This window comes from Rhodococcus sp. O3 (genome assembly GCF_048897285.1).
Lineage (GTDB): Bacteria > Actinomycetota > Actinomycetes > Mycobacteriales > Mycobacteriaceae > Rhodococcus.
In genome coordinates this window covers 57,479-114,154 of the sequence record NZ_JBMBTE010000004.1, presented here as the reverse complement: position 1 = coordinate 114,154, position 56,676 = coordinate 57,479, and the positions used below count along the sequence as shown (strand labels likewise).

The window sequence follows — 56,676 nt, the reverse complement described above, 5'->3', positions numbered from 1 at the left end:
CGGTGCATCGATGTGCTTGCCGACGCTTGCATGAGCGCTCGATCGCAACGGTGGTGGACGCGTCGGATATCGCTCGATCGAGCGGTGAATCGGACGACCGAGTGGGTGCGTGTAGGCGGTATGAATGAGCGCCCGCACCAGCGCGATGACACCCCACGCAGGCATCATCCGACGACGTGCCCACGAAATATGTTGCGCTGCGCTGAATTCAGGATTACACTCCCCCCGAGGAACGAGGGGGGAGTGACCCCGGAGGGGTGGGCGCGCAAGGCGCTCTTGCGAGCACTCGGATCCGCCCCGGGATCAGACGCTCATTTCACCAGGTGTCTCGAAGTGTTCGTGCCACACCGCTTCGACAGGCACACCGGCTCCGCGGCAGCCCTTGCCGCTGTCGTTGCTGCGAGTTTCCGACAGAGCGCTGTGAGCACCGTTCCCACAGTGCGCACGAGTGATGCACCGAATGCCCGTGCTCTGCGCCCCGTCACGCTGCTGCACGCACCTCATCCCCACTCTCGTTACGCACGGAGCCGTACGCACCCAGCCGAGTCCGAACCCTCGGCGAGTCATCGTGTACGTACTCGGCGCGGTCGCCCACTGCTCCAGCTACCGTGTGCTCGAGATCGGTCGAGCATTGCCAGCCTTCGCGCGACATCGGCGAATTTCTCCGTCCCACAGCGACCCTCGCACGCGTGCAATCGATTGATCGAGGAGCGGTACCCCCGTTGGGGAAATCGGTGACTTCGTTCTACGGTCACCCGCAGCCGAATTCAGGTGCACCGACCGACTCTCGACGATGGAGCACTCATGTCCCTCATCACCACAGCAGCCCACCTGGCAGTGGCCACGCCGGTGACCGGCGACGTGGTCGCCCAATCCACCGAAGTCACGACTACTGGTGTGCGCGCGTGGATCGGCGACAACATCGTCTTCCTGATCATGCTGTTGATCGCGTGCGCCGTCCTGATCGGCGGTCTGCGAGCGAACCTGTCACGAGTCGTCACCGTCGGTGGCCTGGCCCTGATCGGTATCGCCTACTTCGCGCTCTCCAGCAACAAGGACGCCTCTCTCGGCGTCGGCAACTGGCTGCTCAGCCTGTTCGGCATCAACGTCGCCTGACTCCCTTTCAACCCGGATAACCGAACGACGATCGAGGAGCGACCGTGATCGACAACGACGACCTGTTGCACCGCGTGGATCAGCACTACCTCGGCCCGACCGGATTTACCTTTCCGATTCGGATCCGCTATGCCGCCGTCGGCGTCGGGGTAACGACCTTCGTGGCGGTGTTCGTGCTTGCCCGCGCCATCGTGCATGTGCCGCTGGGATTCAAGTCGCTGACCGTCATGTTCGCCCTCGCCGTGGTCATCACCGCCAAGGTCACCAAGTACGTCACCGCCGACCGACCGATCCGATCGGTGATCAAGGCCGCGTGGAACGACCTGACCGCACCACGACCACCCCGGCCCGGACAGACCGTCGTGCTGCGCGTGCGCGATCTTCCCCGACCGATTTCCACCGCGCCGACCGAAGGTGGGTCCATCCGATGAGCCTGCAACCCGAACACGAGATCGCGGCACTATTCGATCCGAACTTCGACGAGCCCGAACCGATCATTGTTCCCCCAGGCGCGCTTCCGCCCTCGTGGGCGGCAGCGCTGGCCACCGGACTCGGGCCAGCAGCGCCGCGCGAGCCGGCGTGGCCGCAGGCCCTCGAGGCCGACATCGCAGCAACATTCCCACCGGCTGCGATCGAGCCGCCGGCGCCGCCGATACCGGCCGATACGGCAGCACCCTCCGAGAAGGGCGGCAAGCGCGAGCGGCGACACGGCGGCGGTCCGAATGCCGAATTAACCCGGCAGGCCGCGGAGGCGAAGAAACGCCGCGACCGCGACCGCAAATCCGTGCGCCTCGACCTCATCGGCGTCGAGGGCAACATCACCCGCACGCGCCGCCAATCCACGGCGTGGTTCGTCCAACCTCCGGGGCCGTGGAACATGCGGCCCCTCGGCAAGCAACGTCGCTACATCCAGAACGAAGCGCTCGTGGTGGCCAATCTTGCCGAGGCGGGAGTGACGGGTCTACATCGACGATTGGTACGCACCCCGTGGCCGGTGCGGCAATGGGCGCAGGCGCACGACGCCTGGGCCGAACCGATCCCCGACGTTCCCGGCGCGTTGTCGTGGGCCGATTACCTGCGTGGCCAGCAGCACGCGATGCTGTGGGGAAACCCCACGCAGAAGGGCCGATACTGGGGTGTCGAGTTGCCGCCCCGATCGGTTCTGGCCCAAGCTCTCGACGTCGTCGGCGCGTGGCTGCTCCCGGTGGTCGACACACCGCTACTCGGCAGACCGGCACGCCTGGTGCGCCGATGGGCACGCGAGGCGTTCGTGGGTGAACAGAAGGCGATCGCCGATCACCTCGGCACGATCGAGCGACACCTGGCCGGCCAGGGCGTCAACGCCAGACCCGCCACCCCGGCACAGATGGACTATCTGCTGCTGCGCTCGGCGACCCTCGGCCTGCCGCTCGACGCCGACGGTGTCATCGCCGGCGGAGGCGACTGGGAGCAGTCCGATGTGGCTGCGCTCGAAGACCTCACCAACCCGGAACTGACACCCGGGGATGGCTACACGACGGTGCGCGGTCAGATCGGCGGCCGTGCCTACACCGGCTACGCCATCGTGCTCACCGTCGGGCGCATGGCACCGCTGCCGATCCCGGAACGAATGCTGCCCTGGCAAGTCATCGGGGACCCATCCGGGGAACCGCTCGAATGGTCCGAACGCATCACGCTCGAGACCAAACGGCAGACCCTGCGGACTCTGCGCCGCCTGACCTCGAAGATTGAATCGCAGTTCGACCACTACACGGTTGAGCACGATCAGGTGCCGCCGCAGGAACTCGCCGAGCAGCACGCGCTCGCTCAGCGGGTGATCTCCGATATCGAGGAGGACCACTCGGGCCTGTCGGTACGCACCGAGGGCTGGTACCGGGTCCTCGTAGTCGGCTCCTCCCCTGCCGAGGCCAGGGAAAAGGTGGCCCTGCTCCAGGAGATGTACGCACCCCGAATCCGCCTCGAACACGAGCACGGCCAGTACCAGTTGCTGCGCGAGTTCATTCCGGGCGAGCCGCTGGCAAACGTCGCCCATTGCCGCCGCATGACCGTCGAAGCACTCTCGGCCGGCATGGCCGCCGTCGGTGACCGCATCGGTGACCGCACCGGCGTCGTCATCGGGCAGACCGCCTCGATCGCCCCGCGCCCGGCGGTGTGGGATCTTTTTGCCGCGCACGAGAAGAAGCACAAGTCGGGGCTGACCCCGGTCGTCGCCGTGCCGGGATCGGGCAAGTCGTTCCTCGCCGCCATGATCGTCTACCAGGCCGTCCGAGCAGGCGCCTACGCGGTGGTGCTCGACCCGTCCGGACCACTCAAGAAGCTCGCCCAGCTCCCCGAGTTCCGGGGTATCGCCGAAGTCCAGTCACTGACCGGGCGCACCTCCCGCCCCGGTTCGCTCAACCCGTACCGGGTGATCGTCGACCCGCGGCGAGACGACCCGGACTACGACCCCCAGGGCCCCGACTACGCCGACGATCCCGACCCGGTCGCGGCTGCGCACGCCCAGTACGAGGCCGACGTCCGCGCCGCGGCCGCCGAGCGGATCTCGGTGGCGGTCGCAGTGCTGAAGATGATGCTCACCCCTGCGCGGCTCGAACACGAGTGGACCGAGACGGTCCTTCAGACCGCGGCGAACACGGTCGGCGGCGAGCGGCACCACAACCTACGCGAAGTGCTCGACGCCATCGCCGCGATCGGTCGCAACGACGACAACATCGATCTGCGGTCCTGCGCGAAGAGCGTGCATCAGGACCTGTCGATGATGGCCGACCTGGCCGAGGCCCGGGTTCTGTTCCCGGAAGAGGGCACCAGCGGCGAGGTCGAGGACACCGACCGTGACGTGCATCTGACCGTGCTGACGACGCCGGGCCTGCAGCTGCCCCCGAAAGGCATCGACCCGACGCAGTGGACTCCGCAGCAACGGATGGCCGGGCCACTGATGCACATGGCCGCGTGGATGGCGAACCGGCTGATCTACGAACTGCCCCGCTACGTCCGCAAAATCTTGTTCCTCGACGAGAACAAGTACATCGAAGAGACCGGCGCCGGCCGCACCCTGAACTTGCGCATCGCCCGCGACTCACGCAAGTACAAGGTGCGCGCACTGGTGTGCTCGCAGCTGCCCGATGACTTCCTCGGCGTCGACGGCACCGACGACAAGTCCGCGCTGACCTACGAGGTGATCATCGGCGATCTCGGTGGCAACGCCCATGCCATCGAGGGCGCCCTCAAACTGCTGAACCTGCCGCTCGGCGAGGGCTACGAGTCGCTGCTGGCTGGTCTCGGCGGCGGTGGCGAAGACACCCTCGATGAGGACGTCAACACCGACGAACTCGACGCGGCACGCCGCTTCATCGTCAAGATGGCCGACGACATCGAGCTGATTCGCTCCGACTGGACGCACTTCGTGCATCTGGCGCACGTGTTCGACGCCCTGGACTCGCGAGCAACCCGACCCGTGTCGGGAGGGACGTCTTGAGCGCGCAGCGATTCCGATTCCCGCAGGCGCAGCGCCCCTCTGCTCGATGTCGCAGCCTGCGATGCAAGGCGCGGGCGGTGCACGGCCTGACGGTGCTGTTGCTCACCGCTGTCGCGTTCATCGGGCTCGCCGGTGTCGCGGCAGCGAGCGGCTTCGACTGCAAGGAGGTCCCCTCGCCGCAGTTTCCGAACGAGGTGCTCGAGACCGTCTTCGACTCGACCAGCGCGGACCGGCCGGCGCGGGACGGCTCGACCGGCTACGAGACCTACGGATGGGCCGGCCTGGATTGGTACGTCTACGACCTCGGGTGCGGCGAGGATCTGGTACGCGCACCCGACGCTGTCCTCGACACCAACTACGGAAACCTGTTCCTGGGTATCGGAAAATCGATGGCCGCAGCGGCATTCTGGCTCGACGATCAGACGAAGACGGGCCAGGCGGCCACCGATGCCGGGGTCGCTCCGGTGCTCTCACAGTTCGACAAGATCGTCTACAGCATCACCGCCGGCATGCGCGCGGTCTATTGGACATGGCTGGGCGTTGCGCTGGCCGTCGTCTCCGTGCTCGTGTTGTGGAACGCGCTCAAAGCAGACAGTGCCGGTGTGACGCGGACGAGCGCCGTCGCGGCGCTCGGCCTGATGCTCGGGGCACTGCTGATCGGCGCACCGCAGAAGGCCCTCCAGATCTCCGACGACACGTTCGGCTCGCTCGTCACCGAGACCCAGGACCAGATCTTCTCGGTTCGCTTCGGCGGCGGAGAGGGCAACGGCACCTTGGTTTCCGGTGGCACCAACCCGCGCGATGTGCTGCTCGACCAGATCTTCCTCGAGGACTGGCGCAAGGGCTGGTTCGGCACCAATTACGACCCGACCGATCCCGCCCAGCTCGGCCCGCGGCTGCGCAATTCGCTGGCGTTCTCCTACGCCGAGCAGCAGCAAGTCAAGGGCGATCCGACGGCTCAGGCACAACTCGCCAAGGACAAGGCCGACCAGTTCAAGGAAATCGTCTCCTCCCTCGAAGAGGACTATCAGCTGTCCTACTACCAGTTTCAGGGCAAAAACTCCGGTCGCGCCGGCACCGGGTTCATGGCCATGCTCAAACTGGCGATGCCCTCGCTGCTGTGGATCGGCGCGTCGGTCCTGAAACTGACCGCACTACTGGCGATCCGATTCGCGGTGCTGTTCGCTCCGCTCTGGATTCCGGTCGCGATCGCGCACGGCGGGTGGCTGTCACGGGTCCTGCGCACGTTGGGCTCGGCCTACCTGTGGGGTGTGGCCGGCGCGGCCGTCGTCGGGCTGTATCTGATGGCGCTGGTCTCGCTCTATGTTCACTCCGGCGGCGACGTCGACGGCACCTGGCGACTGTGGATCCTGGTGCTGCTGACCGTCGCGGGTTGGGCGTTCCTGCGGCCGTTCAAACGGATGTCCCAGACCCTCACGCAGAACCGCACGTCGATGCTCAACCGCAAGGCACGTAATGCCCAAAAGACTCTCCGGCGGAAGCTGTTCACCAGCGCCGCCACGGCAATCGGCGGACCGGGTGCCGGGGCCGCCGTCGGCACCGCGCAAACCGTGAGCGACCTGCACAGGCGACGCACCAGCGGCGAGATCGCCGGGTTAGGTGGGGTACCGGTACCGGCCCGCCCGGAAGGCCGGTCCCTGAACAACCAACGTCAGCAGGCCTTGACCAAGTCCCGCGCCGACGCCCGTAAGAGCCAGTCCTCGGGCAGAGCCCGCCGACTCGATCAAGCATCGGCGGCGGCCACAGAACGCGACGTCCGCCTCGCGGGTATCGCCGCGATGGCCGGACGTGATGCGGCCCGCGGCAAGGCCGAGAGCCCGGACGCCGAGAAGGCGATGCGTATCGGCGCCACCGTGTGGAAGCGGATCGATACAAGCGAAGCCGAAGAGCAGCAGCTGGATCGGCGAGCCCGCCGGGACCTGCTGACCGCCGGCGTGGGGCAACGCTGGGACGGCGGGGATCGCTCTGCGATCGCACCGATGAAGGTCTACACCCCCGGCCGGCCCCACCGGTCCGGCCGCAATGCGCGAACCGATGTTCTTGCCTCGCCGACGGTTCGTCGACAGCAGCAGCAGGAACCGTCGCAGAACATCCGGGTGTGGACGGCCCCGACTCCGGGATCGCACCGGCAGGATCGGTACAGCTGATGTCGGCATCCGGGCCCAATCCCGTCCTGGCACCGGTTCGGCGCTGGGTGCTCTACTCGCGCGCGCACCTGGCGATCACCATCGCCGGATTCGTGGCGCTGCTTTTCGTTGCCGGCGCGATCTTCGGCCAAACTCCGCCGCGGCCGCCGGCGTCCACCGAGGTCACCGCCGCCGAGAACGTCGCCCATGCACCGGCCATCATGGCGGAATCGATCACCTACGAGCTCAACGAGGTCACCGAGTCCCAGGTCGCCACCCAACCCACGACGTGGACTGCGACAAGCGCACCGGCCACCGCGATGGCGTACGCACACGCCTTCGCTGATCCGACTGTGTCGGATACGACATGGCTGACGGCTCTCGCTCGATTCACCAAAGAGGCGCCCGACGAGACCCTGGTGTCGGCACGGCCCCGGATCCCGCTGGTGATCACCGGTCCGACCAGCAGTCGCCTCGAGGAACGCGCCGGCACCCGCACGGCACACGTGATGGTTCCCACCCAGATCGGAAACATGCAGATCGTCCTCACCGCCGCCGACCACGGGACACGGTGGGCAATCACGACTCCGCCCACTCTGAGCCTGAGCGTGGCCGAGAGCAGCACTGCGACGTCTCCCCCACCCGCCACACCAACCCTCACCACCCCGAACGTGACAACGCCAGCGACATCCGAACTCGGTCTGCCGATATCGAGCCGCGCCGCTCCGTCGGCATCCGCCGACACCGCCGCCGGGAATCCCTTCCCGGAGCCGGTCCCCGGCCCGATTCCCATCCCGGAGCTCGACACCCCGATCCCCGGGGAACGATGACCATCGTCGGCGCGGCGCGCGTCCTGATGCTCACCGGTGCTGCGGCCGTTGTCCTCGGGACTGCGGCGTGCGCCCCGGCACCGGTTATCGCGAAGGACCCGTGTCGGTCCGTTCCCAGCGACAACGCCGGGATGGGCTCGGGTACGCGGGATCTGGCACTGCGCCCGTCCGGACCGATCCGCATGCCGGTCGAGCCCGGAACAACCACGTACACCTCGCCGTTTGGTGCGCGCTGGGGGGCCGCTCACCTCGGGGTGGATCTGGCCGGACCCGTCGCTACGAAGATTCTCGCCGCGCTCGACGGTCGGGTGGTCGCCGCGGGATCGGCCGCCGGTTTCGGGAACTGGATCGTCATCGACTCCAATGTCGACGGCAAACCAGTCTCGACGGTCTACGGGCACATGTTCGACGACGGCCTGCGGGTCGCGGCGGGTGATGTGGTGGCTGCCGGGGAGCACATCGGCGATATCGGCAATGCGGGCGAATCCACAGGACCACATTTGCACTTCGAATACTGGCAGGGCGGTCGGTTGCAGGGCGGTGTGGCGATCGACCCGCTGACCGTCCTTCCGGGTATCGCCGACCAATCAGGAACCAGCGGTGATGCTCTCGACCTCCACCGCGACGCGAACATCGAACTCATGGCCTCGGTCCGATCGGCCTCCGACTGCACCGGATTCGGAGCGCCCGGCGTCGGGGAGCTCGCATTTCGTGCTGTGCCAGCCGAGTTCGAGCGGTGGATCAGGCGCGCGGGCGCGGTATGTCCCGAGATCGATTCGCCGTTGATCGCAGCGCAGCTCGAGCAGGAGAACGGATTCCGCCACGGTCCGAGCGCGCCGGTCTCCGCGACCGGTGCGACGGGTCCGGCACAGTTCATGCCCGGCACATGGAGCACATGGGGCAAGGACTATGACGGCGACGGCACGGCGGATCCGAACTCGATCGGGGATGCGGTGATGTCGCAAGCGCACTACATGTGTGCGCTCTACCAGGAGGTTTCCTCCATTCCAGGGGACGCGATCGGCTTGACTCTGGCCGCGTACAACGCTGGGCTCGGCGCGGTCCAGGTTCACCGGGGAATCCCGCCCTACGCCGAGACACAGCACTACGTCGCGAAAATCACCAATGCCCGTGGGAAATTCGTCAACCCCAACTCTCGCGGCCGTTTCGTCCCGAGTGGCGAACGGGGCGGTCAGATCGTCACGGCTGCACGTGACTACCTCGGTACTCCGTACGTGTGGGGCGGCGGCGGAACCGCGGGGCCGTCCCGTGGTGGGTTCGACTGCTCGGGCCTGACCTCGTATGCCGTGCACGCTGCCAGCGCCGGGAAGGTGACACTTCCCCGCACCTCGGAGCAGCAGTGGTCCGTGGGCATCGAGATCCCTATCGATCAAGCCCGGCCGGGTGATCTCGTGTTCGGCGATTGGGGACCGAACGGGCCCGGCCACGTGGGCATCTACTCGGGAGCAGGACAGATGGTCCACGCACCCACAACCGGAGACGTGGTCGAAGAAGCCCCCATCCGGACCGGAATGAGGGCTCGACGAGTGATGTGAGAAATGCGTCATCAATGCTGCCGGGCAGCGCTTTTCGGAAAGGGACGGTAGAGGCTATGAGGGTTCGCATGCTGACGCTGATGGCCGTGCTCGCCGCAGTGGTGGGCCTTGTGGCCTACTCCAGTTCACGGAGCAGCGACCGTGTGGACCCGTCGGAGGGTACAACCACGACCACCCCGGCGGCCGTTGGCACCCCGGCCACCCCGATCCCGGTGCCGACCGACGCGGCGATCACCGAACCGCCGGCGGCGTCCCGAGCCGCCGAGGACGCAGCGCGTGAAGGGCTCACCGTGGCCTTCACCTGGTTTCCCGCTACCGACGCGACACGGAACGAGGCGTATGGGCGAGCCCGCCGCTGGCTGACCGACGCCCTTGCCGGCCGCATGGTGATGAATGCGACGACCGAACGCGGTCCGGGTGTGCGGTGGACGCACTGGGCGCAGCAGCAAACCAAGATCGTGGCCGAAGTCAGCATCGAATGCTCCGGATGCCCCGCGGACACCGACGACGTCGTCCGGCGGGTGGCCACCATCAAGCAGACCGCAATCTCGGGCGACCGCGCGACCGCGGTCACCCCCGACACCACGGTGTGGGTCGCCGTCGTTCGAGAACGCGATCGCTGGCTCATCGACGATGTCCGCTACTGACTACGGAGAACTTATGAACCGCAAGAGCATTGTCACGTCCCTGATTGCGATCGGCGTGATCGGTGGTCTCGTCGGCCTGACCGTATGCAACAGGGATCGGACGATCACCGAGTCGACGACGAGTACTCGAACCACGACCACCTCACCAACCGATGTCACAGCCTTCAGCGAGGACGACTTCGGTGCCAGCGTCGTACGCGGGTTCGCCGACACCATCGTCGCGACCGTCGAAGAACGCGGAGGTACCCCCGAGCAAGCCGTCGCGGCGTTGGTGGCCAGCAACGCCGAAACAGGCTGGAGAAGCGCTCTCCCCTTCAGCCCACAGGGAGGCATCCGGGACATCTTCGGGTGGCGTTATACCCTTCCGGCCTCAGCAGAGTCGTGGGAGGCCGCGGCCGAGGCCACACAGGTCTTCATGGACGTCGCCGCCACGGTGCGGGTCGATCCCGCGGACCCGGCCGCCTACGCCCTTGCGGTCCAGCGCGCCGATCCGCGTGGATACATCACCGAGGAACGGCTGCTGAAATCGGGAAGGACCCCCGAAGAGCACTACTCCGCTGCACTCCCCCGGGCTCAGTCGGCCTACGAGAAGCTGCGTCCTCCCTCCTGACGGTCGCCGAGGTCCTCCGACGGGTCGGAGCGTCCCCAGGAATCACCGGTCACCACCCGTTAGGTTGCAGCAATGAACAGTCTTCGGGGAGGCGCTGCCGTCATCACCGGCGCAGCATCGGGCATCGGCCGCGAGCTGGCACTACTACTGTCCGAAGCCGGGGTTCCGTTGGCACTCGGCGACATCAACGGTGACGAGCTGGACCACACGGTGCAGCTCTGTTCGGCCGGTCGTTCGACTCCCGTCTCATCCGCCGTGGTGGACGTACGGGATGAATCATCGGTCGGGGACTTAGCCGACCACACCAGCACCGCCCACGGCCGCATCCGGTCGGTGTTCAATGTTGCTGGAATACTTCACTCCGGCAACATCATCGATACTCCCATCGAGTCCTACGAGCACGTCCTTGCAACGAACTTCTTCGGAGTCGTCCACGGCACGAAGGCATTTCTGCCGCACATTCTCGCCGGCGGCGGCGGGCATGTCGTCAACGTCTCGTCGGCGTTCGGCCTTGTGGCCGTGCCCGGCTATTCCGCCTACAACGCATCGAAGTTCGCCGTCCGGGGATTCACCGACGCGCTTCGTCAGGAGATGCTGATCGCCGGCCACCCGGTGCAGGTAACCTGTGCGTACCCCGGGGGCGTCAAGACCTCGATTGCCCGTACCGCGCTCCACACCGACAAGGTCGACTCCGACGCGCTCGCGCGGTCGTTCGACGAGTGGATCGCCCGAACCGATCCGCGGGTGGCCGCCGAGAAAATCCTTGCCGGTGCCGCTGGCGGGCGCGCCAAGGTCCTGATCGGGAACGACGCCCGGTTCGTCGACTTCTTCTCTCGCATCGTGGGAACACGACACCACAGGCCGTTGGCCGCCGCCCTGCGGAGAAGACAGATGTGATAGTCATTCCTTAGGTACATCCAGTCTCGGGGGGGAAGAGATGGCCAATCCATGGCTTTTGATCAGTGCATTTGGTGGGGCCGAACCCACCCTCATCGGACAGGGGAATCAGCCCAAGTCCTTCATTCCGCTCGATCGTGTCTTCCGAAGTCGACACACCGCCAGCACCGCGATGCTCGAAGTCCAGCAGCTTGTTCTCGACATGATCAATCGCCCGTCTCCGATCGACCACACGGCCACGTCGGGGTCACGGATGGTTGCTATGCCTCTTCTGAACTCGGAGAGACGGTTGCACGGGCTGCACCTGTGGCGCGGCCGCGTCGACGAGACCCCGCCCGATCGTGATCCCGTCGGAGCCTGGCATTTCAACCTCACGTTAGGACAGGCATCCGGTTCCGATGACCTCTTCGATCTGTACCGAGTCGCAGAGGAGGACCGTCGATCCACCGTCGCCCAGGCCGGCGCCTTCACCCGGTTGAAGACCAACCTCGACGAGGGCGAGGCTCTGGCGAAGATCCTCCGGTCCGAACCCGGCACCGAACATCAGGCTGTGTGGACGGTCGTCCGAGACGACGGGGAAGAACGCGCGGCACATTTCTCCTGCCGGATGCTCCGTGAGGGTGAGCACGTGATCCTCCGCGGCCTCACCCACGACATCGGTCCGGCCGCGTCTGCTCGCGTCGCAGCCCAAGCTCCGGTCGTTCTCGAGCACCGGATCGTTGAGACGAAGCTGCGTCCCGGCGAACATCTCGCGTATGTCGATCTCAGGCGCTTGCAGCTCGTCAAATGGCGTGGTGAGCCGATGCCGGGGATCGCATGGGAGAACCTGCCGGGACAGCCCACTCCCGGAATACATCCGGACGACGTATCGATCGCGCGACGAATGGTGGACGACCTCGCACACCGTTCCACGTCCGGCGAGATTCGCTTTCGAGCACTCGACGGGACCTGGAGACTCGTCCACCTCGAGGTCTCGTTGATGATGTTCGATCAGCACACGACCGGTGGGCTTGTCACCGCGAGATTCGCTGAGTAGCAGCACTCTTCGTGCACATACTTGGGACGAGTTACATCCACTCGAACGCAATGCCAGGAACATCCGAAGAGTGGGCAAGTTGCTGTTGCGGCACGAGCGCCTCGATGCATAGGGTTCTATGCGCGTGCCCAGTTATCCAGGGAATCCTGCGGTCTGTGCCATCTCCGGACCGCTTGTAGCGCGATGCCTACTTCGGCGTACCCACATTCCCTGGACCAGGAGACGAATGACAAAGGTGGCACCGCATCAACCGAGTCGACTGCGGCCGAACCGTATTCGCCTCAGCCGCTCCGTGAGCGCGGAAGGATTACGCCGGGGCGCCCAGCGGCCGGTTACGCACTCGTTCGTAGCTCGCCCGCAGCTCCGCTTCCGAGATCCCGAGTGCCGCCGACAACCGGCGCGCGGCGTTGTCGGAGAGCGAGATCTCGCCGCGCTCGACACTGCCCACTATCCGGGTGGTAACCCCCGCCGCGGCCCCGAGTTGGGGTTGAGTCATTCCCCTGAGAACACGCCAGTCGCCCGGGTACCGCTCCTCCTCCGGGACCTTGACCAGGTCTGCCACGGCGAGGTCGAGGAGGTCCGCCACCTTGGCCAGCAGGTCGACTTGGGGGGACGACTCGCCCAGTTCCCACTTCCGGATGGTGCCCGGATTCATGCCCGCGCTCCTGGCGAGTTCGGCTTGGGAGAGACCCCGAGCTCGCCGCGCGTTCGACAACGCCTGGGGCTGGAAGCCCCGCATCACTCGTCTGCTCACAGAGCCCCTGCCAGGTACGTCTTCATCGCTAGACACTGTGCAATCTCCTCGATACGATGCGCACACGATAATGTCTACAGAATGATGGTTTTAGAATCACAAAAAGGGGGGGTGACGGGTTCTGAGAAGTGAAAGGTCCCCCGGCTGTTGGTAGCAGCCAGGGGACCGTCGACCAACCGATCGTTAGCAGCAATCGGTAAGCCACGAGGTCGCAGGGTTAGCAGCCCCACGGCCTCCTTGCAGTTGGAGACCTGCATTGAACACGTTAGTTGGCGCAGCACGCCTGCGCCTAGCCCCTGCTCGATCCCGAGGGGACGCATCACGAGTCGAACTCTCCGACCGGGTCCCCCCAGGACCCGTTCGGGACATCCTCTCCGCCCACATCCCAGCCGACGACACGAGGGCCTGCGCGTGCTGCGGGTTCGAGTACACCTTGGAAAAGCCTCTGTGCCCGCTCGTCGCCGCGACTCTCCGGAGACTCGTCGTCACGACGCCGACGAACCCCCTCTTGACGCTGACGCCCGGTCGCCTGCACCGAATCTCACGCGAACACACGGGAACAGGCCGCTGCCGCAGATGCGGATTCGTCTACTCGTCAGAGGTCCGAACGTGCCCGACCGCGCGCCGCATCACGGCAGAGCTGGAGCGACGCGGGCTCGAGCCGTTGAGTCGACCCGATAGAGCAGTCGGGCTTTGTGCAGGCCGCAGCAATCTGTGGGAGGCGACCGAGACGGACCCGGCGCACTGGCGACGCGCGATGGCCGCATGCCGCGCATGTCCTCTGCTCGCACAGTGCGAAGAGCGAGTCGAGGAACTCGTCACCCAGAAGACCCCTCCCAGGATGGCAGTAGCCGCTGGAATGCTCTTCAATGTCCGCGGTGAAGTTGTTCCCGCCGACAAGGTGATGCAGTACGCGATCAGTCGTGGGCACGTCGCCAAGCTGCGGCCGGGGACCGGTCGTCGACGTGTTCCCTCAGCGGTGGTCGCATGACCGTGACCGCCATAGACCGCGACGGCCGTCGATGGGCCCTCATTGCCATCGACGGTGAGCTACGTGCACGTCTGGTGCACGGCTCGGCAACGCCGGCACACCTGGAACTATCCGAGCTCATCAATACGTTCGGACCGCTTGTCCTTTCCCCCACTCGTCGTGCTGACACCGTCGGTTACGCCGCGTTCATCGACACCGTCGATCTCGTTGCATCCGACCCCGCCACAGCCTCGGTCGAATCCATCGACCAGGTGGCTCGATTCGCACGCTCGATTGTCCTTCCGGGCAGGCACGCGCGCTGACGCCGCGGCGCGCGGTTGCCGCCGCGCGCTGCCGGTGATCACCGACTGACCGCGACGAGCTGAACGGTGTTCCAGCGCACCGATAGCGGAGGGAGTACACAGCACCGAGTGACCGACTGAGCAGCCTCGATACAGGATCCAACTTCACAGCGCAGACCCAGAGACACAGACTCCGAAGGGGTTCGGTCGAATCCCAGGGGGAAGACCCGCCAAGGTCTTCCCCGCCTCGGAGCGGTCGACTCGCCGACGATCACGCTCCTGGGTGGGTGACGGAAGCGCCAACTTCCGACACTCGAACTGCATTCCCCGAAGGGACTTACCGTGCCAGGTACGTCTCAGGGTAGCGCATACCCTGTTTCCTGCTCTATCAGAACATCATTCAACCCGGATGTGTCGCCCGAAACCAACAGTGACACCTCCTCCTCCTCCTCGATTCTCGGGCCCGACGACGGTGCGTCCCCGGGTCCCGCGGCGGATCTCCAAGTCGACAGCGATTCCACCGATACCGACGAAGCCGCGGTTACCGCCCTTCTCGCAACCCAACCCACAAAGTCGCGATCGTTCTCCCGGCCGATCGACGACGGCGTTGCCGCCCGAGTACCGACGTGGCAAAGCCGCGCGCGATGGCTGGCCATGTGCGAGTGGGTCGCCATGAACACCGATCGGGGGCGTACGGCATTGCGCCGGTACGAAATTGCACTGTCGACGTTCCTTGCCACCTGTGCGGCACACGCGGCCGTCGCCGAATCGAGTACCGGGCGACGGGTAACCGCAAGCCTGGCAACCCTTCAGACCCGTTCGGGACTGTCGAAGGATGCGCTGCGACGAGGCCGCAGGGTGATGCGCGAGCTCGAGTTCGGTGTCGAGTTGGCACGCGGGAAACTACTCGACCGGATCGAGCGTGAGGCCGCGGCCCGCCTGCACGAAGAGAGCCAGGGCGTACGCCCGGACCGCCCCCAGCGCGGCGCAGCAAGCGTATGGGCGCTGTCGTCCCCATTGTGGGCAGTCGAGGCAATGCCCGAACCCGAACCTCGCAGGCGGCCCTCACGCCGACGACACCGCACCGCGATACGGCGGCCGGTACCGACAGCGTCCCGCCCCTGCTCCGCACCCCAATCCTTCAGGGCTTCTTCCAGACGTGGATCTTCCGTTGGGAAGAACTCACCAACGCGCGAGCGCGCGGGCTCAGGAACATCGACAGTGTCTCCTCGCTCGATCAATCTCCAGCGGGCAGCGGCCGTTCTCATCGATCGAATCCCCGCACTGCGGTCGGTGGTCGGATCCGATCCCGCACTGTCGACCGGGCGCCACCGGCACGTCGGGGTTGTGTGCGACCTGCTCGTACACGTCGGGATCGACACCAGCCGATGGACCGGGATCGACATCGTCGACGCCCTCAACCGGAGCGCGGCGCAGCGCGGCTGGACATGGCCGACGTCCGCGGCCATGAGCTCGCCCCTCGGGCTGCTGAAGTGGCGACTGAGTCGGATCGATTGGTCCGGTCCGTCGCCGACGCAGAACGCGACCGCCGGCCGCGGCTGCGATGGTGAATCGCCCGCCGACATCGCCGACCGCCTGGTCAAGGCTCGGCGGGCAGAGATTGCCGCCTTCAATTCGTCGACGCGGACCGCTCCCCCTGCCTCGGCAGAGCACCGGAAGGCGATGCGGGAGGCCTTCATCCAGGCTCAGACGCGGCGGCGCCATTCGACCGTCGCAGGGGTCAGTTCCGGCACGCAGACAGCGCGGCAGAGTTGCCCTATGAATATCCCCGCCATCGTTCGGGATTCTCCCCTCGATCGCTGATGGCCACTGCGGCACGCGTCCTCGCCAGCCGATAGCCCCGCAACCTCGCGGTCGTCGGCTCCTGCGAGTCCCGAAACACGCAGAATACCGCTGGTCAGAGTGCATAAACGGATCCGCAGGAAGGGGAGCACCCCCCTTGGGGAAAACGCCGTAGTAGGTGAATGTAAGCACCCACGTGTTCCTTCCGGTCATCGAGGTGCCCATGCCCGCCAGACGTTCGAGATCCCGCCGCACGGTCGCACTGATCGCCACCGCGACCGTCGCCGGCAGCGGCGTCACGCTCACCGCGCCCACGATCGCCAACGCAACCCCGGCCAGCTGTGCAGCCACGTTCAACCTGTTCATCCCGGGCACCTGGGAGACCGACGAGAACGCCGACCCCGCCCAGCCGGTGGGAATGCTCAAACCCGTTGCAGACGCGCTCAAGAGCGAGCACGGCAGCCGGGCACAGGTGTACACGCTGCCGTACATGGCACGAGCATTCGACAACGGGCACACCTACGCCGACAGCAAAGCCGACGCCGTCTCCAAAGCCACGCAGGTGCTCACGAACATCGCGAACTCCTGCCCGAACACGAAGTTCACGATCGTCGGCTATTCGCAGGGCGCCGACGCCGCGGGCGACATCGCGTCCGACATCGGCAACGGCAACGGCCCCGTCGACCCCGACCGGGTGCTCGCCGTCGGTCTCCTCGCCGATCCCGCTGCCGGAACCACAGGGTCGGCGACCGTCGGACCCCGTACCTCGGGACACGGCATCGCCGGCCCCCGCCCGCACGGGATGGGCGCACTCTCCGGCCGCGTCGCCTCGATCTGCGACCCGGGCGACCTGTACTGCTCGATCGAGAAGGGATCGAGCCCGCTCCTCGGCTCCCTCGGCTCGATCCTGAGCAAGACCCCCAGCACCAGCGACACCACCACAGCCGACGGCCACAGCCCGCTCGCCACCGCACTGACCTCGGACTTCTCCGACGCCGACCTGCCCGCCCTCGGATCGAACACGACAGCCCTCGGCCAACTGCTCGCCGCACCGACCGTCGACATCCGACAGGTCGCCGCGACCGCGACATCGATCGCGAATACCATTGCGGCACTGACAGACCTGATCGACTCCGGCGCCGCCAACCCGGCCGCGAACAGTCAGCTCGCAGCCGCACCACTCGACTCCGCCGAACACAACGCCTCCGACGTCCTCACCCGGGCAACGCAATCCGACCTCGACCAAGCGCTCCGCACCGCCACCGACCTCGCCGAAACCGCCACCGCACTGACCGGTGGTGACCCGCTGCACCTATCATCGACCGCTCCGGAGATGCAGACCCTCGCGGCGACCGCACACACCCTCAACACGCAGATCGCGCCGCTCGCCTCAACCCCCACCAACGCACTCGCCTCGGCCACCGGCGTGCTGTCGGTCCTCAAGCCGACGGTGGTGGTCAACCAGATCCTGGGCGTCGTCACCGGTGTGACCGCACTCGACATGCCCGGCATCCTCACCAATCTGACCCTGCTGCCGCAGAAGGTCGCCGCGCTCGACGCCCACGGCGCGCACCAGATCGCCGGCGAGCTGAACAACCAGTTCGCCCCGCTGGTGAAGATGGCCGCCGCCGTCGACCTGCACTGGGTCTCGCAGGTGCTGGCGATCATCCCCGATCCCTCCGGCGCCACCCAGATCGCGGCACTCGTCGCCTCGATCCTGGCAAACGTCGACGTCATCCGCCTGGCCAACCTCGTCGGTCAGATCCAGGAGATCGCCTGGTCGGCCGTCGAGAAACTGCTGCCCCCACCCGGGCAACACCCCGATCCGCTCGGCGCCGGCGCGGCCATGACCGGCCTCGTCCCGGTCGGCCTGGACCTCGCATCCGTGGCGACGACCATGCTGACCGGCACGGCCACCAAGACCCCACCCGAACTGCTGGGCAAGCACGCAAACACGGTGTCTACCACCATTACCGACCAAGCCGAGACCCTCGACCTGCCGCAGCTGTCGAACTTGCTGCTCGAACTCTCCCGGTCACAGGGTGCCGAGGATCTCGCCGCCCTGGTCGGCGAAGGACTGGGCGCCGTGAGCTTTTTCACCTCCGGTGCCCACACCAACTACAACGCTCTCGTCGTCGACAACGCCGGCCGCAACGCCATCGAGTGGCTCTCGGATTGGCTCAACCTTCAGATCGGACGTGCCCTATGAGCCCCCGGGCCCACAACCCCGCCGCGCGCTGGACCTGGTGCACCACATGCCAACACCGCGGCTACCACACCCGCAGCGACGCGAAAACCGTCCGCAAACGCCACCCCGGCGAAAAGGGCATGGCCGTGTACCCCTGCCCTCATACCCCGGGCCTGTTCCACCTCGGCCACCGCCCCGACGCACTCAGTAGAGGAACGATCGACCGGGATCGCCTGCGGGTGCAGACCATACAGGACGCCGGCATTAGACGACCAGGACACATCCGCTCGCAATGACCACAGGCGACGCCGCTTTCCCTACGGCGCGTCCAGCGTGCACCATCACTGAGCCACGGCACGTCAGCAGGAAGCGCGTGAGGAATACACCGCCGTTGATGCGTCACCCCAGGAGAGTGTGGGCATCGCCGCGGAACCCCACCGATCCGATCTTCCCGTGCAACGCTGCACCATCGGCCACCGTGAACGACTTCGACATCCAACTCTGTCCCTGCAGCCACTACCTCGCGATTTGCCGGAAGTACCACTCGACCAAAGTAACTCGTGCTGTCCCGGCCTCGACTCGACCGGTCGAGGCCGTGCCCGGCTACGCGCGAGCGCTTCGATGAATCAAGGACGCAGAGCGATGACCTCGTCGTCGAGAAATCCCCTCAGCCCGACGCTGAAGACATCGTTGTCGTCACCGGCGACCATATGGCCGGCCCCGGACACATCGACCAATTTCGCGGTGGGGATCAGCTCCAGCAACTCCTGGGCACCTGCCTCGCTGACCACATTCGATTGCTTGCCACGAACGAGCATCGTGGGAACGGTGACCGCGGCGGCGGCATCCCGAGCGCGTTCGTAGCGCACGATCGAGTCCGCTTGCCTGGTAGGTTCGTCGCCCTGGCGAAGGAACCCCGGGTCCCAATGCCAGAACCAGCGACCATCACGCAGACGCAGGTTCTTGCGCAGCCCGTCCGGGTTGGGCTTGCGGACCCGGTTCGGGGTATACGCCGCGATCGCCGCCGCAGCGTCGTCGAGGCTCGCGAAGCCGTCGAGGCCACTGCGCATGAAGGCCATGATTTCCGCCGTACCGCTGGTTTCGACCCTCGGTGCGATATCGACCAGGACGAGACCGCGAGCGAGATCCGGGTTCTCCCCTTGCCCGATCAACGATGTCATCCCGCCCATCGAGGCCCCGACGAGTACCGGCTTCTCCCCCAACTCGGCGACGATCGAGGTCAGGTCGGCGACCAACGCATCGATACCGTAATCCCCGTCCGGCGCCCACTGGCTCTCTCCATGCCCGCGTGCGTCCACCGCGACGGCGGACCACCCGCCCATCGCGAGGTTGCGCCCGGTGTTCCGCCAGGAATGTCGGGTTTGCCCACCGCCGTGCAGGAGCAGGACCACGCCTTTCCTGTCGACACCGGATCCGCCGACCCCCTGCGACGGTGGATCCCACCGGTCGGCGGCCAGTGCGACCCCGGCGCCACGGAATTCGGTCTGTGTGACCCTGGGATTCATCAAATTCCTCACCAAACATTATCGAGTCGAGCATTCTCCACCATGGTGCACCATAGGGTGAACAATGGTTCACCCCGCACTCGGTACACAGGTCCCTTCCGGTCGTTTGCCCAACGAAGGCCCGGACTGCAGAAGTCGCCGTGCTCGGAGCGCCTGTCGCTCCGGCCTGCCTGGTGGATGGGCAGCGGCGGCGGCATCGTCGAAGGCCGCACGCCGTCGGATTTGTTCCGGCGGCGCATTGCTATGTTCCATGCCTGCACACACCCGGCCTGTTCCACCTCGGCCACCGTCCCCATGTGCTGAGCAACGGAGATATCGGCAGGACTCGTCTGCGGTCACAGGCCATACAGGACGCCGCCGGTAGATGACCAGGACACATCCGCTCGCAGTGAACACACGCGACGCCGCAGCGGAGCGGTACAGGGGCAACTCCCACGAGGACACTTCCCTTGAGGTTTCCCGGATTCCTTTGGCAGCCTGTTGTTTCAGCTTCTTCTCATCGGTGTCGGTGGCGGAAGCAATCACAGACCACAGCGGACACGCCGCCGGTGACGGTTCCCGGGCACAACGCCTGCGCCCTGCTCGACGTCGATGTCCTGACCGCCAGCGGATTCAGTGACCGAACCGCGCAGTCCCCCGGCGCCCCTGAATCGACCACGCACGGCGCCGTCCTCGCCACCTACGCGTGCGGCAACTCCGACAGCAGCGTCATCGTCGGGATCGACCTGCACAACAGCCCGGAGTCGGCCCGCCAGGCCGCCGACTACAACACCAGCGACGACCAGAGGTTCCTGATCGACAGCGGCACCCGGGTTCCCTTCGACACCACCCGAGGCGGCGCGACGATCATCAACACCGAACCCGGCGTCTCCCGCATGAATTGGTCCAACGGCCCCTACACGGTCCTGCTCGAGGTCATGTCGGACCCTGGCGTCCCCGGCCTGCCCGCCACGCATCCTCACGAGATCATCGACACCATAGTCACCACAATTGTCGAGCGCGCCGACGCACGCCTTACCAGCAGCAGCTGGTGCGCCCGGCAAACACCTGATCACTGCCCCTCGGCGTTGAAGACCTGCTCCCACGGCGCGGGGGTCGAGCGTGGCGGGAGTGCGGTAGACCGGCCGCTGGTTGGCCAGCTCGGCTTCGCCCAGAGACGTTGGAGGGACCAGGAAAGAAACCGTCCTGCTACCCTGAAGATGATTCATCTTGAATCAAGGAGGTGGGTAAATGAGCACCATGGACATCACCCGTGATCGGGCAGCTGCTGAGCTGGACGAGGTCGCCGCCCGATTGCGCCTGGACAACCGTGCGCTGCTGCGGGTCGTGGCGCGCGCTCACAAGGCCGGGATGCGGCAACGTGCGATCGAGAAGCATCTCGACGTCTCCCAGGCCACCGTGTACCGATTGCTGCGTCAGACCGCCGAGAACCCCAAGATGCTCGAGCCCACCCCGGCCGAGATCATCGATCAGCGCACCGCCGGGCAGATCAGCACCGAGCAGATGATGAAGGAGCTGCTGAACTGGAACTTCACCTTCGGCACCGTCCCGAAAGTCGGTGGTGTCGCCACCGACGCGTACGAACCCGGCAGCTGGGACGAGGTCGAGCGCGCCTTCTACCGCGGCCAGCTCACCGAAGACGAACTCGCCCGGCTGATGGACAAGAACAAAGACAAGCTCGAACAGTCGGCGCGTTCTGCGTGAGTGATTTCCCCTCGTCGCGCGAGGCGGTCGGTCGCCGCGCAACTCGCCGACCTGTCCGCACCCGACGCACCACTGAACACCGACTCACCACGCAACACCACCCGGCTGTATGCCGTCTCGGTCCGCCGACGGGTGTTCCGCAAGACCGTCATCGACCGGTACCTCGACTCGACACCCATGCCACCACGGGAGGGTCGCTCGGCGCTGATCACCGCCGGACCGCCCGGGGCGGGCAAGTCCACCCTGCTCAGCCGGCAGATCGCGGATCTGCAGGACTATCGACGTCTCGACGCCGACGAGGTCAAAGACCATCTGATCCGCCAGGCCGTCACCGACGGAATCTACGGAGACCTGCTCGAGCGGCCCCTCGCGGACGGCCACCCGATCGCGCCACGCGAGCTCGCCGCGTTGGTCCATCACGAGTCGACCGCGCTGATCGATCAGATTCGCCGAATCTGCACCGACCGGCAAGAGAACGTACTCATCGAAGGCACGAGGCGTGGGCGACCTACACCCGGAGGCTGGCAGCGAGCGTGTGAGCCTCGCCGATCAGGCGCGGGTGCCCTCCGCCGGACCGGACACCACCAGCGTCGCAAGGTCCTCGGTGACGTCGACGAACCGGTGTGGCAGACCCGCCGGGACGAACAGCACCGCTCCGGTGGGCGCCGGGATCGAGCCGGTGGGTGTCCACAGGGTCGCGCTGCCCGCGGTGACGACGTAGATCTCGTCTTCCCGGTGGGGTTGTTGCCCGTCGGCGGCGCCGGCCGGGATCGAGTACGTGCCCACACTCAGATCGGCGCGCCGCAGGTGTTCGACGTAGTGGGTGCTGGGGCCGGCGTCGAACCGGCCGGCGTGCTCGAGTCGCCGGGCCGGTTCGACGCGCACCGCGCGCCCCGACACGGTGATGCCGTCCTCGGGTGTGCCGATCTCCACCCCGATCTCGCTGGGGCGCCCCATGTCGGTGCCCTGGTGCACGACGAGCCGGTCCCCCGGGTGCGCCATCCCGAGATGACGGAGGTACCCGCCGAGGGCGGCCGCGGCCGATCCGGTGGCGGGATCCTCGACGACGCCGCCGACCGGGAATGGGTTGCGGCTGTGGATCTCCCGCGGTGAGGCGTACCAGAACAACTGGGCGGTCATCGCTCCCAGTCCGGTCAGCACGGCGCGGAGCGCGTCGAAGTCGTAGTCGAGGCGGGCCAGTCGGTCGCGGGTTGCGACGGCAAGCACCAGGTGACGCGACCCCGCGTCGGACACGACCGCGGGGAACCGTGGATCGACGTCCTCCGGGGCCCACCGCAACGCGGTCAGCGCGTCCGCGACGACGTCGTCGGACAGGGCGGTGATCGTCGGGGGCACCGAGGTGAACGAGGCGTGCAGGCCGTCGGTGCGATGGTCGATCCGCACCGGCACCCGGCCCGCCGCGGTGAGCATGACCATCTCGTCGTCGCCGTGGTGTTCGGCCAGGGCGATCGCGGTGGCGATCGTGGCGTGCCCGCAGAACGGCACTTCGACTTCGGGGGAGAAGTATCGGATGCGGTAGGTGTGCGGTGCGTCGCCGTCGGTGACGAAGGCGGTTTCCGATGCGCCGACCTCGCGTGCCACCGTGAGCATTTCGCGGTCGGACAGTTCCCGGGCGTCGAGCACCACCCCGGCCGGATTGCCGCCTCCGGCGCTCACGGCGAACGCCTCGTACAGCTCCACTCGCGCCATCCGTGTCCTCTCTCCATTCTCGTAGTCTCGTCGGTCCGGTTCAGCCGCGGACGAACGGATCGAACACCAGGATCGCGAGGCCGAAACCGCACATGACACCGCTCATGATGATGGCGATCCACCGCGCCGGCCTCGGACCGAGCCTGCCGATCTCCGCGGCGAACAGCGCCACCGTCAACAACCATGCTGCCGCGAACGCCACGAGGAACAGGCAGTGTCCCACCAGGGTCCGGTAGTCGACATCCGGGCCGGCGAAGGCCGGGATGACGGTGACAAACACCACCAGGGTCTTGGGGTTGGTGGTATCGATGAGGAATCCGCGGCGGAATCGCCGTGTCGGTGCCAGTACCCCACGTCGGGACTCAGCGCTGTCCCAAATCTCGTCCTCGCCACTGTCGGGGACCCGGACAGCACTGCGTAGAGAGGTGAGTCCGATGAAGATCAGATAGATCCCGCCGATGATGCGCAGTGCGGCGAGGGCCGCCGGTGCGGCGACGAGTAGCGCAGCGAGACCGGCGCAGGCGGCGACCGTGAAGACGAGCATCCCGGTCAGGGCGCCCAACGCGGTGGCGACTGCGTCGGCGCGGGACCGCAGTGCCGCAGCGGCAACCGCCAGGCTGTCCGGCCCGGGCGTCATCACCATGAAGGCCACCGCGGCGACGAAAGCAGCAGCCATCACGCACCTTCCCGATCTTCGGGATCACCGTTCACAGTCCACCGGCCACGCGATTGTGGTGGCGGTGAGATACGAAGTCTTCACCGGCCGCGAACCCAGCCGCGGCGGCGATCTCGCTGGTGGCAGCGACACCAACGTGGGGTATGCGGTCCGCAACCCGTCGAGGCCGTCCCGGATCTCCTGCAGCAGCGTGAATTTCCGTGTCGGTGCTGCCGGGTGCCATGCCGACGACACGAATGTCCCGGTGCCAGTTCGTGTCCCCGGCCGCGGGTGATCGTCTCCACCGCAGCACTTGGATGCGGCGTATCCCCCGTACTCGCCGGGCACCCCCGGTGACTGCGGCGATGCTGCTGCCGGTGATCACCACACCGGGTAGTACGCGGTCGCGCGCCGGTAGCGAACCGCAGCCGCGGTCATCACCCACAACCCCGAAGACGTTGACATCGACGATGTCCCGGACCTGCGCTGCGGTCTCGGTGAGGACATCACCGAGCGGGCCGGTGATCCCGGCGTTGTTCACCAGCACCGTCACCTCCCCCGGGCTCTGCGCCGCCGTATCGACGCCTGTTTCTGCAGCGTCGGTGTCGGCGACGTCGATCTGGATGGCACGGACCCGGGGACCGCATTCGGCGACCAGGCGAATGGCAGCGTCGGTGTCTCGGGGGTAGGCGAAACCCACCTCGTGGCCCGCTCGGGCGCTGTGGCCCGGACGATCGCGGCACCACTCCACCGGCTACCGCCGGTGACGAGGAAGTGCCCGCTCATCGCCGGTTCACAACACACTGAAGCCGCTGGCCAGAGCGGAGCGTCCTGTCATTGCGAGCAGAACGGTCTCACCGTGTCCCCGGAGTACGGCCAATTCGGTTGCCACCGACAGCGCCTCCCGCAGTGCCCCGGCCGGGACGGATGCCGGGTGGCCGGTGGCCCGGGCCAGGTCGAGGCCGTGCACCACCAGTTCGAAGGTGCGGGTCGGCAGGTAGTGCGACAACAGCATGCCACCCACCACAGTGGTGACGAGCCGGTCGTCGGTCTGTGCCAGGGCCTGCAGGGCTCGGTCCCGCATTTCCGCCAGGGTTGCTGCGGGGTGGTCACCGAGTTCGGCGCCGGCCTGCTCACCACGCACTCGGACCGCCTCGGCGTCGACCTGCTCGGCGGCCAGGAGGTAGTAGTCGGCGGTGGACGGCACGCTCTGCTCGGCGGCGGGTCGGGCGAGATAGTCGACGACGGTGCTCAGCGCGCGGCCGATGTGGCCGACCAGCGAGCGCACCGTCCACTCCCCCAACGCCGGGTCGTCCCACTTCTCCGGAGGGACGGTGGCCGTCAACGCGACGACGTGGTCGGCGGCCACCCGGAAGCCGTCGAGCACTACCGGTCCGCATGGTTCGCCCGCAGGAACATGCTCAGTGACGAGCTCACCTTCCTTGATGGTCATGACGCCATGAAACCGTCTCGGCACCCGGCTCGACAGTGCCATTTCGCGAGGAATAGCTAGGTCCCTCGCGAAGTGGACCAGTGCCCGGACCGATCGAGCATCCGGTTGTAACCGATTGTCTCCAAATGCCTTCCAGCGTTCCATTCAAGCGAGGTTTCCTACGTCGTCCATCGGCAGGTCCCCGAGGTCATGAACCGGGCACACCACCGAATAGGAACGCCGCACGGTGCGATCACGACGCACCAGCATCCCGGTCGACGTCGATTCCCACCTCGTTCCGGCCGTGCTGGACAGGGAGATGAACGGCGCCGAAATGGCGCGCTAACTCGGCGTTTCCGAGATTTCGGTGACCAAAGCGGAAATACCAGCACCTCGACACCGGCGGCCGACGCTTCGACGAGCAACCCTCCGAGACCGCGGCCGACGGAACACGCTCGAGGAACGACAACTCCGCAGCGAGAACGACTCCAGCCGGCGTCGCCCAGATAGAACAGGTCGGGGCTCGCCTCGGTGAGAGCCCTGTGGGCGGGGTCCACCCTTCCCACGGTGCCTCACGGCACCACCATTCAGATGTCACCTATCCGCACATCAGTCCCAATCTCGGTGCAAATGAAAGGGGACACACGATTCGGGACGGTGCCCTCGAGTAGATGCCGAATCCGAACACGGCGACCACACACCGGTCGACGAGGTACCACTCGAAGACCAACGCGGTCGGTCGACGATCGGATCGCGCTCGTCACCGTGCTCGGGAGAGAAATCTGTCGAGCCCTCTCCGCACACCTACGGTGGGAACGGTGGTCGCGAACCATGCGGCCTCGACGGCAAGTCCCTCGTCGATGGACAGGTTGATACCGCGAGTGACCGCCGCAAGACAGGCATGCACCGCCGTCGACGCGTGTCGTTCGACACGTACCGCCAACTCCGACGCGGCGGCGAGCAACTCCGCCGCCGGAACAACACGGTTGACCAAGCCCATGTCGTGCGCACGGTAGGCATCGACGGCATCGCCCGTGAGGATCATCTCCAGGGCACGTTTGCGGCCGATATGACGCGGCAGTCGTTGCGATCCCCCGAAAGGCGGCGGAAAGCCCAACGAGATCTCGGGTTTGGCGAAGGTTGCGTGGTCGACAGCGACCGCGAGGTGCGCGGCTTCCACGACTTCGCATCCGCCGCCGTAGGCAAGGCCGTTGACCGCGGCGATGATCGGTTTCGGGAACTGCTCGATGCGCCGGGTCAGCCCTTGTCCACGGGTCACGATGTCCTGCAATGCAGGCACCGTGCCGGCGTCGATGCTCTGCGCCAAGCACATGATGTCGGCGCCGGCACTGAAGGCCCGATCCCCCGCTCCCATGAGGACGATCGAGCGGATCGACTCGTCGATGATGGCCTCGTCCAGCCACACCGACAACTCGTCGATGGTGGTGTAATCGAGTGCATTGAGTTTGTCCGGCCGGTCGATCGTGACCACCGCTGTCGAATCTAATTGGTGCACTTGGATACTCATCAGTGTTCTTTCTCGTGGAGGTCGTGACACACGGGTCGGCGCACAGATCACAGGGACAGGGTGTGGCAGGCCAGGCTGTAACGCTGGGTCTCCTGGAACTTGCGGCGCATCCGATGCAGGACGTGCCACGGCGTGCGCGCGATGTCGTAGGCGAGCTCGCGAGCCCGATCGAGAACCGGGCGGTCGCGGACGACCTCGGTCAGCAACCCGAGGGCGAGGGCTTCCTCGGCGGCGACGGTCCTACCGGTCAGGACGAGTTCCCGTGCGCGGGTGGAGCCCACGCATTCGGCCAGCGGACCGTAGACGACGGGGAACCCGCGGCGCTCGGGATGGGAGAACGTCGTGCGGTCGGTGCCGAGCCGGATGTCGGCGAGCACCGCCAGATCCGCTCCCCCCGCCACGGCCGGTCCGTCGAGCGCGGCGATCACCGGCACCGGGTGCGCCGCGACGGCGACATTCATCCGATCGGAGGAGGCCCACAGACTGTCCTCGTCGATACGGTCGAATTCGGTGAGGTCGAAGCCAGCGCAGAAGACGTCTCCGCGGCCGGTCAGGATCACCACACGGGCATCGGCGGCCAGGGCCTCGAAGGCGTGGGCGAGCTCGAGTCGCATCGCGTGCGACAGGGCGTTCTTCTTCTGCGGACGGTTCAGCGTCACGACGGCCACACCGTGCTCGTCGACCGCCGTGGTGTCCACCTCGACAAGAGGATTGCTCATCGCTTGCTCCTTCGTGGTCAGGGGCGGGGCACCCCGATGGGATTGGGCAGAGGGACGGCCCCGGTGTCGAACAGACGCCGGCTGATCGGGGCGGCGACAGCGATGATCTCCTCGATCCCCGTCTGGCCGAGAGCCGTCACCGGGTCGGCGGCCAGGAAGTCGGTGCGGTCCTCGATGCTGCGCCGCAGCGCTCCCCCGCTCTTGGTCAGCCGACCGCCGACATCGATCAGGCCGCGGGCCCGCAAGCGACGCTCCGAGCTCTCCCATTCCTCGTCGCTCCAGCCGCGGTTGGGTTGCATGATCTCGCGGGTGACCGTACCGGTCGCCGCGTGTGCGACGACCGCGTCGATACCGCGCAGACCGGCGTGCACACAGGCGATGACGTGCCCGTCCCCGCGGTGTTCACGCAAGACGGTGGCAGCCAGCCACAATTGGGCGACGACATCGTCGGGGCGAGGAACCCTCGACCACCCCGCCGCCAACGGACGTCCCGCGAAATGACAACCGTCCACGGCTATTTCGAGAAGGGAAGCCAGTGCCTCGACGTCCCGTCGAGGCACCTCCCGCAGATGGTCGGCAAGGACGAGACGCGCGGTGGCAAGCCGAGCGTCCAACACCCTCTCGGGATCGGCGCACGCCCAGGCTTCGGGTAGCGCCCGGGCGACACGTCGCCCCGGGAAGCTGAAGAACATCGACTCGACGGGGGCGGCGGTCATCGCACCGAGCGGGGCGGCGCGGCCGGCGAAATAGCCCATCCAGTAGCCGCTCATACCGAGGTCCAGGGAGATCCGGCGGTGGTGCGGGGAGAAGTAGGGCGCCGCATGCAGCGGTTCGATCGCTTCCCACAGGCGCCGGGCCAGGGTCGCTGCCAGTTCTGCCATCCTCGTCCCTCCGGTCGTTGGTCGTGCAGTGATCAGCATCGTGGTTGCGACACCGCGCGCACAGTGCCATTTTTGTCGAGTGGACCAGGACACTGCGTGGTGGACGACCGTCGTCTTCGCCGCGGACGATCACACCGACCTCCCCCGCTACCAGTGGATCGTCGCCGCGATCGAACAAGCAATCGACGCCCGAACCGTCACCTACGGTCAGCGCCTGCCCGCCGAACGCACCCTCGCCGCCGCACTGTGCGTCAGCCGCGGAACGGTGGTCCGCGCGTTCGAAGAACTCACCGAACGCGGTGTGGTCGAACGCATCCACGGATCGGGCACCTTCGTCCGCCCCCGCCCCGGCACCCCACGCCCGATCATCCGGCACATCGATTCGTCGACAGAGGACATCGGCGACGTCATCGACCTGTCCGAGCCAGCCCCGGTCGGTGCGTCGCATCTGCCGGTCATCGACTGGGGTTTCGATCCGACGCTCTGCAATGCAGGTGTTCCTGCCCGGGGCCTTCCGATCCTCAGGCACGCGCTGGCAGCACATCTCACGCGCCTAGGTCTGCCGACCGAGGAGGATCAGATCCTCGTGACCACCGGCATGGCGGAAGCACTCGATCTCGTTCTCCGCGCGACCTCGGCCGCGAAACGACCAGCCGTGGTCGGGGCGCCGCTGTGGCCGGCGCTGCGGTCGGTCGTCGCCGAACACACTGCAACGACGCTGTGTCTGTATCCGGACGCCGGAGGTATCGACCCGGCCGCCGTGCGGCGCGCGCTGCGCCGCACCCGCGCCGCGATCGTCCTCGTCGACGTGGTCGAGTCCGGGCCGAGCGGGCGGGGTACGGCATCATCGCGGTTGCCGCGCATCGCCGCGGCGATCGAGGACCACACCGCCCTCGCCATCGAGGATCTGTCCTTCCTTCCTCTCGCCGCCACCCGCGATCCGCAGGCGCGGCCGCTGGCGGCACTGTCGGCGCGGATCACCGCGATCGGGGACCTGGATCGGGTGTTCTGGTCCGGATGCGGCATCGGCTGGGTCCGGACACCGGCACCGGACGCTTCGCTGAGCACCGCGTCGCCGCGCATCCCGGCCCCGGCGGTGAGCGCGCAGGTGCACGCCGCGCGACTGCTCGACGCGGCGAGCCCCCAGTGGTTCGCCGACCGCTACGCCCATCTCGCCCAGCAGACGGCGCATCTGCGCGCCGCGTTGGCGGAACTGGTACCCAGTTGGACGGTGGAGCCAGCGACCACCGGAGACGGGCTGTGGATCCGGCTACCGGTGGTCGACGCGTCGACCTTCGCGCATGTCGCGGCGCGGGGCGGGGTCCGGGTGGCTGTCGGGCGGGACTGTGTCACCGACGGTGGTCTGCGGGAGTACATCCGGCTCTCGGCCGCCGCGGACACCACCGTCCTGGACACGGCGGTGGATCGGCTCGTCGAGGCGTGGGCGACCTACACCCGGCGGCTGGCGGCAAGCGTGTGAGCCTTATGGAACCGGGGCGCAACACTGGCCCGGTTCGTCGAGGCCGGTGTGCGGGTGCTGTCGACGCCGAATCTCCCCAGCGGTACCACCGCCTCCGTCCTGCCCATACGAGCAGTGTCCCGTCGACAGCTTCGACCCGAGACGACACGCACCGGGGCGCCTCTGCTTGAGATTCAGTCGGCAAACACCGCCCACTCAGCCATCGTCGAACAGCACGGTCGCTACCAGGAGATATGGAGAGCAACGTTCGAGCGGATCCCGCCCCTCGTTGACATGGTTGACGATTCTGAGGACACTTGAGTTGACACAGTTGACTCCTCGGGGAGGATCCGGCATGAACACCCTGGCCGAACAGGAACGCAAGCTCATGGACCTTCTCACCCGCCGCGTCCACAAGACGTTCGCCGACGCCCGCGCAGCCGGCATCCCCGCCGACGTCTTCGACGACGTCGAATCGATCGCCGACTCGATGGCCGCGGCACTGCCCACCAGCGGTGCCTACGACCAACTCGTGGGCCCCTTCTACGACACCGCCGGCCTGACACGGTGGTGGGGCGTGAGCCGCCAAGCAGTCAACAAAGCCGTCGCCGCCGACACCGTGATCGCCTGCCGGCTCGCCGACGGCCAATGGGTCTATCCCACCTGGCAATTCACAACCTCCGGAACGGTACATCCGCACCTGATCACGCTGTGGAAGACCCTGCGCGCCGCCGCCGACCCCTGGACCTGCGCGGTATGGCTGCGCAGCCCGCAACCCGCACTCGGCGACCGCAGCGCCGCCGAGTGGATCACCGACGGCCACCCCCTCGACACGGCCCTGGCGCTGGCCGATGCCGACGTGCAGCGGTGGGCCGCGTGAGCCGCGACGCTGTCGCCCTCCGCCCCCCGGCCCGGCCCCTGCACCAGTTCCCCGGCTGCGACCTCACTCCGGCGCAGGCATTGCACCGCGGGCACCAGGTAGCGAACGGCCCGTGGTGGTTCGCCTCCTCCGGCGGCGGCCGCTTCGATCTGACACCACCCCGCGGCACCTGCTACCTCGCGTTCGACGAACCCACCGCGATCCGGGAAACCGTCGGAGAGACACTGGCAACGACAGGGGTGATCAGTGAGGAGTTCGCCGCCGACCGCCGCCTGTCGACCCTGGTCGTGCCACACGATCATCGCCTCGCCGACACCTGCGCGGAGGAGGCCGCGGACTTCGGCCTGACCCGAGAGCTCTCGTCCATGACCCCGTACGCGATACCACAGGAATGGGCCGCCGCGTTCGACGCCGTCAGCTTCACCGGAATTCGGTACCAGACCCGGTTCACCACCGGGCCGAACCCGAACGCGGTCGCCCTGTTCGGTGAGGCGGGCGAGGCCGACTGGCCGACCGACCCCAGCCCCGAACCGTTCGCAGTAGCTGCCCGTCGGGCCGGCTTCACCGTTGCAGGCCCGCCACGGTCGGTGCGGATCGTCTCACCGCCCGGGAACTGACAGGCCGGCCCACCACCATCGACAGCGCATCAACGCCCGCAAAGTTCCGTCGCTCTCGTGCCCAGACTCGGGACATGGTCTCCTTACCCGCCGCACTGCCCCGATGCTGACCAACCTCGGACCCCACCGAGCGGCAACCGGGCGTTCAAGATGACGGGATGACCAACGCGCCCCCACCATGGTCGACGGGCAACGCCGACGAGCCACACCGGCAACGACATCACCCGACCTATCCCTGAACTCCCCGAACCGCGTTCAGCGGTAAACGAGAGCACTTCCCCGACCGGCTGCCGCAGCACCTCGAGTACTTCCTCAGGCGTCGCGTAGAAGAACTCACGCCGAGGATTGACTCTGTTGACCCGCCGCTCGGCGAACGCTTTCGTGCAGTTCGGCTCCGACCGTCACCGCGTCCTCGGAGAAGAACAAGGCGTGCACATCGAACCGGAACGGCACCGGCGCGTCACCGAGTTCACGCACCCGGTCCATCGGACGAGCCGGCGTGTCATGCCGATCGTGACCATGGTGATCCCGAAGGCACCCATGTTGGAGATGACGTAGACGTACCCGGCTCGGATGTTCGCCGCCCGATAGTCGACATCATCGAGTGCGCCCTGGACCTCGGCGAGTGTGGTCCGCAGGCGTTCGGCGGCAGCGCTGTCGCCGTTGGCCTCCCCTGTTGCCAGTGCCGACCGGTAGTGCGCCAGTTCCTTGTCCAACTTTGCGTTCGGCAGCCAGTTCCTGCTCGGCCTTGCGCTGCTCGCGCAGTTCCTCGCGGCGGGCGCGTTCGGCTTCGTTCTCCTCCTGTACCTTCTGATGCACGACGAGATGTTCAGTGGCGGGTGGGCAGGGTCTTCCCCGCGGACCGTTGCGGCGCGACCAACTCGACGCCGATGCAAATGCCCGGCGTGCAGCCTCCGGAGCGCAGCACCGCGTCAGTCGTCGTGGCCGGAGGTGTAGTCGACGACGCCATTGTGCTTGGTGGTCGTCGACTCGACGTGCGTGCCGGTGGTGAAGTCGTCAACGAACAACGTCACCGACTCGATCACCGCTGACAACGGATGATCGAACGCCGCCCGCGCGTTGCGTGCGCAGATCGACCGTGCAGATCCATGCGGGTAGAGGTCGGTGATCGCCGTGGTCGGGGTAAACCGCCCACCGAGCTCGTTGTCCGGGTCGATACGGCCGCTCCACCACCGGTGCTGCGCGCGATGAAGGGCTGTCTCGCAGGTGACTTCCACATCGACGATCGTCAGCTCGGTGTAGCCCGCCCCGCCGAGTTCGGTGAGCAACTGCGCGCCGAGACCGTCCCAGCGGAAGGTGCCTTCGATGACGATGTTCTCCCCCGCCTCGATGCAGTGCTCCTGCACGGTGTCGAGGATCTGGGTGGATTCACGGTGCACGAGCGTGGCCAGCTCGCGCGGGCGCAGCCGGCGCCCGTCCGGCAGCACGACGTCGAGCAGGTCGTCGTAGACGCCGCGGTCGAGGCCGTCGCGGATCAGGTGGTCCTTGATGCGGTCGGAGTCGAGGACCCGCCAGCCTTTGCCGGCCAGACCGCGGGATTCGATCGCGGAGGACTTACCCGCGCCGGGGACACCGGCGGTGACGATCGCGCACCGACCGTCCCGGTCGATACCGTCCTGCTCGGCCAGGTAGGCGTCGACGATCGCGGCGCGGGTGTGGCGCCGAGACGGGTCGTCGGCATACAGACGAAACGACGCTCGGTCACCACCGGCGTCGAGGACACCACCGGGCGCGCACCACGAGTCGAGGCGGGCATGGGTCTTGGCACAGGGCTGTTCCACTAGCGGCGGCTCGCCGCCCGCCGCGCCGCGGTAACCTCCAGCAGGCGCTGATAGTCGTCATCGGAGAGCAGATCCCCGGCCCGTTCGATCTGATCCCAGCTGCCGCGCACATACACGTCGGCGGCAGGATCGTCCTCGGGTGGGCCCCCGAAGGTGTAGTCCCAGTGCTCGAGCTCGTCCATCATCTGCTCATGGGTGAGCTCGCCGACCGCGTACCGCAGCATCACCTCACGAGGGGTGCGCTGCCGGACCTCCGGCCGCAGGCGGGCCTTCTTCAGCAGCCGGCTGATCTCCGGCTGCTCCACCCCCACACGACGTGCGATCTCACGCTGTGACCATCCGGCCTCGGACGCGGCAAGCACGGCGCGGATCTTCCCGAGCTGCGCCAGTTCCGCGCGCGGGGAGATCGCACGCAGTTGCCGCTCGATGTCCTTCTCGAACGCCACCGACATCGTCTTCACCACCTCAACTGGGGATATACCAAATAGTATCACCTCGGGCTCTGCCTGCACCGCTGCTCAACCTGGCCTGTCGAGGTATCGGTCAGTGACCGGGCTGCTACGCAAGAGCTCGTAATCACACCGGGCCGGACTCGCACGGCCAGCTACCCCGGCAACGGAACACCCCGCCCACGGGACGCCCTCGAGCCGCGCGCAGCGCGAAGGTGTTTCAGCGGATCTAGCTGCGTCGATTCCCTGTCTCCTGCTGGGTTTCCCGCCCGCCGGGATAAGGGTTGGGCCGCTGGTAGGAGGGGTGGGGTGTCGGCAGCTGCGGGCGACCCGATCCCCGTACCTCTGTCCGGGCGGGAGAGGCAAACGTCTTAATGGGCAACCCAGCCGTGGATGTCTTTCATGACCGTGTGGGTCGTGGTGCCGTCGAGTGCACCGGGATCTCGAGGTACCCCGGGGTCGGTACGCGGCTGGAGCGACGGCGCATCATCGGTGGGTATCACCATGGTTCCGGCCGGGTTCGCGATACGGGAGTGTCGAGATCGACTGTCGGAGTACTGGTCTCCGCCACCGGAGGAACGGCGCGCATGGTCGAAGACCAGCGCAGCCAGCCGGCGCGCACCCCCTCGTACTTGCGGCCCTGCCCGCGGGTGATCTCCCGCAACCGGTCCGGTTCGACGAAGAACATCAACTGCCAACCGCCGGACGACCAGTTCAGCGATGACCGGCGCCGGCCCCCGCCCAGCACCGCGGTCACGGCGCGCGGCATCGGCGAGGACGTGCACGTCGACCGAGGTCGCGGCCGGATTCGATCCCGGCACCGAGAAATGCTCCCGGCTCCTCCACACTCCGTACATCCCACTCCTCGATCCACCGGCCCGGCCGCAGCCGAACCGTCCGCACCCCCGCGCTGTCCGGTGCACAGCGTGACCCAGACAGTCCCGCAGAGCAGGTAGCGGGTCGACACCCCGCCCACACCGCCGCCGACAGCACACCCTCTCGGGGGCTCATCCACTCCGTGAACCCCATCTCCTTCGCTACCGTGCCAAGCCATGGACTCGACCCTGCACACACCACACCCCTGGCCGCGCCCTCCGAGGTCCCGAACCCCGACACCAGGCCGAGCCTTGACGAGCTAGTGGCTCGTCACGGATCGTTGACCGGGTAATCCCAGGTTTCGGGTGAGGGGCGCTGCAGACTGTCTCCGAGTGAGAAACGGAGGTGGTCGTGGCACGTCAACCGAGTGTGTTCGTCCGGGCACTGAGCATGGAGGAAGGCCGGCGGCTGCAGAAGATCAGTCGCACCGCCAAGGACCCGGTCAAGCTGCGGCGCGCGATCGTGGTGTTGATGTCCGCTCAACACCAAAGCGTCAAGGACATCACCTCGCTGATGCAGGTCGGTGAGGATTACGTCCGCGATGTCATCCACGCGTTCAACGAGCAGGGATTCGAGGCCCTGAACCCAAAATGGAGAGGGGGACGCCCGAAGACGATCGATGAGCAGACCCGAGAACGGATCTGCTTGATCGCCCGGACGTCCCCCGACAACTGGGGTGTCACCGCGTTCTCCACGTGGAGCCTGACCAAGCTCGCTGAGCATCTGGTCTCTCGGAAGGTGGTGCCGGCGATCAGCCGGGAGACGCTGCGCCGGATCCTGCGCGACGGCAGGGTCACCTGGCAGGCGACCACCACGTGGAAGGCGTCGACCGATCCGGACTTCCTGACGAAGATGCAAGCGATTCTGGACCTGTACGACCGACCCCCGATCGACGGGCGGGTGGTCTGCGTCGACGAGTTCGGTCCGTTGAACCTGCAGCCCCGTCAGGGTAAGTGCTGGCGGCCGGTCACCCATCCGCATCGGCAGCGGGCCACGTACCACCGCTACGACGGTGTGATGCACATGCTCGCTGCACTCGATTTGGCCAGCGGCAGAATGTATTACCGGATCCGGCAACGCAAACGTTCCCGTGAGTTCCTCGACCTGCTCAAGACGCTCCGGGTCCGGTGGCCCGGGGAGAAGCTGTACGTGGTGCTCGACAACTTCTCCCCGCACAAGCACCCAACCGTCCGCGGCTGGGCTGCCGCCAACGATGTCGAGTTGGTGTTCCTGCCGACGTACGGGTCGTGGTTGAACTGGATCGAGTCCGAGTTCGCGGCGTTGCGGTACTTCGCGTTGAACGGGACCGATCACCGCAGTCATGCCGAGCAGAACGCCGCCATCGCCGCTTACGTGCGCTGGCGCAACGCCCACGCCGTACCGAAGACCAACTTCGCCCCGGACTCTCCGATCCGGTCGTGGACCGAGTATCCGCATTACCCGGCCAAGGTTGCCTGACGAGCCACTAGATCGGGAGTGCGACACCGAGTTCAAGGGGAAATCAATAATGGAGCCAGGATTGACGAGGCCCGCGGTTACGCACCACACGGTGATGCCCCGCATCCGCCTTACTCAGTCGTCGCCGGTTCAAACCTCAATCGCGTTGGCGTCGAACAAGGATTGGCCTCGCGAGGGAGCTATCCATATCAGATCTGACGTTGCGGGGCCGGCGTTGCCGCTCGGACCTTCCTCGCCGCTGGGGAGGGATCGAACCGACTCCACCTCATACCTGCCGTTTCACCACCACGGCGCCACCGCGCTCGGCCGGGAACGAACCGGCCGTACACGCGACAAGTCGTCATCGCGGCCCACGTCCTTCCCGCGCCGGATCAACAGGTACGTCGCCGCGACCATCGACAAGGTGACGTGTCGGTACCACGCCCGGTATCCGCGGACCTGATAGTCCTTGAGACCGGCTTCTTTTCGGGCGACTCGGAGACACTTCTCGATTGCCGACCGTCCCTCGGCGACTCGGGCGAGTTCGGACAGGATGCAGCCGGCCGGGCCGAAGCACAGGTAGTAGGCGATGTCGGACGGGTCGGTGATCGATCGTCCGGCGAGGAGCCAGTTCCCGAATTGTCGTCCCGACCTGTGGAGGTCCACTGCCGCCCAGTCTCGAACACGATGTCCCGTCAGCTCGTCGCCGTGGCTGAGCCTGTGCCATACCGTTTCCGACAACTCGTCGATCACCTCGCGGGCCGTGCAGACCTGCAGGTGTGCCGTGGTCACGCGGCAGTCGCCCGGAATCTCGAGGACATGCGGGACGCTCCGCTCCTCCAGTGATCGCCGCAGTTTCTCCGTTCGCCCATAGAGGACGCCGGCAGTGAACCAGGCGAACGGCACGTTTGCGTCGAGAGCTCGGCCGAGCATTGTCTCGGCTAGATCGGCCGGGCTCCGGTACCCCACCGAGTCGTCGATGCCGGCCGCACGGCATCGGTCCCGATGGTCCGTCCATTCTCTCGGCAGGTACAGCTCCCGGTCGATCAGGCCCCACCCTTTCTGGGATGCGTACGCCAGGAAGATCCCGGTCTGGGCGTTGCTTGTCCTTTCGGTTTTCGATACCCAGGGCGCCACCCCGGCAGACCGGTCGCCTCGCTTCGGGAAATACAGGTCGCCAACAATCAGCAGGCCCTGCCAGACATCACCGACCAACTGGACCACCAGGTCACGCACGTCGTCGCGTACGCCATCCTCATCCCACGATGCTGCGTTCAGCAACCGTTGCATCCCCTCCGGGCCGGCCTCGCCCGCCGCCTCCGCGAGGGTCCACCCGTTCTTGCGCTCGATATCGCCCAAGAGTCCGTGGACATAAGCCCACATCCGCCGGCGCGGTTCGACGCGCGGGAATCGATGTGCGAACCGGGCACAGAAGACCTCGAATGCGGGCCCGGGCGAGTGCCCATCACCACCGTCGGGGCCGGCAGCCAATTGCGTGCGATCCGAGTCTTTGGTCACGATCTGTCGTTGTAGAGCATCCCCGCCTGCCGAGGAACACTCGACCGCCACAGGTGATGTAGACCACTCCTGGGCATCGAGGGTGGGCTCGGTTCCCGAAGACAACGTCGCAGACCCTGCGAATCCCACGTTCTGCGCCCCGACCCCGGGCTGTGTCGCGGGACGCGCTCTACTGCATCCGTCGTTGAACAACAAGCACATCGCAGAACCACCCTGTCGACCCCGACAGTCGGCTCGTGTCCCGGCATACCGGATGGAGCCGAAGATGTCGTTGTTTCGTCGTTCCGGGCCTTCTTATGGTTCGCGGTGACGTCGTCACTTCCGCTGGGGTATCAGCCCCTCCGCGACCTACACCTCAGAAGGTTCAGGTGACCATGGACAACCACCGCCGGCAGAACACCGCCGCACAACCCTACGAATCCGGTCCCCCGAGTCCGGAATCCACCATTTCGCGGAAGATCTCGTTCCGGATCGTTCCGATGCTGTTTCTCGGCGCACTGCTCAGTTACGTGGACCGCACAAACATCGGCGTGGCCAAACTCGAAATGCAGGCGGACCTCGGCCTTTCCGAGGCTGCCTTCGGTCTGGGCGCCGGCATCTTCTTCATCGCGTATGTACTCTTCGAGGTCCCGAGCAACATCGCACTTCACCGGGTCGGCGCCCGAATCTGGATTGCCCGCATCATGGTGACGTGGGGCCTGGTGACTTCCTTGATGTCACTGGTCGACAACGTCTGGATGTTCTACGGCATGCGGTTCCTGCTCGGTGCCGCGGAAGCGGGCCTGCTACCCGGCGTGGTGTACTACCTCACCCGCTGGGTACCGTCCGCGAACCGTGGGCGAATCCTCGGACTCTTCTTCCTTGCCATCCCGGTCGCCTCGGCCATCGGCTCTCCTCTGACGAGCACTCTCATGTCGTTCCACCCGTGGGGTCTTCACGGATGGCAATTCATGTTCCTGGCCGAGGGACTACCCTGCCTGCTCCTCGCCGCGGTGATCATCAAGTTCCTCCCGAACGAGCCGGGCGATGCCCGGTGGCTCGACGCTTCGGAAGCGCAATGGATCACCGACACGATCCGCCGGGAGAATTCCGGCGTCACCGGGGACGGAAACGGCCACTCGTCGTGGACGGACGGCCTGAAAAATATACGGGTGCTTGCGCTTTCGGCCGTGTACTTCTCGATGGTCGTGCCCATCTACCTCATGGGCTTCTTCCTCCCCTCGATCATCAAGGAGATGACCGGCGGCACCGTCGGCACGACCGGCATCGGCTACATCGCTGCAGTACCGTACATCTTCACCGGAATTGCCATGGTGGTGATCTCCCGGAGTTCGGACCGAACCCAGGAACGTATGTGGCACTTCGCTGTTCCCAGTTTGATCGGTGCGGGCGGATGGGTGGTCGCAGCGGCCACCGTATCGTCGAGTCCGCTCGTCGCCGCCATCGCGATCTGCATCGGAACGGTCGGTGCGATGGCCACGATTCCGACGTTCTGGACCACCGCCCCGAAAGTCGTCTCCGGTGCGGCCGCCGCGTCCGGAATCGCGTTGATCAGTAGCATCGGCAACATCGGCGGATTCGTCTCCCCGTACATGTTCGGCGTCATCCGCGACGCGTTCCCCGGCGAGACCGGCAACAGCGTCTCCTTCCTCGTCGGCGCGATCGTCCTCGGGATCGGGGGTGTGCTCATGATCGCGCTCTCCAAGACTCTCCCGGCCACCACACCGAATAGTACGAAAACTGCTCAACTCCAGAATGACTGACGCAACCGACCGATCGGTTCTCCCGAATTCCCCTACACGAGGAAACCTGTGATCCACTACACCGATACCGAATTCCATCCCCGCGACCTCACCGACCGGACCTGGACCGAAACCACCGTCCTGATCATCTCCGTCCCCGAGGCAGGAATCCTGGGCAACGCCTACGTGCTGGCCCGCCCCAACCTCGGCGTCACCCTCTCCTCGGTCATCCTGGGACAGGGCTTCTGCCGCCAACCCTACGAGGTCGACTTCACCGATCCTCAGATGCACCTACCCTGCCCAGAATCGTTCAGCAATTACTCCCTGGAGAACGGCCTGACCGTCTCCTCGGACGGTCCACGCAACTACCGGATGCAATACAAGAATGCCCTCGGCGCAGCGAGTTTCGACCTCACCTTCGAGGGACTCCACGACCCGTTCGACCCACACGACCCGAACCAGAACCCACTGCTCGACATCGATCGAGCCACATCGAACGATCCACGCAAAGGCAACGAATGGGAGAACGGCCACTTCGAAGTCAAAGGCCGCATCCGCGGCGAGCTGGAACTGCGAGGCAAGACCTACCAGGTCGAATCCTACGAGGGAATGGACCACAGCTGGGGACCCCGCCCCGAAATCGGCACCCGCTCGGTTTCGTGGGTCTCGATCAACTTCGGTGAAGAATTCGCCATGCACATGGCCGTCCCGATGCGGATCGAACGCGGACAGGTATTCTACGACAAGATCCGCTTCGGCTACGTCGTCGACCACGGCGAAGTCCACGGCCTGATCGACGGGACAATTCGAGCCGAGCGCGTCGACATGCTCGCGTTCAGCAACCACGTCACCGCCACCGACGTCCGCGGCAAGAAGCACGAGTTCTTCGGCAGCGCGATCGCGGGCCACCCGTGGTACACGTTCAACCCGTCCCACGTCTGCTACCAGTCACTGTTCCGATACGAGCGTGGCACCGCCGTCGGCTACGGCGAGATGGGGGACATCTTCGGCTTGGACTACCTGGCCGAGCGGATGTCCCGCCACGGCCGCGAGAAGTAGGAGCAATCTCGAATGACCAGCGCAACCCTGCCCCTGCCCGACCGAGACTGGGCCGACGACCCGACCGACGCCCAAATCGAACATCTCCGCGCGCTGTATCCGACCGAGCCCGAAGTGGATCGGACACTGACCCGCAAGATGAAGCGCCGCGCGCTCGGCCCGTACCGACGGATGGACCTCGACGAGTTCGTCCGGTGCGTCGAGTCCTTCCTCTCCGCCCACATCGACGACCCCTTCCGGGTGTCGGACGCACGATGGTTCACCGGCGGTGTGTCCAAGATTCAGATGGGATTCACCCTGCACCGCAAGGACTCCGAGTCCTGGGTGAGCGAACGGATGGTGGTCCGGATGGACCCCGCCGAAGGGTCGAATGCCACCAGCCGGCTCCGTGAGTTCGAGCTCGTCGGCGCCGTGCAAGGCACGGTCCCCGTCCCCCGTCCTCATTTCATCGACGTCGAGGGGGAATTCTTTCCCGAACCCGCCTTGATCTACTCCTACGTCTCCGGAGTCACCAAACCGTCGACGACCACCACCGGGAAGATCAGCGGTCTGGGCACCAACTTCGGCCCGGGTGCCCGCGAGCCACTCGCCGACCAGTTCATGTCCTCTCTGGCGACCCTCCACACCTTCGATCTGTCCGCAACGACGTTCACTAGCCTCAGCCGACCCCGGATCGGAACCGACGACGCGGCGTGGTGGCTCCTCAACCAAGCTCGGCGCACGTGGGAAGAGGACCGAGCGGAGGACCTGCCGCTCATGGACGTGGCCGAGCAGTGGATGCGTCACCACCTGCCCGTGCTCGACCACGTCGGCATCGTCCACGGTGACTACCGCAGCGGCAACTTCCTCTACGACGAATCCACCCTCGAAATCACGGCCTGGCTCGACTGGGAACGCGGCCATCTCGGTGACCGGCACCGCGACCTCGCGTGGACCACGCAGTCCACCTTCGGCCACTACGACGAGGACGGCCGCTACCTGGTGTGTGGACTGGTCCCCGAAGATGACTTCTACCGACGCTACGAGGACGCCACCGGTCTGGCCGTGGATCCGAAGAAGATCACCTTCTACAAGATCCTCAACGCGTATCAGATCGTGGTCTCCACCCTGGCCTCGGCGCACCGGGTCGCCAAGCTGGGCAAGTCACATCAGGACGTCGTCCTGTGCCGGGTCAAGGGCATGGCTGCGGTCGCAGCCGACGAGCTGAACACTCTCCTGAACGAGGTGCTGTAATGGATCACTCGCGCAACACTCTCGGCGCTCTGCGCAAATCCCTGCTCGACGGCGTCGCGCCGGCGGTGGACCGGTCCGATCCCCTTGCCTCCGAGCAACTCCCCCTCGTCGTCGACTACCTGGAATTCCTGGGTACGCGGATCTACCGGATCCACGAACGGTCCCGGTTCGAACTCGGCGAGTATCTCCGAATGGCCGAGGGTCTGCTGGCGCGGCTGCCCCAGTCGGCGACCGCGGCGACCGCCACCCTCGCCGAGCACATCGATGCCGGCAGGACCGCACGCGAGTGCGCGTCCACAGGCACCACCGAGCTCATCGAGTTGGCCAGCGCTCTCGCCACCACGGTGAGCACGGTCGTGCAGGACGAGTCGCTTTCGGACGACGTCCGCCGAGCACTGGGCCGGTGGGTCGTCGAATCCTCCCGTCTGCTTCTGGCCTTCCAGCGATCCTGGTATGCGCCGTTCGGGTTCGAGGCCGACCACGGTCGGCTCCGGAGCATCGACGAGTTGCTCTAGGAAGGATGCTGCACATCATGTGTGCGATGACCTGGGCCCTCATCCGTCGAGATGTGGGCCCAGGTCCGACGCAAGTGCGCGATGGCGGACAGCCGCAAAGGTTCCGGCCAGGCGCATGCGGCGCGCCGACCGGCTGGAAGCCAGCACGCTACCAGCGCCTTCGTGATCTCGTCGGTACCGCCGTAGAGCGGCGACAACGGCAACCTCGGACATGGCGATGCCGCTGATATCGATGAGCTCGACCTGCTTCCGTCCGAAAGAGGCACTTGCCACGAGCACCTTTTGGCCTTACGGTCAGTCCATAGCTACTGAAAGGGTCGAAATGGTGCTCCGCGTCGGTCTGTCGGTCACAGACTCCCTGCTGGTCCCGGACCCGCTCGCGCGGCGGCGACTGCTCACTTCCGCCGCCGATGCCGGGCTGGACCACATCACGGTGGGTGACCACATCAGTTTCCACGGCGGTACCGGCTTCGACGGGATGGTCTCCGCCACGTCGGTGCTCGCGGCCCACGACACGCTCTCCGTCGTCATCGGTGTCTATCTGCTGGGGCTGCGGCATCCGATGCTCGCCGCACGCCAGATCTCGACCATCTCGCAACTCGCCCCGGGCCGGTTGGTCCTCGGCGCGGGAGTCGGCGGTGAGGACCGCTCCGAGATCTCCAACGCCGGGGTGGATCCCCGCACCCGGGGGCGCCGCTTGGACGAAACACTGGAGGTTCTCCGAGCGTTGCTGTCCGGCGAAGAGGTCACCCACACCGGAGAGTTCTTCACCCTCGAACGTGCCCGGATCCTGCCCGCGCCCCAGCCGGCCGTGCCGATCGTCATCGGCGGCCGAGGCGACGCCGCGATCCGTCGAACCGCGAAGTACGGCGACGGATGGCTCGCCATCTTCTCCACGCCCCGCCGATTCGCCGAAACCCGCACCGCGATCCTCGAGGCCGCCGCCCGAGAGAACCGCACTCCGAGCACTTTCGGTGTCAACGTCTGGTGCGGTCTCGACGACGATGCCGCCACAGCCGACCGCCTGGTGGGCGAGCAGATGCACGCGCTCTACCGCCTGCCCCGGGACAAGTTCCGGCACCTGGCACCGGCCGGCACACCCGAACAGGTTGCCGAGTGGCTGCGCGCGTTCGTCGACGCAGGAGCGGACAACATCACGCTCGTCCCGGCCGCCACCTCGATGGAGGCTTCCATCGAGCATGCCGCCGCCGTGCGGAAGCTGCTCGTCGAAAGCTGATCTCGCCGCGGCGACGGATCCCGCACACCGGGCTCACAGCGCAGGTCGTCGGCACGGCCGACCAGGACGACAAGGAGGCGAGCACCATGACACCGCCTGCGCCGGCCTCGGCGGCACTTCCCCGGTTGCTCGGCGGGTTGCTTTCCCGGGCAGCCACGCTCGCCGGTTTCGCGTCCGCAGGCATGCTCGTCTCGGACGACTCCCGCGGCGTGCTCCTCCCCCTTCCCGGCATCGGATCCGCGTCGACACCGCGCCGCGTTCGGTCGGACTGCCCTCTCGTGCGTCGTGCCCTGAACTCCCCCGATACCGTGCACGCATCGGGCCGATCGCTGTCCGGAACCGACCTCGACGGACCCGGTGTCGCCCGGGTATGCCTGCTGCGACTGTCGAACGACGGTGCAGAACCCACTCGCCTCCTCGTCCTCACCGATGCCGATCCCACAGCCGAGTTCACCGACCAGCACAGAACCGCCCTCACCGCGCTCCGCACACTGCTCGACGACGCCGCCACCACCGCCCTCGACACGGAGGAACACAAGCGGCGATGGCGGGACCTCGAGCAGAGCCGGCAGCTGGCCGCCGAGCGGACCTTGGTCGACGAACGTCTCGACGACGCCGTCACCGCGGTCGACTGCATGTCGGCGATCGTGCGCACCTGTTCCGCGCTCGCCGGCAAGTCCGTGCTGCTGTTCGACCGACGCGGCCGCACCATCGCCGCCGCGACCCCCGACACGGCCGGCCACGCCACCGCACCGGCGTTGACGGACATCCTCCGCGCGCACAACCCCGGAACAGTCACCGCCCCCGACCCGGTCGTACTCGCGGCCGGTCCCACCACCGGATTGACCCGCCGCAAGATCGTCACCCCGGTCGTCGAACGCGGCGAACACTTCGGATGGCTCGTCATCGACGAACATCCGTCACCGCTGAGCCCGACGGACGAGTACGCCGCCGCGCGCAGCGCGCGCCGAATCGGCGCCCAGTTCCTCGTCCAACGCCGCATCGCGCGGGTTGCATGGAACGCGAAGTCTTCCCTCGCCCGCCAACTTGTAAGAGGCACCGGGGCTTTGGATGATCTGGCGGCCGGCGGTGAGTATCTCGGAGTGAACATCCACGCTCGGCGTGTGCTGGTGTACGTTCTGGCTTCCCATCACGACCTCGCCGATTCCGAGCGCGTGCTCGCCGAGTGGATGGAACGAGATCTCGGCGTCGAAGTCCTGTCCACCCGTGGATCCGAAGGCATCCTGCTCCTGGTCGAAGCTCGCGAGAATGTCGGCGCCCTCGCGACCGTCGCGAACGTCAAGGATGCCCTGGCGCGCGCCGCGAATGCACTGTTCCGGTCGCAGGAGTTCATCGCGGGCGTGTCCTCCGTCTGCGAACCCACCGCGCTGGCCCGCGCATACCGTGAATCGCGTGAGGCCGTGCTCTGCATCGACCGTTTCACCGACCGTACGTTCCACCGCATCTTCGCCGTCGACGACCTGGGACCGGCACGCCTGTTCCTCGCCCACGGTGAAGTCTCGGCGGTGCGGCACTTCGTCGACGACGTGCTGGGGCCACTGCTGCGCGGCGCCCCCGGAACGGCCGACCTGCTCCACACACTGCAGTGCTGGTTCGACACCGCACGCAACGTGCGCGGTTCGGCACAGCGACTCGGCGTTCACGAGAACACGGTGCGCCTGCGGCTGGCACGCGTGCACGCCCTGACCGGACTCGACGTCGCCGGCAACGCATCCGACCAATTGAGCGCCCAGACTGCGCTGCTCGTACTCCGCCTGCAGGGCCACCCCGCGCTCGAAACCCATGATGGCAACCGGGTCGCCCCCGAAGCGGACACCGAACCCGCAGAAGCACTCCGGCACGACCGGCCTGCTCCCTCTGGTAGCCCGGCAAAGGACCGAAGATCGGCATGACCGACCCGCACCGGCTCGAAGCGCTTCGTCACCGGCGCCGGGGTCAGCCGCGGAAGGCGTCGAGTCCCTCGTTTGTGAGACGGACGATCAGATCGGCCAGTCCTGGGGTGCGGCTGACCTTGGTCGGCCAATAGGCGATCGAGAAGATCGTGCCGAGGCAGGACTGGGTTGCCACGGCAACCTCCGCCGACGTCGCTGTGGGGAGGCACCGGGCCACCGCGCTCTCCCAACAGTCGACGTAGAGCTTGCGCCGGCGATTGACCTTGCGACGCCAAGGATCCACCAATGAGCGGTCCTCCCGCTGGGTCACATTCACCAGGTGCCGGTGCCGGATCGCGAACTCGACATGATGGCGAACCAGACGCTCGAAGTCGATGTCGGCATCGTCGTCCACAGGCTCGACGGCACGGATCAGCTCGTCCATTGCCTCGTCGAACAAGGTGGCCAGGATCTCGTCCTTGCCGGAGAAGTGCCGGTAGATCGCCGGACCCGTGAGACCCGCGCGAGCACCCAGCTCGTCGACACTCGTACCGTGGAATCCCTTTTCGTAGAACAGTTCTGCGGCTGTATCGAGAATCTTCCGGCTCCTGTCCACTCGACGAGTCTAGCACGACGTGTGAACGATCGTTATTGTGAAGGAACCGCTGCCGGCGATGCGGCGCGACCCGAGAAACCAACTCAGATCAAAGCACCTCCACGCGTCGGCAACTGACCGCGTCATGATGCACCCCCGACAGGAGACCGATGACTGCCACCGTGCCCACCTACGACCAAATCGTGCGGCTTCCTCGCGAACTCGGACCACTGGTCGTCCCACCGCAGTTCGAGGACGCGAACGGTCACATGAACATCCGGCACTACCTGGACCTGGGGGCCCAAGCCATCGACACCGCCTTCCGCCGGATCGGCCTGACCGATGACTATCGTGCGACCCGCAGGCAGGGCTTCTTCACCGCCGAACATCACCTGAAGTACTACGCGGAAGTACACGTCGGACACCGGGTTTCGGCATACTTCCGGGTCGTCGAACGCTCCGACAAGGTCATCCACGGCATGGCCCTGCTCGTCGACGACACGACCGAGTCGCTGGCGAACACGCTCGAGGTCGTCGCACCCCATGTCGACCTCACCACCCGACGCGTCGTTCCGTTCGCCTCGGACATCGCGGGCGCAGTCGACCGAGAGCTCGCGGTCACCGAGCAGGCCGATTGGTCGGCGCCGGTGTGCGGAGCGATGGGGATCAGGTCGCGGCGCAACAGCTCCGCTCGATGACCAGCGCGTATTTGTCCACGATCACGCTCCGGCGCACCTTCATCGTTGCCGTGACCACATCACCGCCGGGACGCCACTGACCGCTCGACCGGATCGGTGATCTGCAGCCGGAACACCTTCGAACATCTCAGCATTCCCTCGTGAAGAGCTCGCGCAATTTGTATTTCATGATCTTGCCGCCGACGGTTTCGGGCATGCGATCGATCACGACGATATCCTTCGGGGCCTCGTATCCCGCCAGCCGCTCCCGCGCAAACGCGAGGATGCCCTCCACGTCGGCTTCTCGACCGGGCGCGACGGTGACGACGGCGGTGACCTTCTCACCCCAGACCGGGTCGGGCACGCCGATCACCGCGGCCCGCAACACGTCGGGATGGGTCACGAGGACACCCTCCACGCGCAGACTCGAGACGTTCTCACCGCCGGACTTCACGATGTCCTTGAACCGGTCCACCATGATCTGCAGGCCGTCCTCGTCGTACATGCAGCTGTCCCCGGAGTGGAACCAACCGTCGCGGAACGCCTCTCGTGTGGCTGCGACGTCCCCGTAGTAGCCGGCGGTGACCACCGGGCTGCGGTAGACGGCCTCACCGGCGATGCCCGGCCTACCGCGGAGACTGTTGCCGTCGGCATCGACGATGTCGGCAGCCAACAGCGGATTCGGCACACCGACGTAATTGGTTCCGCGGAGCGACTTTTCGAATTTGCCCGGATGCCGGTCGGGCCAGAAGCGATAGCACGACATCGCCTCGGTCTGCCCGAAGACTTCGAGCATCTTCACCTGCGGGCCGCACGCCTTCGCCAGGTCTTGCGCCATGCCCGGATTCATCGATCCCCAGGCGAACATCACCACGGTGAGGGAAGACAGATCGACGTCGTCGCAATCGAGGCCACGCGTGGCGAGCTGCTGGACCCAGGCCGGAGACCCGGCCCATACAGCCGTGACCTTCTCCGTCGTCACGGCGGCGGCCAGCGCCGCCGGATCGGGACGACGGCCGAGCACCATCGTGCCACCCGCCAGGATCGTCGGCAGGATCGTCGAATTGTGGCCGCAGTGATAGAGAATCGGCAAGAAGGTGCACGTCGTCAGGTCCTGCTCGTAGTCCAGGCCGCGGGTGAGCGACATCGCGTACGAGAAGCCGGCCATGTAGGAGTACGTGTGCGTTGCCATCGATGCCTTGGGCATCGAGGTGGTACCGGAGGTGAACAGGATGCTCCACACGTCGTCGGCGTGCCGGTTGCCGGACGGCTCGTCGGCCGGCTGCTCGGCGATCCACTCGGCGAAGTCGCGGCTGCCCGCGACGATCGGACCGCCGATCGGGATGGTGACATTCACACACAAATCGGCCCGTGCGAACACCTTTCGGGCCTGTTCACCGAACTCGCCGTCGACGACGGTGAACCGGACACCGACGTGCTCGACGACCCACTCGAGAACGTCGGGGGCGAGGTGGGGATTGACCGGCACCGCCACGAGACCGGCCTTGGCGATACCGAACATCGTCACCACCGCCTCGACGGAGTTCTCGCAGTAGAGCAGAACCCGTTCACCGTCGGTCAGACCCGCCGCGCGCAACGCCTGTGCGGTGCGATTTGCCGCGTCGTCCGCCTGTCGATAGGTCAGGCGCCGGAAGCCGTCGGTGGCGTACGCCCCGGCCCAGCCGACCAGTGCGTCCTTGTCCGGGCTGCTCCAGACGAGCCGCTCGAACAGGTCGCCCACGACCATCCGATTCCAGCGCTGATCCGCGCGGCGGCCGTGCAGTGTGGTGACGTCGAATTCCATGAGGTTCACTCTCCGTGGATGAGGGTATGGCGGAAGGCGCCGGTCAGGGGGCGGAGCGACGAGCGAACCCTACGGTCGGTCCGGCCGCCGCAGCCACACCTCACGCTGGTCGCGGATGTCGATTTCTCCAGAGGTTCCCGGCGAGGGTTCGGCCGGAATCGTCCCCTGCCGGGCTCCGCTGCGGGCATACTGTGCGGTTCCCGCCACCACGGTCAGGACACGGCAACCCACCCGCCCCTTGAAAACGATCGTTAACGCGGATACATTTGTCATACGGTCGGACCAAACCCGACGACTCCGTCCCGCGACCCCGTTCTCGCGGCGACGGCGAGCAACCAGTGCAGGAAGGGACCACCAGGTCGATGACTGATTTCACAGCATTCACGGACGTGACGTACGAGGTCGACAACGGACTCGCCTGGATCACGATCAACCGGCCGGACCGATACAACGCCTTCCGCGCCCGCACGGTCGACGAGCTCGTCAAGGCCTTCAAGGCAGCGTGGGGCAGCCCGGAGGTCGGCGCCGTCGCCCTCACCGGTGCCGGCGAGAAGGCCTTCTGCTCGGGCGGCGACCAGAAGCAGCGCATGGAGACCGGTGACTACGGACCCTCCGACAGCGGCCTGTTCGAGGTCGAGGCCCTCCACCGTGTCATCCGGGACACCCCCAAGCCCGTCATCGCCGCCGTCAACGGTGTCGCCGTGGGTGGCGGACACGTGCTGCACCTGCTGTGCGACATGTCCATTGCCGCCGAGCACGCCATCTTCGGACAGAACGGCCCCCGCGTCGGATCCTTCGACGCCGGCCTGGGAACCGGCTACCTCGCCCGCGCCATCGGTGAGAAGCGGGCACGGGAAATCTGGTTCATGTGCCGCCGCTACAGCGCCCAGCAGGCCCTGGAGTGGGGTCTCGTGAACAAGGTCGTACCCGCCGACCAGCTCCGCGCCGAGGTCCGGGCATGGGCCGACGAGATCCTGCAGCTCTCCCCCACCTCGCTCAAGGTGCTCAAGCAGTCGCTCAACGCCGACACCGAGCACTTCATCGCCCAGGGCAACATGGCCTACTCCACGCTCAAGCTGTTCGGTGAGTCCGCCGAGGCACTCGAGGGCATCAGCGCGTTCAACGAGAAGCGCCAGCCCGACTTCTCCAAGTTCCGCGGCGCCTGACCGCCCCAGCTCCCCGGGCGGCGGGACCCCACCGTCCCGCCGCCCGGTGACCTGCCCACCAGTTCACGCCGCCCTCCCCGTCGTCCACAGAGAGCAGTTGTCGACATGCGCTTCAGCCGAGAACAACACGAGTTCGCACTCGCGGTCCGCGAGTTCTGCGACGCCGAGTGCAAGACCCTGCAACAACGCGACGTGCTCACCGCTGGCGGCACCGTAGCCAACAGCCAGGTCATCCTCGACAAGTTCGCAGCACTCGGCTGGCTCGCGGTCTCGTTGCCCGAGCAATACGGCGGTGGCGGCGCCGGGATGGTCGAGGAGTGCATCTTCCTCGAGGAGACCTCGCGCGGCCTCGCCCCCATCACCGGCTACTCGACCGGCCTGACCGCCGCCCAGACGTATCTGCGCTACGGCACCGACGAACAGAAGCGCACGATCGTGTCGAACATGGCCGCAGGCAAGCTCGAGGCGATCGCCCTGAGCGAGCCCGGAGCAGGATCCGACCTCGGCAGCGTCCGCATCAAGGCCGAGCTCGTCGACGACCACTACGTGATCAACGGCCAGAAGACATGGATCTCCGCGGCCCACGTCGCCGAGCACGTCCTGTTGCTCGCCCGCACCGATTCCTCCGGTTCCAAGCACGAGGGTCTGACCCTGTTCATGGTGCCCACCGACACCCCCGGCCTCGAGATCCACGGCATCGCCACCATGGAGGCCCGAACCTGCAACGACCTCTACTTCACCGACGTGGCCGTCCCGGTCACGGCCGTGGTCGGCACTCCGAACCAGGCGTGGCGCCACCTCATGCGCGGCCTGAGCGTCGAGCGTCTCATCATCGCCACCATGTCGCTCGGTGCGGCCGAACGCGCACTCGACGACGTCATCGCGTTCGTCACCGAACGCGAGCAGTTCGGACGCAAGATCGGCAGCTTCCAAGCGATCCGCCACCGCATCGCCGACCTCGCCACCGAGATCGCCTTCGCGAAGTCCTTCGTCTACGAGGTCGCCGAACGCATCGACGCCGGCGAGGAGGACAATCTCAACCGCGAGGGCTCGATGGCCAAGCTCAAGTGCACCGAGATCGCAAAGAAGACAACCCTCGAGGCCATGCAGATGATGGGCGGCTACGGATACACCCGCGAATACGGCATGGAAGAACAGGTCCGCCGCGCCCTGGCCCCGACCATCTACGGCGGCACCAACGAGATCCAACGCGAAATCATCAGCAAGAGCCTGGGACTGTGATCCCCATTCTCCGACCGATAGGACCCCCGACATGACCACCTCCCCGTTCACGTCCGAGGCCCTCGCCGGCAAGCGAATCCTCATCACCGGCGGCGGAACCGGCCTCGGTCGCGGCGTCGCCCGCCACCTGGTCGACCACGGCGCCGACGTCCACCTCTGGGGCCGCCGACCCGCTGTCCTCGAAGAAGCCGCCACAGAGGCATCCGTCTCACGCCCCGGCTCGGTCCACTGGCAGACCGTCGACGTCCGCAACGCCGAGATGGTGTCCGCCGCGATGGACGAGATCTGGACCCTGCACGGACCTCTCACGGGCGTGATCAACAACGCCGCCGCCAACTTCATCGCCCCCACCGAATCGCTCAGCCCCCGGGCCTTCGAGGCCGTCACCTCCACCGTGATGAACGGGTCGTTCAACACCACCCATGCCGCCGGCCGCCGCTGGATCGAAGGCGGCACCAAGGGCGTGGTGCTGTCCACGCTGACCACGTGGGTGTGGAGCGGTTCGGCGTTCGTCGTCCCCTCCGCGATGGCCAAGGCCGCCGTGCACTCGATGACCATGTCCCTCGCCGTCGAATGGGCCCGCTACGGAATCCGCCTCAACGCCCTGGCCCCGGGACCGATCCCCACCGACTATGCCTGGGAGATGCTCAATCCCACCGACAAGAGCGCGGTCGGCGCCACCCAGGCCGACCAGGTCCCGATGGGGCGGATGGGCACCATCGAGGAGCTCGCCAACCTGACGATCTTCCTGCTGTCGGACGCATGCGACTACCTCACCGGGCAGACCATCGCCATGGATGGCGGCCAGATGCTCGCCGGGCCCGGCACTTTCGCCGGCCTGACCTCCATGACCGACGCGGACTGGGCCGCCGCCCGGGAGAAGAGCAAGGCCGCCAGCGAAGCCGCGAAGGCCCAGCGCGGCGTCTGAGCCCCATCCCGACAGCCCTGGCGCGCGTTCGCGCACCGGGCTTCACCGCACGTCCGTCAGGAGAGCCATGACCAGCGACACCCCGACCGCGCTTCGATTCTTCTCCACCGGCGCCGAAAAGCTGTTCCGAGTCTCCGATGTGACCGGCAACGACTCTCACGGGTTTTCCGAAATGGTCACGGGGCCATGGCTTGCCGACGATCACGGACGACCGTGCCGAGGAACTCTCGGTGTCGTGATGGACGACGTGATGGGACATCTCGTCAGTGGGATGACGCCCGAGGGATTCTGGGCGGTGAGCACGGAAATCCACCTCGACTTCGTAGCGGATCCACCGGTCGACGGATCGGTTCTGCGCGCCGAGAGTTGGATGTTGGGTCGAGGCGCGCGGACCGGGCTGGCTGGTGGTCGGATCGTCGATGCGCAGGGCCGTCTCATCGCCTGCGGGTCCACCCGCCTCCAGACCGTGCCACTCACCGACCCGCCGGGCGCACCCGCGGTTTCCTCCGAGGATCTGAACTCACGACTCCGAGCAGACTCGATCATCGAACTGCTGGGAGCCGAGCACACGCGCGGGGCCGGTGGCCTCGAATTCGGTCCGTCCCCGGTGCTGGCCAATCCGATGGGTAACATTCACGGTGGTGTGCTTCTGTGCGCCTCGGAGATCACCGGTTCTGCGGCGCTCTCCGCCGATGCGGGCTTCCGCGCCACCTCGATCCACATCTCGTATCTGCGACCGTGCCCGTCGGACCAACCCGTCACGTTCGCGCCGAAGATCGTGCACCGGGGTCGCAGCCTCGGAATCGTCGAGGTCACCTGTCGCAACACCGCAGGAAAGACATGCACCACCGCCACCGTCACCTGCAGCGCCGTCCACTGACCCTGGGTTCCGACACAAGATCGTGGTCGATCGCTTTCTTCGGCCGTTCGCACATACCCCACATCCAGGCGAAGATCATGACGCTTCCTGCAACAAGACAACACACCATCGCGTTGTCGGCCGCCGACACCGACTGGCAGAGACACAGCCGCTGCCGCGATGCGGACCCCTCGCTGTTCTTCGGACCCGAGAACGAAGCCGGTCACGAACGCGCGCTGCGTGAAACCGAGGCGAAGCGCGTCTGTGAGGAATGCCCCGTGCTTCTCCGATGCCGCAAGCATGCACTGGCGCACTTCGAGCAGCACGGCATCTGGGGCGGCCTGACCGAGAACGAGCGCACACGACACCGGCGACCGCTGTGGAGAGTCCTATAGCCCTCGGACAGGGCCGGCCGGATCGAGCCGATCCCGGTGGAATCCACCGGTTCGCCCTCGAATCGGCACCGGTGACGGTAGCGGACCCGATCGTCACCGCACCGCGGGATGTGCAGTATCGTGCGAATGGTACGACCGAAAGGATCATTGTGGATGCCGTCGTGATGCAGGAGTTCGGAGGACCCGATGTCTTGAGGTGGCAATCGGTCCCCGATCCGAAAGCCGACCCCGGTTGGGTCACCGTCGAATTGAGGGCAGCGGCACTCAATTGGCACGACGTCCTGGTACGACAGGGCAAGTATTCGTCACCACTGCCCCACATTCTCGGAGCGGACGGCGCAGGAATCCGCACCGACACCGGCGAGGAGGTTCTCGTGCTCCCGTCGCTGTGGTGGGGTGATCGCGAAGCCGCCCCGGGCGCGCGGTGGGAGATCCTCGGCGATCACCAGCGTGGTACCTACGCCGAACTGGTCCGAGTCCCGAAGGACTGCGTCGCACCCAAGCCCCGCGGCCTCACCTGGGAGCAGGCCGCGGCACTTCCCCTCGTCGGACTCACCACCTACCGCGCCCTGTTCACGCGCGGCCGCCTCCGCGCCGGCGAAAACCTCCTGGTCCTCGGCGCAGGCGGCGGCGTCGCGACCATGGCCGTGATGCTTGCGGCCGCCGTCGGCGCCCGGGTCACGGTAACCTCGTCGTCGACGTCCAAGATCGAGCAGGCTCGAGAGCTCGGCGCGGCGAACGGCGTGTTGTACACCGATCCTCATTGGCCGGACGCCGCTCGCCGACTCTCACCCCACGGCCAGGGCTTCGATCTCGTCCTGGATTCCGTCGGGACATGGGAACAGTCCGTCACGGCATTGCGGCCGGGCGGTCGACTGGTCGTGCTGGGAGCGTCACGCAGCGAACGCACCACCCTCGATGTCCGCCCGTTCTACTTCGGACAGTACGAACTGATCGGGACCACGATGGGCAGCCCCCACGACTTCGCGGGTCTTCTACGGCTGTTGGACGCCGAAACCGTTCCCCCCCTGCCGATCAGTGCTGTGTTTCCTCTCGCCGAAGCGGCCGCCGCACACAAGTACCTCGAACAGGGAAGCGGGTTCGGGAAGATCGTGCTCTCACACAGCTGAGAGCCGTTCGTCCGCCGGCCGTCGACACGCGTCCGGCTATCATCGATCCGGCAGGTCGGCTATCGATGCGAGAGACGCGGTTCGGCGGCGACGAGAGGATGCACAGTGGCGAGTGAGCACTCGACGCCCGCCGACGACAGTCGCGACGTGATCGACTGGATGCGCGCCGAGTGGACGGAACGACGGGATTCGGCCGATCTGGAATTCGCCACCACCATGGCCCTGTTTCGCACGCATCAGTGGATCGTCCGCGCCATGGACGGGGAGCTACGCTCACTTCGATTGTCGCGCAATGCCTATCTCATCCTGACGTCGCTGCAGCTGTCCGAGGAGCGAACCCGCACACTGGGAAAGCTGAGCAAGTACCTGATGGTCCATCCGACCACGGTGTCGATGGCGGTCGACCAGCTCGTGAAGGCCGGTTTCGTCGAACGCCATGCCCATCCGACGGATCGCCGGACCGTCCTCGCCACTCTCACCCCGGCGGGCCTGGACGTGGTCGAGGAAGCGAACGATCGTCTCGCCGGAGCCCGGTTCGGTCTCGCGTCGGTCGACACACAGACTCTCGAAACCTTGATCGCACATCTGCAACTCGTCCGCCGCGCCGTCGGCGACATCGAGACCGGCCACTGACCGGCTGAGCTTTTCGCGGTCGCAGCAGTCGAATACCGCACTCCCGCGCATCCCACACCTCTTGCCAGAAATGCTTTGTCGACCTACTATTCAAATCTAGAATTCTTTCCGGCGGGGCACGGGTCGACCCCGGGTTCCATTGCGCGTCAGCGCTTCCCTCGCCGCGATCACCCCAGTCGAGTCCCCGCACAGGAGCACACTCCCATGGTTTCCTTCGCATTCACCGACGAGCACGAAGAGTTCCGAAAAACGTTGACAGCGTTCAGCGACCGCGTTCTCCTGCCCGGCTACCGCGACCGCGCAGCGTCGACGGAGTTCCCCTTCGACATCCTGCAGAAACTCGGCGACATCGGCCTGCTGGGCATCGGACTACCCGAGCAATACGGCGGAACCGGCACCGAAGATCCCATTCTGCTCGGAATCGCCACCGAGACTCTCGCGTACGGCGACGTGAACATGGCGTCGGCTCCCGTACAGATCGGTCTGGTCGCCTCCCAACTGGCGCTGTGCCGGGACGAGGTCCAGGACCACTACCTTCCGCCGCTGATTCGCGGTGAACAAACCATCGCCATCGCCTTGACCGAGCCGGGCTCGGGATCCGACGCGAGCGCCCTTCGCACCACCGCCACCGCCGTGGAGGGTGGATGGCGCCTGAACGGGGAGAAGACCGCGATCTCATGGGCGATGAACGCCACCGCCGCACTCGTCTACGCCCGCGAACCCGGATCGGAGCGGGCACGAGGCGTCAGCTGCTTCGTCGTCCCGCTCGACGCGGACGGAGTCACCGTCAGCCACATGCCCGGCATGGGTTGCCTCCCGCTGGGCTGGGGAAGCATCCACCTCTCCGATGTCTTCGTTCCCGAATCACATCTCGTCGGGGAACTCGGCAAAGGCTTCCACTCGGTGATGGAACACTTCGACTTCAGCCGTGCCGCCCTGGGGCTGATGTGCCTCGGAGCCGCGAAGCAGAGCCTCGAGGAGGCCGCCGAATACGCCCAGCAGCGGGAAACCTTCGGACAACCACTGTCCGAGCACCAAGGCCTCGCATTCCAATTCGCCGAGCACGCCACTTATCTCGAGGGTGCCCGCTGGATCTGCTATCGGGCGCTGTGGCTCAGGGAAACCGCTCAACCACACACCGCCCTCGCGTCGATGAGCAAGTGGTGGCCACCTGTCGTGGCCAAGAACGCGATCGAGTTCGCGATGCGGGTACACGGAAATCTCGGCTACTCGACCGAATCACCTCTGCAGCAGAGATACCGCGACGTCACCGCCTATCTCGTCGCCGATGGCACCGCCGAGATCCAGAAGCGCATCATCGCCAAGGACATCTTCGCCCGCGGCACGGTATCCCTCTGACCCGACCCTCGAACGGAATACACGAATGAACACACATGGCACTGCAGCACCGAAGGAACTGAAGGACAGCAGCGCACTGGTGGTGGGAGGAACGGCCGGAATCGGCCTGGCGACCGCGGTAGGCCTCGCTCAGGCCGGCGTACCGCGCATCATGATCGTCGGCCGCGGATCGGAACGCGGATCTGCTGCCCGAGAGCGCATTTCGTCTGCCAACTCGTCGTGCGAGGTCACATTCCTGTCCGCCGACGCGACCACCGTCGAGGGCGCCACACACATCGCGGCCGAAGCCGAACGGATCCTCGACGGTGTCGACATCCTGGTCTCGACGACGGCCGCAGACACCCGGCCGGAACTCTTCGCGAACATCCCCACCGACGACATCGCACGCATCTTCAACCAACTCGCACTGCCGTGCATGTACCTCGCGAGCGAGATCGTCCCGCACATGACAGCACGGAAGACCGGGGTGATCATCAACGTCGCCTCGGATGCCGCGAAGACCGCCACCCCCGGCGAAGCGGTCATCGGAGCGGCCAAGGCGGCGATCGTCATGTTCAGCCGGACCCTGGCCATCGAAGCCAAGCGCAACGGGATCCGAGTCAATGTTCTGACCCCGTCGCTCGTCGCCGGCACCGGTTCGACCGAGCGAATCACATCCGACGGATTCAGCGCCAAACTGTTTGCCA

The 56,676-nt window shown here is 66.4% G+C and carries 51 protein-coding genes and 1 pseudogene (1 of these 52 running past the window's edge); 36 read left to right on the top strand and 16 right to left on the bottom strand.

Annotated elements, in window-relative coordinates; translation table 11 throughout:
• The first annotated feature begins 804 nt into the window (after window positions 1–804).
• The 10 genes from ACN675_RS03000 (at window position 805) to ACN675_RS02955 (ending at window position 12,314) form a co-directional block, all read left to right on the top strand.
• Window positions 805–1,116 (top strand): hypothetical protein, encoded by a 312-nt coding sequence (locus tag ACN675_RS03000; RefSeq protein ID WP_197251206.1) that lies wholly within the window; start codon window positions 805–807, stop codon window positions 1,114–1,116.
• 44 nt (window positions 1,117–1,160) lie between these two features.
• Window positions 1,161–1,547, top strand: a complete 387-nt coding sequence (locus tag ACN675_RS02995; protein WP_420749438.1) for a hypothetical protein — start codon at window positions 1,161–1,163, stop codon at window positions 1,545–1,547.
• On the top strand, window positions 1,544–4,591 hold the full coding sequence (locus ACN675_RS02990; protein ID WP_420749437.1) for an ATP-binding protein: 3,048 nt from the start codon (window positions 1,544–1,546) through the stop codon (window positions 4,589–4,591). The genes ACN675_RS02995 and ACN675_RS02990 overlap by 4 nt, the downstream gene beginning before the upstream one ends.
• Before the next feature lie 77 nt (window positions 4,592–4,668).
• Window positions 4,669–6,759, top strand: a complete 2,091-nt coding sequence (locus ACN675_RS02985) for a hypothetical protein (protein ID WP_420749441.1) — start codon at window positions 4,669–4,671, stop codon at window positions 6,757–6,759.
• Entirely contained in the window at window positions 6,759–7,568 is an 810-nt protein-coding gene (locus ACN675_RS02980; RefSeq protein WP_420749436.1) for a hypothetical protein, read from the top strand. Before ACN675_RS02985 ends, ACN675_RS02980 begins: the two co-directional genes overlap by 1 nt.
• Window positions 7,565–9,124 (top strand): peptidoglycan DD-metalloendopeptidase family protein, encoded by a 1,560-nt coding sequence (locus ACN675_RS02975; RefSeq protein WP_420749435.1) that lies wholly within the window; start codon window positions 7,565–7,567, stop codon window positions 9,122–9,124. The genes ACN675_RS02980 and ACN675_RS02975 overlap by 4 nt, the downstream gene beginning before the upstream one ends.
• A gap of 56 nt (window positions 9,125–9,180) precedes the next feature.
• Window positions 9,181–9,771: a hypothetical protein gene (locus tag ACN675_RS02970; RefSeq protein ID WP_420749434.1), complete on the top strand. Its 591-nt coding sequence runs from the start codon at window positions 9,181–9,183 to the stop codon at window positions 9,769–9,771.
• A 13-nt stretch (window positions 9,772–9,784) separates the two neighbouring features.
• Window positions 9,785–10,381 (top strand): hypothetical protein, encoded by a 597-nt coding sequence (locus tag ACN675_RS02965; protein WP_420749433.1) that lies wholly within the window; start codon window positions 9,785–9,787, stop codon window positions 10,379–10,381.
• 72 nt (window positions 10,382–10,453) lie between these two features.
• The gene (locus tag ACN675_RS02960) at window positions 10,454–11,278 is read left to right on the top strand and encodes an SDR family NAD(P)-dependent oxidoreductase (RefSeq protein ID WP_420749432.1); all 825 of its coding nucleotides are present in this window, start codon (window positions 10,454–10,456) and stop codon (window positions 11,276–11,278) included.
• Window positions 11,279–11,318: 40 nt separating this feature from the next.
• A complete protein-coding gene (locus tag ACN675_RS02955; protein ID WP_420749431.1) occupies window positions 11,319–12,314 on the top strand; it encodes a GAF domain-containing protein in 996 nt (331 codons plus the stop codon).
• Between the two features lie 307 nt (window positions 12,315–12,621).
• Here ACN675_RS02955 and ACN675_RS02950 read toward each other — a convergent pair whose 3' ends face one another.
• Window positions 12,622–13,053: a helix-turn-helix domain-containing protein gene (locus ACN675_RS02950; RefSeq protein WP_420749440.1), complete on the bottom strand. Its 432-nt coding sequence runs from the start codon at window positions 13,051–13,053 to the stop codon at window positions 12,622–12,624.
• Window positions 13,054–14,055: 1,002 nt separating this feature from the next.
• Here ACN675_RS02950 and ACN675_RS02945 point away from each other — a divergent pair.
• From ACN675_RS02945 to ACN675_RS02935, 3 genes are all read left to right on the top strand, one after another.
• Window positions 14,056–14,361, top strand: coding sequence for a hypothetical protein (locus ACN675_RS02945; protein ID WP_420749430.1), 306 nt, complete (start codon window positions 14,056–14,058; stop codon window positions 14,359–14,361).
• Window positions 14,362–15,687: 1,326 nt separating this feature from the next.
• On the top strand, window positions 15,688–16,164 hold the full coding sequence (locus ACN675_RS02940) for a hypothetical protein (protein ID WP_420749429.1): 477 nt from the start codon (window positions 15,688–15,690) through the stop codon (window positions 16,162–16,164).
• Between the two features lie 202 nt (window positions 16,165–16,366).
• Complete coding sequence (locus ACN675_RS02935; protein ID WP_420749428.1) at window positions 16,367–18,352, top strand: cutinase family protein; 1,986 nt, start codon at window positions 16,367–16,369, stop codon at window positions 18,350–18,352.
• Between the two features lie 605 nt (window positions 18,353–18,957).
• On the opposite strand, the gene ACN675_RS02930 is transcribed toward ACN675_RS02935, so the two are convergent.
• Window positions 18,958–19,857, bottom strand: a complete 900-nt coding sequence (locus tag ACN675_RS02930) for an alpha/beta fold hydrolase (RefSeq protein WP_248676399.1) — start codon at window positions 19,855–19,857, stop codon at window positions 18,958–18,960.
• Between the two features lie 548 nt (window positions 19,858–20,405).
• Here ACN675_RS02930 and ACN675_RS02925 point away from each other — a divergent pair.
• The 3 genes and pseudogenes from ACN675_RS02925 to ACN675_RS02915 all read left to right on the top strand — a co-directional run.
• Entirely contained in the window at window positions 20,406–21,113 is a 708-nt protein-coding gene (locus ACN675_RS02925) for a hypothetical protein (RefSeq protein WP_420749427.1), read from the top strand.
• Window positions 21,088–21,561, top strand: coding sequence for a helix-turn-helix domain-containing protein (locus ACN675_RS02920; protein ID WP_248676397.1), 474 nt, complete (start codon window positions 21,088–21,090; stop codon window positions 21,559–21,561). The genes ACN675_RS02925 and ACN675_RS02920 overlap by 26 nt, the downstream gene beginning before the upstream one ends.
• Window positions 21,562–22,044: pseudogene (locus tag ACN675_RS02915) on the top strand (zeta toxin protein); the annotation flags it as partial. It abuts the gene before it with no gap.
• 66 nt (window positions 22,045–22,110) lie between these two features.
• On the opposite strand, the gene ACN675_RS02910 reads toward ACN675_RS02915, so the two are convergent.
• From ACN675_RS02910 to ACN675_RS02880, 7 genes are all read right to left on the bottom strand, one after another.
• A complete protein-coding gene (locus ACN675_RS02910; RefSeq protein WP_248676396.1) occupies window positions 22,111–23,271 on the bottom strand; it encodes a PhzF family phenazine biosynthesis isomerase in 1,161 nt (386 codons plus the stop codon).
• Window positions 23,272–23,311: 40 nt separating this feature from the next.
• On the bottom strand, window positions 23,312–23,947 hold the full coding sequence (locus ACN675_RS02905; protein ID WP_248676395.1) for a LysE family translocator: 636 nt from the start codon (window positions 23,945–23,947) through the stop codon (window positions 23,312–23,314).
• A gap of 31 nt (window positions 23,948–23,978) precedes the next feature.
• The gene (locus ACN675_RS02900; RefSeq protein ID WP_248676394.1) at window positions 23,979–24,626 is read right to left on the bottom strand and encodes an SDR family oxidoreductase; all 648 of its coding nucleotides are present in this window, start codon (window positions 24,624–24,626) and stop codon (window positions 23,979–23,981) included.
• Window positions 24,627–24,719: 93 nt separating this feature from the next.
• Window positions 24,720–25,379 carry a maleylpyruvate isomerase family mycothiol-dependent enzyme gene (locus ACN675_RS02895; protein WP_248676393.1) on the bottom strand — a complete coding sequence of 220 codons (660 nt, stop codon included), beginning with the start codon at window positions 25,377–25,379 and terminating at the stop codon, window positions 24,720–24,722.
• A 739-nt stretch (window positions 25,380–26,118) separates the two neighbouring features.
• Window positions 26,119–26,850, bottom strand: a complete 732-nt coding sequence (locus tag ACN675_RS02890) for an enoyl-CoA hydratase-related protein (protein WP_420749426.1) — start codon at window positions 26,848–26,850, stop codon at window positions 26,119–26,121.
• A gap of 83 nt (window positions 26,851–26,933) precedes the next feature.
• Entirely contained in the window at window positions 26,934–27,605 is a 672-nt protein-coding gene (locus ACN675_RS02885) for an enoyl-CoA hydratase/isomerase family protein (RefSeq protein WP_248676391.1), read from the bottom strand.
• A 17-nt stretch (window positions 27,606–27,622) separates the two neighbouring features.
• Window positions 27,623–28,486 carry an SCO6745 family protein gene (locus ACN675_RS02880; protein ID WP_248676390.1) on the bottom strand — a complete coding sequence of 288 codons (864 nt, stop codon included), beginning with the start codon at window positions 28,484–28,486 and terminating at the stop codon, window positions 27,623–27,625.
• A gap of 79 nt (window positions 28,487–28,565) precedes the next feature.
• On the opposite strand from ACN675_RS02880, the gene ACN675_RS02875 reads away from it, so the two are divergent.
• The 3 genes from ACN675_RS02875 to ACN675_RS02865 all read left to right on the top strand — a co-directional run bounded on the left by ACN675_RS02875 (window position 28,566) and on the right by ACN675_RS02865 (window position 31,442).
• Window positions 28,566–29,966 (top strand): aminotransferase class I/II-fold pyridoxal phosphate-dependent enzyme, encoded by a 1,401-nt coding sequence (locus ACN675_RS02875; RefSeq protein WP_248676389.1) that lies wholly within the window; start codon window positions 28,566–28,568, stop codon window positions 29,964–29,966.
• Between the two features lie 334 nt (window positions 29,967–30,300).
• Complete coding sequence (locus ACN675_RS02870; RefSeq protein WP_248676388.1) at window positions 30,301–30,825, top strand: hypothetical protein; 525 nt, start codon at window positions 30,301–30,303, stop codon at window positions 30,823–30,825.
• Window positions 30,822–31,442, top strand: a complete 621-nt coding sequence (locus tag ACN675_RS02865; protein WP_420749425.1) for an RES family NAD+ phosphorylase — start codon at window positions 30,822–30,824, stop codon at window positions 31,440–31,442. The genes ACN675_RS02870 and ACN675_RS02865 overlap by 4 nt, the downstream gene beginning before the upstream one ends.
• A 401-nt stretch (window positions 31,443–31,843) precedes the next feature.
• On the opposite strand, the gene ACN675_RS02860 is transcribed toward ACN675_RS02865, so the two are convergent.
• From ACN675_RS02860 to ACN675_RS02845, 4 genes are all read right to left on the bottom strand, one after another.
• The gene (locus ACN675_RS02860; protein ID WP_248674083.1) at window positions 31,844–32,158 is read right to left on the bottom strand and encodes a hypothetical protein; all 315 of its coding nucleotides are present in this window, start codon (window positions 32,156–32,158) and stop codon (window positions 31,844–31,846) included.
• 216 nt (window positions 32,159–32,374) lie between these two features.
• Window positions 32,375–33,244: a zeta toxin family protein gene (locus ACN675_RS02855; RefSeq protein WP_248674082.1), complete on the bottom strand. Its 870-nt coding sequence runs from the start codon at window positions 33,242–33,244 to the stop codon at window positions 32,375–32,377.
• The gene (locus ACN675_RS02850) at window positions 33,244–33,696 is read right to left on the bottom strand and encodes a hypothetical protein (protein WP_248674081.1); all 453 of its coding nucleotides are present in this window, start codon (window positions 33,694–33,696) and stop codon (window positions 33,244–33,246) included. The genes ACN675_RS02855 and ACN675_RS02850 overlap by 1 nt, the downstream gene beginning before the upstream one ends.
• A gap of 496 nt (window positions 33,697–34,192) precedes the next feature.
• Window positions 34,193–34,462: a hypothetical protein gene (locus ACN675_RS02845; protein ID WP_248674080.1), complete on the bottom strand. Its 270-nt coding sequence runs from the start codon at window positions 34,460–34,462 to the stop codon at window positions 34,193–34,195.
• Between the two features lie 458 nt (window positions 34,463–34,920).
• On the opposite strand from ACN675_RS02845, the gene ACN675_RS02840 reads away from it, so the two are divergent.
• Complete coding sequence (locus ACN675_RS02840; protein ID WP_420749424.1) at window positions 34,921–36,027, top strand: IS630 family transposase; 1,107 nt, start codon at window positions 34,921–34,923, stop codon at window positions 36,025–36,027.
• A gap of 279 nt (window positions 36,028–36,306) precedes the next feature.
• On the opposite strand, the gene ACN675_RS02835 is transcribed toward ACN675_RS02840, so the two are convergent.
• The gene (locus ACN675_RS02835) at window positions 36,307–37,497 is read right to left on the bottom strand and encodes an IS701 family transposase (RefSeq protein WP_248674087.1); all 1,191 of its coding nucleotides are present in this window, start codon (window positions 37,495–37,497) and stop codon (window positions 36,307–36,309) included.
• Window positions 37,498–37,898: 401 nt separating this feature from the next.
• Between ACN675_RS02835 and ACN675_RS02830 the strand changes: the two genes are divergently transcribed.
• The 6 genes from ACN675_RS02830 to ACN675_RS02805 all read left to right on the top strand — a co-directional run bounded on the left by ACN675_RS02830 (window position 37,899) and on the right by ACN675_RS02805 (window position 45,223).
• Window positions 37,899–39,287 carry an MFS transporter gene (locus ACN675_RS02830; protein ID WP_420749439.1) on the top strand — a complete coding sequence of 463 codons (1,389 nt, stop codon included), beginning with the start codon at window positions 37,899–37,901 and terminating at the stop codon, window positions 39,285–39,287.
• A 48-nt stretch (window positions 39,288–39,335) separates the two neighbouring features.
• Window positions 39,336–40,325, top strand: coding sequence for a DUF7064 domain-containing protein (locus ACN675_RS02825; protein ID WP_420749423.1), 990 nt, complete (start codon window positions 39,336–39,338; stop codon window positions 40,323–40,325).
• 12 nt (window positions 40,326–40,337) lie between these two features.
• The gene (locus tag ACN675_RS02820; protein WP_420749422.1) at window positions 40,338–41,558 is read left to right on the top strand and encodes a phosphotransferase family protein; all 1,221 of its coding nucleotides are present in this window, start codon (window positions 40,338–40,340) and stop codon (window positions 41,556–41,558) included.
• Window positions 41,558–42,073 carry a hypothetical protein gene (locus ACN675_RS02815; RefSeq protein ID WP_420749421.1) on the top strand — a complete coding sequence of 172 codons (516 nt, stop codon included), beginning with the start codon at window positions 41,558–41,560 and terminating at the stop codon, window positions 42,071–42,073. Before ACN675_RS02820 ends, ACN675_RS02815 begins: the two co-directional genes overlap by 1 nt.
• Window positions 42,074–42,395: 322 nt before the next feature.
• A complete protein-coding gene (locus tag ACN675_RS02810) occupies window positions 42,396–43,310 on the top strand; it encodes an LLM class flavin-dependent oxidoreductase (RefSeq protein WP_420749420.1) in 915 nt (304 codons plus the stop codon).
• An 86-nt stretch (window positions 43,311–43,396) separates the two neighbouring features.
• Window positions 43,397–45,223: a PucR family transcriptional regulator gene (locus ACN675_RS02805; protein WP_420749419.1), complete on the top strand. Its 1,827-nt coding sequence runs from the start codon at window positions 43,397–43,399 to the stop codon at window positions 45,221–45,223.
• A gap of 43 nt (window positions 45,224–45,266) precedes the next feature.
• On the opposite strand, the gene ACN675_RS02800 is transcribed toward ACN675_RS02805, so the two are convergent.
• On the bottom strand, window positions 45,267–45,818 hold the full coding sequence (locus ACN675_RS02800; protein WP_197250738.1) for a TetR/AcrR family transcriptional regulator: 552 nt from the start codon (window positions 45,816–45,818) through the stop codon (window positions 45,267–45,269).
• A 149-nt stretch (window positions 45,819–45,967) separates the two neighbouring features.
• On the opposite strand from ACN675_RS02800, the gene ACN675_RS02795 reads away from it, so the two are divergent.
• Complete coding sequence (locus ACN675_RS02795; RefSeq protein WP_420749418.1) at window positions 45,968–46,495, top strand: thioesterase family protein; 528 nt, start codon at window positions 45,968–45,970, stop codon at window positions 46,493–46,495.
• 127 nt (window positions 46,496–46,622) lie between these two features.
• On the opposite strand, the gene ACN675_RS02790 is transcribed toward ACN675_RS02795, so the two are convergent.
• Window positions 46,623–48,278: a class I adenylate-forming enzyme family protein gene (locus tag ACN675_RS02790; protein WP_248674073.1), complete on the bottom strand. Its 1,656-nt coding sequence runs from the start codon at window positions 48,276–48,278 to the stop codon at window positions 46,623–46,625.
• A gap of 362 nt (window positions 48,279–48,640) precedes the next feature.
• On the opposite strand from ACN675_RS02790, the gene ACN675_RS02785 reads away from it, so the two are divergent.
• From ACN675_RS02785 to ACN675_RS02745, 9 genes are all read left to right on the top strand, one after another.
• On the top strand, window positions 48,641–49,444 hold the full coding sequence (locus ACN675_RS02785) for an enoyl-CoA hydratase-related protein (protein ID WP_248674072.1): 804 nt from the start codon (window positions 48,641–48,643) through the stop codon (window positions 49,442–49,444).
• A 105-nt stretch (window positions 49,445–49,549) separates the two neighbouring features.
• Window positions 49,550–50,686: an acyl-CoA dehydrogenase family protein gene (locus tag ACN675_RS02780; protein ID WP_248674071.1), complete on the top strand. Its 1,137-nt coding sequence runs from the start codon at window positions 49,550–49,552 to the stop codon at window positions 50,684–50,686.
• A 31-nt stretch (window positions 50,687–50,717) separates the two neighbouring features.
• On the top strand, window positions 50,718–51,614 hold the full coding sequence (locus ACN675_RS02775; protein WP_085470535.1) for an SDR family oxidoreductase: 897 nt from the start codon (window positions 50,718–50,720) through the stop codon (window positions 51,612–51,614).
• A 67-nt stretch (window positions 51,615–51,681) separates the two neighbouring features.
• Window positions 51,682–52,494, top strand: coding sequence for a PaaI family thioesterase (locus ACN675_RS02770; protein ID WP_248674070.1), 813 nt, complete (start codon window positions 51,682–51,684; stop codon window positions 52,492–52,494).
• Between the two features lie 77 nt (window positions 52,495–52,571).
• Window positions 52,572–52,868 carry a WhiB family transcriptional regulator gene (locus ACN675_RS02765; RefSeq protein WP_197250732.1) on the top strand — a complete coding sequence of 99 codons (297 nt, stop codon included), beginning with the start codon at window positions 52,572–52,574 and terminating at the stop codon, window positions 52,866–52,868.
• Between the two features lie 149 nt (window positions 52,869–53,017).
• Window positions 53,018–53,998: a quinone oxidoreductase family protein gene (locus ACN675_RS02760; RefSeq protein WP_420749417.1), complete on the top strand. Its 981-nt coding sequence runs from the start codon at window positions 53,018–53,020 to the stop codon at window positions 53,996–53,998.
• A 105-nt stretch (window positions 53,999–54,103) separates the two neighbouring features.
• Window positions 54,104–54,631 (top strand): MarR family winged helix-turn-helix transcriptional regulator, encoded by a 528-nt coding sequence (locus ACN675_RS02755; protein WP_420749416.1) that lies wholly within the window; start codon window positions 54,104–54,106, stop codon window positions 54,629–54,631.
• Between the two features lie 204 nt (window positions 54,632–54,835).
• Window positions 54,836–55,990, top strand: a complete 1,155-nt coding sequence (locus ACN675_RS02750; protein ID WP_248674067.1) for an acyl-CoA dehydrogenase family protein — start codon at window positions 54,836–54,838, stop codon at window positions 55,988–55,990.
• Window positions 55,991–56,015: 25 nt separating this feature from the next.
• Window positions 56,016–56,676, top strand: the 5' portion of a protein-coding gene (locus ACN675_RS02745; protein WP_197250729.1) for an SDR family NAD(P)-dependent oxidoreductase. Its footprint extends 137 nt past the window's final position; the window shows 661 of its 798 coding nt (coding positions 1–661); the start codon lies at window positions 56,016–56,018; its stop codon lies beyond the right edge, outside the window.

What these genes read in the sequence shown, in the direction of transcription:
- ACN675_RS03000 (WP_197251206.1), top strand. Translation starts at nt 805, where the DNA reads ATGTCCCTCATCACCACAGCAGCCCACCTGGCAGTGGCCACGCCGGTG.
- ACN675_RS02990 (WP_420749437.1), top strand. Translation starts at nt 1,544, where the DNA reads ATGAGCCTGCAACCCGAACACGAGATCGCGGCACTATTCGATCCGAAC.
- ACN675_RS02980 (WP_420749436.1), top strand. Translation starts at nt 6,759, where the DNA reads ATGTCGGCATCCGGGCCCAATCCCGTCCTGGCACCGGTTCGGCGCTGG.
- ACN675_RS02975 (WP_420749435.1), top strand. Translation starts at nt 7,565, where the DNA reads ATGACCATCGTCGGCGCGGCGCGCGTCCTGATGCTCACCGGTGCTGCG.
- ACN675_RS02970 (WP_420749434.1), top strand. Translation starts at nt 9,181, where the DNA reads ATGAGGGTTCGCATGCTGACGCTGATGGCCGTGCTCGCCGCAGTGGTG.
- ACN675_RS02965 (WP_420749433.1), top strand. Translation starts at nt 9,785, where the DNA reads ATGAACCGCAAGAGCATTGTCACGTCCCTGATTGCGATCGGCGTGATC.
- ACN675_RS02960 (WP_420749432.1), top strand. Translation starts at nt 10,454, where the DNA reads ATGAACAGTCTTCGGGGAGGCGCTGCCGTCATCACCGGCGCAGCATCG.
- ACN675_RS02955 (WP_420749431.1), top strand. Translation starts at nt 11,319, where the DNA reads ATGGCCAATCCATGGCTTTTGATCAGTGCATTTGGTGGGGCCGAACCC.
- ACN675_RS02950 (WP_420749440.1), bottom strand. Translation starts at nt 13,053, where the DNA reads ATGCGGGGCTTCCAGCCCCAGGCGTTGTCGAACGCGCGGCGAGCTCGG.
- ACN675_RS02945 (WP_420749430.1), top strand. Translation starts at nt 14,056, where the DNA reads ATGACCGTGACCGCCATAGACCGCGACGGCCGTCGATGGGCCCTCATT.
- ACN675_RS02935 (WP_420749428.1), top strand. Translation starts at nt 16,367, where the DNA reads ATGCCCGCCAGACGTTCGAGATCCCGCCGCACGGTCGCACTGATCGCC.
- ACN675_RS02930 (WP_248676399.1), bottom strand. Translation starts at nt 19,857, where the DNA reads ATGAATCCCAGGGTCACACAGACCGAATTCCGTGGCGCCGGGGTCGCA.
- ACN675_RS02920 (WP_248676397.1), top strand. Translation starts at nt 21,088, where the DNA reads ATGAGCACCATGGACATCACCCGTGATCGGGCAGCTGCTGAGCTGGAC.
- ACN675_RS02910 (WP_248676396.1), bottom strand. Translation starts at nt 23,271, where the DNA reads ATGGCGCGAGTGGAGCTGTACGAGGCGTTCGCCGTGAGCGCCGGAGGC.
- ACN675_RS02905 (WP_248676395.1), bottom strand. Translation starts at nt 23,947, where the DNA reads ATGGCTGCTGCTTTCGTCGCCGCGGTGGCCTTCATGGTGATGACGCCC.
- ACN675_RS02895 (WP_248676393.1), bottom strand. Translation starts at nt 25,379, where the DNA reads ATGACCATCAAGGAAGGTGAGCTCGTCACTGAGCATGTTCCTGCGGGC.
- ACN675_RS02885 (WP_248676391.1), bottom strand. Translation starts at nt 27,605, where the DNA reads ATGAGCAATCCTCTTGTCGAGGTGGACACCACGGCGGTCGACGAGCAC.
- ACN675_RS02880 (WP_248676390.1), bottom strand. Translation starts at nt 28,486, where the DNA reads ATGGCAGAACTGGCAGCGACCCTGGCCCGGCGCCTGTGGGAAGCGATC.
- ACN675_RS02870 (WP_248676388.1), top strand. Translation starts at nt 30,301, where the DNA reads ATGAACACCCTGGCCGAACAGGAACGCAAGCTCATGGACCTTCTCACC.
- ACN675_RS02850 (WP_248674081.1), bottom strand. Translation starts at nt 33,696, where the DNA reads ATGTCGGTGGCGTTCGAGAAGGACATCGAGCGGCAACTGCGTGCGATC.
- ACN675_RS02845 (WP_248674080.1), bottom strand. Translation starts at nt 34,462, where the DNA reads ATGCCGCGCGCCGTGACCGCGGTGCTGGGCGGGGGCCGGCGCCGGTCA.
- ACN675_RS02830 (WP_420749439.1), top strand. Translation starts at nt 37,899, where the DNA reads ATGGACAACCACCGCCGGCAGAACACCGCCGCACAACCCTACGAATCC.
- ACN675_RS02820 (WP_420749422.1), top strand. Translation starts at nt 40,338, where the DNA reads ATGACCAGCGCAACCCTGCCCCTGCCCGACCGAGACTGGGCCGACGAC.
- ACN675_RS02815 (WP_420749421.1), top strand. Translation starts at nt 41,558, where the DNA reads ATGGATCACTCGCGCAACACTCTCGGCGCTCTGCGCAAATCCCTGCTC.
- ACN675_RS02810 (WP_420749420.1), top strand. Translation starts at nt 42,396, where the DNA reads ATGGTGCTCCGCGTCGGTCTGTCGGTCACAGACTCCCTGCTGGTCCCG.
- ACN675_RS02805 (WP_420749419.1), top strand. Translation starts at nt 43,397, where the DNA reads ATGACACCGCCTGCGCCGGCCTCGGCGGCACTTCCCCGGTTGCTCGGC.
- ACN675_RS02795 (WP_420749418.1), top strand. Translation starts at nt 45,968, where the DNA reads ATGACTGCCACCGTGCCCACCTACGACCAAATCGTGCGGCTTCCTCGC.
- ACN675_RS02790 (WP_248674073.1), bottom strand. Translation starts at nt 48,278, where the DNA reads ATGGAATTCGACGTCACCACACTGCACGGCCGCCGCGCGGATCAGCGC.
- ACN675_RS02785 (WP_248674072.1), top strand. Translation starts at nt 48,641, where the DNA reads ATGACTGATTTCACAGCATTCACGGACGTGACGTACGAGGTCGACAAC.
- ACN675_RS02780 (WP_248674071.1), top strand. Translation starts at nt 49,550, where the DNA reads ATGCGCTTCAGCCGAGAACAACACGAGTTCGCACTCGCGGTCCGCGAG.
- ACN675_RS02775 (WP_085470535.1), top strand. Translation starts at nt 50,718, where the DNA reads ATGACCACCTCCCCGTTCACGTCCGAGGCCCTCGCCGGCAAGCGAATC.
- ACN675_RS02770 (WP_248674070.1), top strand. Translation starts at nt 51,682, where the DNA reads ATGACCAGCGACACCCCGACCGCGCTTCGATTCTTCTCCACCGGCGCC.
- ACN675_RS02765 (WP_197250732.1), top strand. Translation starts at nt 52,572, where the DNA reads ATGACGCTTCCTGCAACAAGACAACACACCATCGCGTTGTCGGCCGCC.
- ACN675_RS02750 (WP_248674067.1), top strand. Translation starts at nt 54,836, where the DNA reads ATGGTTTCCTTCGCATTCACCGACGAGCACGAAGAGTTCCGAAAAACG.